This is a genomic window from Corallococcus sp. CA041A (assembly GCF_003612075.1).
In the GTDB taxonomy this organism is placed as follows: Bacteria; Myxococcota; Myxococcia; order Myxococcales; family Myxococcaceae; genus Corallococcus; species Corallococcus exiguus.
In genome coordinates, this window is sequence record NZ_RAWF01000036.1 from 1 (window position 1) to 46,951 (window position 46,951).

A 46,951-nucleotide genomic window follows, 5' to 3' on the forward strand; every position below is an offset into this window, starting at 1 on the left:
CCTGGGGGGCCAGGAGGGCGGGGAGGTCGCCAGCCAGTGCGTGGTGGACACCTTCGCGGGGTTCAGCGACCGGCTGGACCGCGACCGCGACGGCACCTGGCCGGACGCGGTGGATCCCGCGCGAAGTCGCGAGGAGAACTACCTGGCCGCGTGCACGGCGCTCGCCCAGCGCACGTTGCGCGTGCGCCGCGTGGGCAAGCTCAAGGAGATGGCCTCCACTGTGGTGGCGCTCGCGGTGGGGGAGCGCAGCGCGGCGGTGGCCCATGTGGGCGACAGCCGCCTGTACCGCCTGCGCGAGGGCCAGCTGGAGTCGCTCACGCGCGACCACTCGCTCATCGAGGAGCTGCGCGCCGCGGGGCGCGAGCCGCCCGGCAATCCGGCCAACCTGCGCCACCTCATCACCCGCGCCCTGGGCACGGAGAACGCGGAGCCCACCGTGCAGTGGCTGGAGACGCAGCCCGGGGATGTCTTCCTCCTGTGCTCGGACGGCCTGTATGAGCCCCTGGGTCCAGAGGTGATGAAGGAGCAGCTGCACGCTCCCTCCGCCCAGGCCGCGTGTGACGCGCTCGTGACCGCCGCGTACGAGGCCGGTGGCCGCGACAACATCACCGCTGTCGTACTGCGCGTGGCGGCCTGAACGTCTACCCACCGCGTCACGCGCTGAGAGTGCGCGGATGATGAACCCCACAGGTCGGTCCTGACCGCCGACCCGACGCGATGGGTCCGCCCGGACGGAGGGGAGTCACCCTGAACAGGGACTTCAATCCTTCTCATCTTCCAGGTTAATCTGGGGGCTCCCCCTCGCGTCTCCCTCCCCCCTCCGAGCACCCGTTGCGTATGACGCTCAGCCTTGCCGCGCGCCTGACCGCGGCCCTTACCGCCGTTGTCATCACCCTCACGCTGTTGACCGTGACGCTGATGGGGTTGTCGCTGCGCTCGCGCGTGGAGTCCGAAATGGCCTCCGCCCTGACGCGGGACGCGACCCGCTGGCAGGCGTTGAAGGACCAGGAGTTGCGCGTGCTGACGGAGTTGGGGCGCGTGGCGGCGGCCAACCCCGCGTTCACGGCGGCCTTCGCGGAGGACCATTCGGAGACGGACGCCCTGCTGAACGAGCACCGCACGGTGCTGGGCGTGGACCTGATGGCGCTGGTGGGCGTGGACGGGACGGTGCTCGCCTCCTCCGGTGAGCGGACCCTGCCGGGCATCGACAAGGTGGTGCGCCAGAAGGGACAGGTGGTGCTGCCGGCCACGGGCGTGCCCCTGTTCGCGGTGGCGCAGCCGCTCCAGTCCAACGGCGTGCCGGTGGGCTTCCTCGTGGTGGGCGCGGAGCTGGGCGGAGAGGAGCTGCGCCGTCTGGGCGAGGGGAGCGAGGACCTGGAGGCGTTGCTGCACGCGGGGCCTCGGCTGGTGGCGAGGTCGGTGCACGCGGTCCAGGCGAAGGCGCTGCTGGCCGCGGCGGGTGCGGGCGGAGCGAACGGCGCCGAGGTGGACGTGGGCGGCGTGTCGCTGCACGTGTCGCGGGTGGAGGTGGGCGAGGGCCTGGAGCTGGTGTTGGCGCGCGGCGCTCAGGCGGAGTGGGCGCGGATGCGCGCCACGCTGATGGAGGTGTTGGGGCTGGGTCTGTTCGTGGCGCTGGTTGCGGGCGGGGGTGTGTTCCTGCTGGTGCGCCGGATGATGGCGCCCCTGGGCGCGCTGACGGCGGCGGCGGCGCGGGTGGTGGCGGAAGGAGACTTCAGCAGCACGTTGGACATCCACTCCAAGGATGAGATTGGCCAGCTGGCCTTGTCCTTCGGGGACATGATGGCGCGGCTGCGCGCGGTGCTGATGGCGCTGAAGAACTCCGCGCACGAGCTGGAGGCGACGGCGCTGGAGCTGGCGAACTCCGCGTCGGACCAGAACCTGGCGGTGACGCGGCAGGCGGCGGCGCTGCACCAGACGCAGATCGCCGCGCGGCAGCTCCAGGAGAGCTCGCGGGCGGCTGCGCGGCGGGCCACGGGCGTGCTGCGCGACGCGGAGAAGGCGGGCGCGGTGGGGCAGGCGGGCGAGTCCGCGGTGGCGGGCAGCGTGGGCGGGCTCACGCACATCCGTTCGCAGGTGGAGCGCATCTCCAACACGGTGTCGGAGCTGCGGCAGAGCACGCGGCAGGTGGGCGACATCACCGGCACGGTGAAGGACCTGGCGGACCAGTCCAACGTGCTCGCGTTGAACGCGGCCATCGAGGCGGCGCGCAGCGGCGAGGCGGGCCGGGCGTTCGCGGTGGTGGCCCGGCAGATGCGCTCCCTTGCGGACCAGTCCGCGACGGCGACAGCGCGCGTGCAGTCCATCCTGGCGGACATCGGCCGCGCCATCTCCGAGGCGGTGCAGACGAGCGAGGGCGGCACGCGCGAGGTGGAAGGTGGCCTGGAGCAGGCGCGCGCGGCGGGAGAGAGCCTGCGAGCGCTGGCCGAGGTCATCCAGAACAACAGCGTGTCCGTGAAGAGCATCGCGGACATGGTGAGCCAGCAGGACGCGGGCATCGCGGAGCTGTTCGCCGCGCTGAGCGACCTGACGCGGCTGGCGGATGAGACGGTGGAGCGCGTGGCCACGAGCGCCGTGGCCGCCGCGCGCCTCACCACCGCGTCCCACGAGGTCAGCAACATCGTGGAGCAGTACCGCCTGTGACGCCGTGAAGGCGTCAGGCCAGTGACGGCCCGGCGCGCGGGAGCCCGCGATACCGCACGGCGTATCGTCCCACTCGCGCGGTGACGCCGGGCATGTGACGGCCCGGCGCGCGGGAGCTCGCGATGCCACACGGTGTATCGCTCCACTCGAACGGTGACGCCGGGCACGTGACGGCCCGGCGCGCGGGAGCCCGGCGCTACGCCGCCTCGCCGCCGTCGATGGCGTAGGCCGCGCCGGTGATGGGCGCCGCCGCCTCCGACGCGAGGAAGAGGCACATCGCGGCCACCTCCTCCGGCTGGATGATGCGGCCCATGGCGCTCATCGCGGCCAGGGCCTCGCGGGCCTGTTCCTCGCTGCGGCCTGTCGTCTTGGTGATGGCGGCCGTCGCGCCCGCGAACATGTCCGTCTCCACCCAGCCCGGGTTCACGATGTTCACGGTGACGTTCTTGCGCGCGTACTCCACCGACAGCGCGCGCGTCAGCCCCAGCAGCGCATGCTTGGACGCGCAGTACGCGGACGTGTACTTCGCCCCGCGCGTCGCGGTGATGGAGCCGATGTTGATGACCCGGCCGCCGCCCGCGGACGCCATCGCCGGCATCAGTTCGCGGCACAGCAGGAAGGGCGCCGTCACGTTCACGGCCATCACCTTCGCCAGGTCCGCCGTGGACGTCTTCGTCAGCGGCGCGGACACGGTGATGCCCGCGTTGTTCACCAGCACCCGGGGCGTGCCCGCAGCCAGCACGGTCTTGCACGCCGCGAGCAACGCGGACTCATCCGCCACGTCCACGGTGAGCGTGCGGATGCGCTCGCCGCCTTCCTTGCGCAGCGCCTCCAGCGACTCCGCAGAGCGCGCCATCGCCCAGACGTCGTAGCCCTCGCGCGCGAACGCCAGGGACACCGCGCGGCCAATGCCCCGGCTGGCGCCCGTCACCACCACGCTCTTCGTCGTCTCGTTTGCCATGGCCGGACAGCATAGGGCCCTGCGCGCGGGACCGGGCGGAAGGTGCATGGCGAAATGCATCAATTGCGCTTCCGGGGACTCTTCCAGACATCAACCACTGCATCGGAGTTCCCTGCACATGAAGTCCTTCACGCGTGGCCTGCTGGCCGCTTCCTGCCTGATGTTCGCGTCCACGTCCGCCCTCGCGGCGGCGCCCACCGGCCGCGCCAACCCGCGCCTCCTGGGCACGCGCGCCATCGTCGCGTGCGACGCCGTGGAGAAGTCGTGCGGCGTGGCCAGCATCTCCTTCCCCTCGGGCATCAGTGGCCTGGTGCCCTACGGCCGTCCGGACGTGGCGGTGGCCTCCATGTTCTATCCCTCGGTGGATGACGCCGAGGCGATCATCGCCCGCACCGACGCGGGCGACACGGCCCAGGCCGCCGTCGACTACGTGTTCACCGTGGATCCGTACGCGGACTACCGGCAGCTCGCCGCGGTGAAGCTCAATCCCGACGGCACCATCACGGTGGGCCAGCGGACCGGCGCGGAGAGCGCCTCGCAGCGCTGCGCGGTGAAGGGCGCGACCTTCGTGGTCCAGGCCAACAACCAGACCACCGCCACCATCTGCGCCGCCATGGCGACGGGCTTCCAGCAGGCCACGGGCAGCCTGCCGCAGCGGCTGCTCGCGTCGCTCAAGGCGGGGGCCAGGGTGGGCGGTGACAACAACGGCGAGCGCTCCGGCGTCATCCGCGTCTGGAGCTCGGAGAACGAAGCGGTCTTCTACACGAAGGTGCTCGCGGACGCCGTCGTGCACGGCAGCAAGCACGCGCTGAAGGAGCTGGACGTGGAGATGAACCGCTACCAGGCGGGCGTCGCGGCGCCGTACGCGTCGGACCTCATCTCGCTCGACAAGGAGACGGCGAAGGTCGTGAAGCGCGTGCTGCACAAGCTCGGGTACTACGACGGCCGCATGGATGGGAGCTGGAACGACACCGCCGAACAGGCGCTGTATGACTTCAACTGGAACAACAGCTTCTTCCTCAAGCCCACCGTGGTGGTGAACGGCCAGCGGAAGATCGACGGTCCGCTGGTCAACTTCATGCGCGACGCGGACCTGGAAGCGCTCGCGCCCGCGACGCACTGAGGCACCGGTGGTTTGACGGCTCCCGCATGGCGACGTCAAGCTCGCCGCCATGCCCCGCGCCGAAATCACCGACCTGTTCCGCATCGACGACCTGCTGTCCGCCGAGGAGAAGGCCGCTCGCGACGCGGTGGCCCGCTTCGTGGACGCGGAGGTGCTGCCCATCATCGGCAAGCACTTCCGCGACGGCACCTTCCCCGCGCACCTCATCCCGGGCCTGGCGGAGCTGGGCGTGCTGGGCGCGAACCTCCAGGGCTACGGCTGCGCGGGCATGAACACCGTCAGCTATGGCCTGGTGTTGCAGGAGCTGGAGCGCGGTGACTCCGGCCTGCGCAGCTTCGCGTCCGTGCAGGGCTCGCTCTGCATGTTCCCCATCCACGCCTTCGGCAGCGAGGAGCAGAAGACGCGCTTCCTGCCGGGCATGGCGAAGGGACAGCTCATCGGCTGCTTCGGCCTCACCGAGCCCGACTTCGGCTCCAACCCCGGCGGCATGCGCGCCCGCGCCCGGAAGGACGGCGACAGCTGGGTGCTCAACGGCACCAAGGCGTGGATTACCAACGGCTCCATCGCGGACGTCGCGGTGGTGTGGGCCAAGACGGACGACGGCGGCCCGGAGTCCGTGCGCGGCTTCCTGGTGGAGAAGGGGATGCCCGGCTTCAGCGCGCGGGAGATTCCCGGCAAGTTCTCCCTGCGCGCGTCACGCACCAGCGAGCTGTCCTTCCAGGACGTGCGCGTGCCGGACCGCAACGTGCTGCCCGGCGTCGTGGGCCTGCGCGGTCCGCTGTCGTGCCTCAACAATGCGCGCGCGGGCATCGCGTTCGCGGTGACGGGCGCGGCCATCGCGTGCTTCGAGGGCGCGCGCGAATACGCGCTGTCCCGCACGCAGTTCGACGGCAAGTCCATCGCCGGCTACCAGCTCACGCAGGAGAAGCTGGCGGACATGCTCCAGGAGATCGTCAAGGCGCAGCTGTTGAGCCTGCGGCTCGCGCGCCTCAAGGACGAGGGCAAGAGCAACCCCGTGATGGTGAGCCTGGCCAAGCGCAACAACGTGAAGAGCGCGCTCGACATCGCCCGCGTGGCCCGGAGCATCTACGGGGCCAATGGCATCACGGACGACTACCCGCCCGTGCGCCACATGCTGAATCTGGAGAGTGTCTTCACCTACGAGGGCACCCACGAGGTGCACACGCTGGTGCTGGGCAAGGCCATCACCGGCATCGACGCGTTCGGCTGAGGCGAGCGCGGACGTCCGGTGGAAGCCGCGCCTCCCCTCGCTCCCGGATGGGAAGGAGGGGAGGGCACGGGAAGGAACATCAGGACTGGGGGCTGCCTTCGCCGTTCGGCTCGGAGGCAGGCTCGCCAGGGGACTCGGACGACGGCTCGGACGCGGTGGCCTCGGCGGACGCCTCGCCCTCCTCGGCACCTTCCGCGGAGGCTTCGGGCTCGTCGGCGACTTCCGGCGCGGTGCCGGAGGCCTCGGCGGCCTGCTGCGCCTTGAGCTCCTCGTCGTTCATGAAGCCGACGGGGTTCTCCTTGCGGTTGAAGAAGCGCACGGCCTTGGCGGACAGCGCGTACATCTGCTCGGCCGCGGCGGAGGGCACCAGCGAGTGCTCGATCTGCGCGGGCTCCGGACGCTCCACCACGCCCAGCTCGCCGTCCTCCAGCTGCTTGGCCTGGGCGGGGCTCAGCTCCATGCGGCGCAGCTTTCCCTTGCGCGTCATGAAGTAGAAGGCCGTCTCGCCCGGCTCCTGGGGCACCTGGGCGCCGAGCACCAGCTCGCGCAGGGCGCGGTCCAGCTCCACCTGCTTCTTGGACTCGGCGCGCTGGTAGGCCTTGGAGCCCGGCATGGGCGGCAGCTTGGGGATGGGCTTCTCCGTGGGCGTGCCCGGACGCGCGTTCGCGCCGAACCCTCCCTGGGGACCGCCCCGGAAGCCTCCGCCGCCCTGACGCGGCGGACCGCCCGCACCGTGGCGCGGGGGACCTCCGGCGCCTCGCGGCGGACCGCCACCGCCCTCGCGGCGCGGCGGACCTCCGCGGTCATCACGGCGCGGCGGGCCTCCGGCTGTCCGATTCTCATCACGTCCGCGAGGGGCCGGGGCGCGTGGAGCGCTCCCCCGGCTGTCCTCCTGGCGCCTTGGCGCCGAGGGCGTGGAGTCGGACTTCTTGGCCTCCTCCTCGGAGACGAGGCCCGCTTTCAACAACTTGTCTCGCAGGTTCTGCATGGGTTGGGCGTTCTATCCCTTGCACGGCCGCACGCAAGCCACCGCTTGCCGCTCCTGTCCCCCCCACGTAACTTGCCGCCCCCGCCGTCGTGGTCGTGGAGGTTCCGTGAGAAGTCTGTCGAAGTCCGCCGCCCTCGCCCTGGTCCTGGCAGCCACTGGCTGCTCAGACCCCGTCGACAAGGCGGCCAAGGCCCGCATCTTCTCGGCGGAGGACCCTCCGAAGGTGGTGGCCTCGGCGAAGGAGAAGCTGCCGCCGGAGGACGTCGCGGACAACCCCCAGGTCTCCCGCCGCATCCTGGGCATGGACGCCGCGGAGGTGACCGAGCGGCTGGGCCCGCACTTCTTCCAGTCCACCCTCAGCTACGAGTGGGCCGGCCCCAACGGGAACAACCCCGTGAAGCTCACGGAGACGCGCTCCTTCCGCGCGGGCCCCGGGGGCGTCAACGGCGACTTCCACGGCGTCCTGGAGAACTCCCGGGACCAGGGCCTGGAGGTGATGCGCGTGAAGGGGCAGGTGTTCGCCCGCAACCGCTACGGCCCGTACCGCCAGCGCCTGCGCGACCGAGGCATGGCCGAGCGCACCCGCACGGAGCTGACGGGCGCCATCCGCGACTTCGACAGCCTCTTCCAGGGCCGCATCAAGCTCACCCCCGCGGGCACCGTCACCCACGAGGGGCGCACCGCGTGGAAGTACAACGTGTCCCTGGGCTCGCCCCTGGAGGGCGGCACGCCGAAGAAGATGCCCGCCGCCTTCACGCCCAAGAACGCGGACGAGACGACAAAGCGCCGCGCCAACTTCTTCTCGCACCGGCTGCCGCGCTCGCTGGAGGGCGAGGTGCTGGTGGACTCGGTGACCTCCGTCGTCCTCAAGGCCCGGCTGGACGGGCGCATCGGCGTGCCCCAGGAGAAGACCCCGGAGGCCGCGGAGCTGCGTATGACGCTGGAGTCCTCCCTGACGGAGATTGGCAAGGACCCCGCGCTGCAGCCGCCCCAGGACTTCCTGCCGGACGCGGACAAGCCCCAGGGCATCGCGGACGCCATGGACCACTTCGGCATCCCGCGCACCAAGGCCGGGGACTCACCCGCCACTCCAGGCGCCGCGGCCGGCGCCCCCGAGCCGGAAGACGAGGCCGAGGGCAACTGACTCAACCCCGCTGCGCTCATCCGAGCCTCCAGGCCGTTGGAAGCCCTACGGTTTCCGGCCTGGCGGCTCGGGAGGGGAGCGCGGCCCTCGGGGGCTGTGACGGCCGTGTCCTGCACGGGCCGCCGCCCCCGCCCGGGCCTTCCCGCAAGTGCCTGACGCTGCTGGGGAATCCCCCTGGCCCTGGCCTTGCTCTCACGGGAGGCCATGTTCCGCTCCGCCCTCCCCCTGGCATGTGCCGGGCTCGCACTCCTGGCGACCCCGGCCCTCGCCGAACCCGTCCGCAACCTGGGCATCACCGTCGCACCGCTGGGGGCCTACGTGCTCCAGGGCGACGCGGAAAAGGTGCGCACGGTGGGCTACAGCGCGGGCCTGGGCTGGGCGTACCGCAAGCCGGGGGCGGTGCTGGAGGTGGGCGGCCACCTGGCGTCCAGCCGGCACCTGACGGAGGTGACGCCCATGTCCGTGCGCGTGGTGCCCCTGGGGGACACCCGGGTGCGGCCCTTCCTGGGAGTGGGGGCCAGCATGCTGGTGCCCCACTCACGCCCCCAGCCGGTGGCCCCGGACGCGCTGGGCAGCCGGGTGCTCCAGCTGGGCTTCGAGCTGTGCGGCGGCGTGGGGGTGGAGCTGGGAGAGAACCTCTTCCTCTCCGCCGAGGCGCGCTACCAGAACTTCTCCGCCAGGGGCTCCCCTTTCTCCGGGGAGCGACAGAGCTTGCGCTCCACGTTCCTGGGTCTGGGGATGCACCTGTAGCTGTAGCGGGTGGGGCGGGTCGCTACAGACTGGCAGCGGCCTGTTGGAAGAAATTTTGACGGCCCTCTTGCGTCCTCTACAATCCTCGTCGGTTGCGGCCCAGACGCATCTGACATGCTCGGGTGTTCAGGCGTGCACAACGAAGGGAGCGGAGATGGAGCGCAAGGTCGGAAGTAGCACGTTGACCGCGAAAGAGGTCAAGGCGGCGCTGGAGAAGTCCACCACGCTGACGGCCGAGGAGGAGAAGGCCCTGCGCATGCGCCATGGCGCGGGCGCTCCCAGCAAGAGCGCGCCGCTGCCCCGCGCCGCGGGTGCGAACGCGGAGCTGGCGGATGAGCTGCTCGTCATCGAGATGCAGCTGATGAAGGCGATGCGCGCGCGCACGGCGGCCAAGGCCACCAAGGCGCCCGCCGCGGTCCCCACCCGCGAGGCCCCGGCCAACGCGGCGAAGGACAAGATCGTCCGCGCGCTGCGCGCCAAGAAGAAGTAGGGGGCCGTACTCCCTACTGGTTGAGGATGGCCACGAGGCGCGCTCCCGCCTCGGGCAGCGCCAGCGGCGTGCCCGAGACCTCCGTGGCCAGTCCCTCCGCGTCGGCGGCACCGCCGCGCGCGAAAAGCCCCTTGAGCCAGGTGAAGGCGGAGGGGTTGCGCCAGAAGTCCTCGTTGAACCGCTCCAGCAGGTGCGCGGTGAGCCGGGTCTCCAGGGCCCACGCCCGCAGGTAGCGGGTGACGTAGAGCTGCGAGTCCACGTCGTGCAGGAAGAAGCCCGGGTGCGGCTGCGCGAAGAGTGCGCGGCGCTGGCCGTCGGCGTACTCGTCCGCGCGGTCGGCGGAGGCGCCCTTGGTGCTGAGCGACAGCTCGTAGGACAGCTTCGCGCAGTGGCGGCGCAGCACGGCCAGGGCCTGGAAGGCGCCCATGCGCACGACGTCCTTCGTCGTGCCGGACGGCAGGCCCAGGTAGCGCTTGAGCCAGGGCGGGGACAACAGCAGCCGCTCGAAGGTGGCGGCGTACGCTTCCGTCACGGAGGCGTCGCCCAGGCGGCGCAGCTCCATGGGGGCGTCCGCGTCCACGTGGGCCAGGTGCCACGCGTGGCCCAGCTCGTGGAGCAGGTCGCCCAGCGCGTCCATGCCGCCGCGGGGCTGGACGACCAGCCGGATTTCGTCGGGCACGCGCACGGCGGCGACGAAGGGGCGTGACGCCTTGCCGGGGCGGGACTCGTCGTCCAGGCGGATGCGGCCGCCGGCCTCGGGGTGGAGGCCCCAGTCGGACAGCCAGCGCATCACGGCGGGGACGGTGTCCTCGCGGCGGAAGTGCGCGTCCATCCACGGGGCGCGCAGGGCGTGCTGCACGTCATGGCGCCGCGCCTCGCCGCCGGGCAGCGGGCGCAGGGTGGGCTCCAGCTTGCGCAGCACGTAGGCCAGCACGTCGCGGTAGGCGTCCTCGGTGCGCTTGAGGGTCTCCTCCGCGGCCTCGGCCAGCTTGCCCGCGTCGATGCCGGTGACGTCCTGGCGCAGCGAGGGGTAGTCGGGGAAGCCCAGCACCTCCGCGGCCTGGAGGGTGGCGTCGCGCCGGTCTCCATAGGGACCCCGGTGGTCCCAGAGGAAGTTGCCGGCGCCGCGCTCCAGGAGGGCGCGGCGGGAGCGGTTGGACTCGCGCGGAATCTGGGACAGGGCCTGGGCGAGGGACAGCGTCGTGTCGTCCGCGGGGATGTGGGAGCGGGCCTCCAACGCGACGACGGCGTCCGCCGCGGGCAGGGCGAGCGACTCCTCCACCTGGGTGGCGATGAGCTCGCGCACCAGCCGGATGCGGCGGACGGCGACGGGGTCGTCCTTGCCTTGCGCACGGGCGAGCGCCTCGTTGGCGGCGGCGAAGGTCTCCGGCGAGGACAGCTCCGGGAAGGATGCGTAGAGGCGTGCGACAGGGAGGTCCGGGGAGAGTCCGGCGCCGTAGCGGTACTGGAGGGTGGCCAGCTCGGCGAGGAAATCATCCAGCCGCGACCGGACGGAGAGCAGGGGGCGGTCCATGGCGGCGCGGAAGGTAACAGGAAGCCCGCGTCACGGCAGGGAGCACGCGCATAGAGTGTCTCGCCATGTCCTCTGCCTTCGTTGCCCGGCCGCATGCCCCCCTGGAGTCCCTCCTCGAAAGGGGCGGCGCGCGATGAAGCGCCGGACGTTCCGGGCGGAAGGGGCGCACGTGGGGCGGGCCCTGGTGGAGGCGGTGGCGGCGGAGCTGGCGCTGCCGGTGGCGGACGTGCGGCGGCTGGTGGACGTGGGCGCCGTGTACGTGGCGGGGCGGCGCGCGCGGGACGGGGCCGTGAAGCTCCAGGCCGCGCAGGTGGTGACGGTGGTGCTGGAGGAGGCAGGGCAGAGCCCGCTGGAGGTCCCGAAGCCCACGGTCCCCCTGCGCGTGCTGTTCGAGGACGCGGACGTCATCGCGGTGGACAAGCCCGCGGGCCTGAACGCGCAGCCCACGGAAGGCCGCGTGGGCGGAAGCCTGGTGGACCTGGTGAGTGAGTACCTGGGTCGGCAGGCGGGGTTGGTGCACCGGTTGGACCGGGAGACCTCCGGGGTGACGGTGTTCGGCAAGACGGCCGCCGCCACCTCCGCGCTGGCCGAGGCGTTCCGGGAGGGCACCGCGCGCAAGCGGTACCTCGCGGCGACGGGTCCGGGACTTCCGGCGGGCGGTACGGTGGACCTGCCCCTGTCGAAGGACCCGTCGAGGCCGGGGCGCTGGCGGGCGACCCGCGCGGCCAATGGCGTGCCCGCGTGGACGGACTACCGGACGCTGTTCGCGGGGGAGGCGTTCAGCCTGGTGGAGCTGCTGCCCCGGACGGGCCGCACGCACCAGCTCCGGGCGCACCTGACGGCGCTGGAGCACCCCATCCTGGGGGACTCGCGCTATGGCGGCGAGGGGAGCGCGGGGGGCCTGATGGCGCCGCGTTGCCTGCTGCACGCGCACGCGCTGGAGCTGGGGCATCCGCGCACGGGCCAGCCGCTGCGGTTGGAGGCGCCGGTGCCGGACGACATGCGGGCGTTCTTCGAGTCGGCGGGCGTGCGCATTCCGGAGGGGCCCATCGTGGCCGCGGACGCGTCCTGAGAACCTGGAAAACCCGGGCCCTGTGCTGGCGGACAGGATGCCCCCGTCGCGCGCATCGTGTGTAGACTGGGGGCTTCATGGGTGGCGGGAGACACGGCAAGGGCCCACGGACGCCGGAGCCCTCCCTTCGCGGACCGGAGCTGGGCTCGCGAGGAGAGGACGTGCGAGGCGCGGTGGCCCGGATCTGCCGGGACGCTGCTCGGCTGCTCCAGGAGGGGCAGGCGGCGCGGGCGTATTCCGGCCTGGTGTCCGCCAGCCGTTCTCTTCCGATGACGCCCCGGCTCGCGGCGGTGCTGGTCCGGTGCGCGCTGAAGGCGGGCACGGAGCGCGCGGTCATCACCCTGCTGGACGCGGCGATGGTGACGGAGCGGGGCGAGGTGCGCCGCGAGGTCCGCCGTCAGCTGTCGCGGGTGTTGCGGCGCACGGGACAGGAAGCGCGCGCCGCGGCGGTGCTCAACGGGTTGTTGATGGACGCGCCCGACGACGCCAGGGCCCGCTTCGTGCTCGACGTGCTGCGCGAGCGGGTGGCGAAGGCGAAGTCGGTGCCGTCGCCGCAGCTCCTGGCGGAGGACGAGGAGTCCCGGACGAAGACCGTGGAGGTGTCCGCGCTGGCGCTGTCGGATCCAGAGCTGGGCAACACGGTGGTGGAGATGCCGGTGGTTTCGGTGCCGGCCGCGCCAGCGTGGGCTCCCCGGGCCGCCACGGTGCAGGTCCCGCTGGGTGAGTGGGCGGAACAGGCACGGCCGGCGTCGCGAGGGCCGGAGTTCCCCTGGGATGACGACGGGCCGGGCAAGGCCCGGGTGGTGACGCCGCCGAGGGGCGCGAGGACCGTTCCGGAGCCGGTGGTCGTCGAGCAGGAGGCTGGCGAGGAGGCACCGGACACGGTGCGCCCTGGCGCCGCGGTCGTGGGGGCGTCTGACATTCCGGCGTCAGCCGCTGCGGCCTCGGGTGCATCGTCGGCCGTGGATGAAGCGCCACGGGTGGAGAGCGCTGCTGGCGAATCGAACGCTTCGTCGTCAGGGAACGCCTCGGATTCGTCCGCGTCCGTCGTCGCACCGTCAAGTGCACCGCCCTCCGCGACCGTGCCTGATCACGTCATCGCGGCGTTGAGCGCATTGATGTTGTCGGGCTCGGCAAAGGCGCCTGAGCGCATCGAAACGGCACCGTCGTCAGCGGAGGCTGCCGAGCACGTCGGTGGAGCAGCATCCTCGAGTGAGACGCAGACGCCACTGCTCCCGGACACGGCGGCAGCGTCCGAAGTGAAGGCCGTTGCGTCGACGACCGAAGCGTCGTCGTCGGATGCGGTGCGGACACCCGATGAGAAGGTTGAGGTGTCGACGCCTGCTGCCGCGCCACCCGCCTCGCCGGTATTCGAGTCGACGCAGGTCTTCGGCAAGAAGCTCGAGGACGCGCCGCCTGCCGATGCCGCACTCGACGAAAAGCCCGCGCCACGGAATCCATCCGAGGAGACCCCGGCTGCGATAACGGCGGCACCCTCGAAGACCTCCGCTCCTGACGCGTCGGCATCGGAGCGGATGGAGTCGCGTTCGCCTGTCGCGGTGCTGGTGCCGGGTGCGCCAGCGATGGCGTTCGACGACGACGAGGCGACCTCGGAGATCATCCCGCCCGAGCGTGCCGAAGCGGAGAAGGGCGCTTCCGCGTCAACGCAGTCCCGTGATGGGAAGCCATCCGCTCCGCGACGGGCTTCCGTGCTGGTCCCCGCCACTTCGAAGCCCGCGTTCGACGAGGAGGAATCGACTTCGGAAGTCGTCTTCCCGCAGGCGGATTCCACCGCGCAGGCCGCCCCCGCCGCGCCCCGGCGCGACTCCACGCGCGTCCCCTCGGTGAAGCCCTCCGAGTCCCCGGCTTCGGATGCACCTGCTTCGGCACGCACCGCGGACGAGGGCTCGGAGCGGGCCCAGTCCCAGCGTCAGGAGGCCCAGCTCATCGCGCGCAGTGCCTGGCGCGAACTGGCCCAGCTGTACCTCAAGCGCGCGGACCGCGCGAAGGACGCACCCGAGCGCGCCGAAGCCCTCACTCGGCTCGCGGAGGTGATGGAGAACGAGCTCCAGGACTCCGCGGGCGCCGCGCGCATGTACCGGGAGATCGTCGAGCTGACCGGTGAGCGCACCGCGTTGCGTGAACAGGTCCGGCTGTTGTCGCAGCGGGAGGACGCCTCGCTCGTGCGCCGTGCGCTCGATGACGCGATCTCCCGGGCGAGGACCTCGCGGGCCCGCGCCGTGGCCCTGCTGACTCGAGGCGAGCGGCAGCTGAACATGGGCAACCCCGCGAAGGCGCGCGAGGACTTCGAGGCGGCGGATGCGCTCGTGGCCGGAATGCTGCCCGTGCTCGCGGGGCTGGTGCGCAGCGTCTCCGACGACGAGCGCTTCGCCCAGGTCGAGCGGCTGCGCGCCGCCTGTGCCGCCGCGCCGCGCCGCGCGCCGGATCGCCTGGAGGCGCTGCGGGTGCTCGCGAAGACCGCGGAGGAGTCCCTGGGAGACCTGCGCATCGCGCAGTGGGCCTGGGCGGAAGTGCTCGCGGAGAGCCCGGACAATGAGCAACCCCGGGAGCACCTGCTGGCGCTCGCGCGCCGCCTGGGAGACCTGCCCGCGCTGAGTGCGTTGCTGCACGCGCAGCTCGCCCGCGAGCCTCGGGGGCCGGCCGCGCGCAAGGCGCACCTGGAGCGCATCGCCACACTGGAGGCGATGGGCGACGCGGGCGCGGCCCTGGCGGAGCTGCGCCAGGCCGTGCGCTTCGAGCCGGGGCACAAGGAAGCCTGGCTGCTGCTCGCCGACCGCTGCACCGAGCGCGAGCAATTTGGCGAAGCCGCCTGGGCGCTGGAGAACGCGGCCACCGCGACGGAGGAGGACGAGGAGCGACAGCACACGTGGGAGCGGCTCGCGCTCTTCTGCCGCGAGGTGCTGAACAACACCGAGAAGGCCCGCCTCTACGCGCGCCGCGCCGACAGTCTGCGCAAGTCCCGCGAGCAGCGCGCCCGTCCGCCGTCGCCGGAGCCCACGCGTCCGGCGTCCTCGCAGGCTGGCGGGGTGCCGCCGCCGTCGGTGCTCGTCGCTCCGCCGGTCGCCACGGGCCGGGTGCCTGCTGCGAAACAGCGCAAGGACCTGTCCGACGAGGTGACATCCAACACGGATGTCCCGTCGCTGCTCCAGGCGGAGGAGGCCGCGTCCGCCAACGCATCGGAGAAGCGTTCGGCCGGGGCTTCAGGAGCCAGCGCGGCTTCGCGTAAGGGACGCGGCAACGCGGGAGCGCAAGTCGGCTCGACGAACACGGCGGGCGAGGAACTCGAAGCGGCTCCTGGCAACAAGAAGCGAGGGCGCGCGGGGGCTCGGAGTGACACGGCTGAGCGCGCGTCGCGGAAGGAGTCAGAGCGAGGCGCGGGAGCGTCTCCATCCGCATCGCAGCCTGGGAAGGCCCCCTCGGGAAGCCATGCTCCGGTCGCGAGCGCCGCCAAGGCTCCGTCAGGACGGCACGCGTCGGTAGGAGACACCGCCCAGGGAACAGAAGCGCAGCGTCGCCCCGCATCCGGGAAGGCTCCGGTGGGAAGCCCTGTCTCCCTCGCGGACACCGTGCCGGGCGCGGAGGTCGACCTCCCGCCCAAGGCCCCTTCGGGACGTCACGCTCCAGTAGGCGCCGCATCGTCCTCCACGGAAGCACCTCGGCAACCCAAGGCGCCCTCGGGACGTCATGCGCCGGTAGGAACCGCACCGGTCCCTACGGAAGTCGCACGCCAGTCGAAGGTCCAGTCCGGCAGCCACGCGCCGGTTGGTAGCTCAGCGCCGGGCGCGGACGCCACGCGCCAGCCGAAGACTCCGTCCGGTCGTCACGCTCCCGTAGGTGCAACGGCATCCAGCGCGGACGCCACGCGCCAGCCGAAGGCGCCGTCCGGCCGTCACGTCTCGGTCGCGAGCACATCGCAAGAAGCGGAGCCCCCTCGTCGCGCCGCGAAGGCGCCAGCGGAGAGCCCTGTCTCCCTCGCGGAGTCCGCCCCCGCTCCCAGCGGCATGTCTCGGGCCGCGAAGCCGTCTCGCGGCGGCTCGGCCCAGGAACCCGGCCCGACACCGGACGCCGCAGCCTCCGCGCCCGACCGCAAGCCGCGAGCCGCCACGGCGCCTCCGCGCGAAATGACCACGGCCTTCGGAGCATCGCTCCCGCCGGACGCGGAGCCCGAAGCCCCAGCGTCGCGCAAGGCCGCCACCGCCGCGCCCACCCCCGAGGACCACGCCCGCTCCTCCAAGAACGCGGGCACGCAGGTCCGCGAAGCCCCGTCCCGCGTGGAACGCGCCCCGCGCGCCGGACACGCGCCCCGGGTCCCTCTATCCGCCAGCGGCGTGGAGCCCCCCGCCGCCCCCCGCGCGCCGCTGTCCGCCAGTGGCGTGGAACCTCCAGCCCCCGCGCCGCGCGCCATGGCCGGAGCCTCGCGCTCCGTCGTCCCTCCCGCGAAGGGCCGCGGCGCTCCCGAAGCTCCGCCCGACATCCCGCTCCTCAGCCAGATTCCCTCGGAGGACGAAGACGAGGACGCCCAGGAGCTCGGCGCCGGGCCCGTGGAGGCCACGAGCGTCATCGCGTGGGAAGCGCCTCCTGGCCGCATGGACCCGGTGCGCCGCATCCACCGCGCCGGCCGTCCCGAAGGCACCGTCTCCGGCCCCGCCCCCACGCGTCCCCAGGCCAGTGGCCGCCCCACCGTCGGCTCCACCGAGACCCGCGAGACGCCCGCCGCCGTCCCGGACGTCGAGCCCCCCGCGGACTCCACCTCCGCGGAGCCCATCGTCTTCAAGCTCGTGCGCGAGAGCCCGCTCGACCCGAAGCCCTACCGCGGCCTCGTGGACCACTTCGACCAGCGCGGCGACTCCACCCGCGCCGCGCTCATGCGCGAGCTCGCCGACGCACTGGAGGGCCGCGAAGTCCCCGCGCCCCGCGTACTGCGCGCGCCCCTCACCAACCAGGAGCGTGCCGGCCTGCGCCACCCAGGCCTGCGCACCCCGTCCGGGGAGCTGCTCGCGTGCGTGGGCATCGCGCTGTGCCGGCTGTTCCCGTCGCCCGCTCGCATCGCCAACACCACGGAGCCCCTGCGCGCCTCCTCTGGCCCGGGCGCAGCCGCAGTGCTCGACGCACTGAACAGCACCGCGCGCCTGCTGGGCGTGCCCCTGCCGGAGCTCGTCGCGGGCGACGACGACAGCGCCAACATCACCCCGCTGCACACCTCCGCCCCGCGCCTCGTCGTGGGCCGGCAGCTCGTGCAGCAGCCCCCCACCAACGCCGAGCTGCGCTTCCACGCCGGCCGCGCGCTGTTCTCGCTGTCACCGGACCTGCTCGCCCTGCGCGCCCTGCGCAAGGACCACCTGCTGCGCGCGCTCGCACTGTTGTCCTCCGTCCTCAAGAACCCCAAGGACGCTGGCGACGACGCTCGCGTGGTGCGCGAGTCCCTGTCCCCCAGGGCCCTGGAGCGCGCCGCCCTGCTGATGGAGCCCGGCACCCGAGACTTCGACGCGAACCTGCTCGTCGCCGCCGCGCGCGACTCCGCCAACCGCGCGGGGCTCGTCGCCTGCGGAGGCCCCGGGCCCTCGCTCACCGTGCTCCGGGCCCGCCGCCCCAACGATTCAGAGCTGGAGGAGCTGGTCCGCTTCGCCGCCTCCGAGCGCTACCTCGCCCTGCGCGACGCCGCCGAAGCGGGCCGCGGACGTTAGAGCGGCTTCGCCTGGAAGCGCCTCAGTTCACCAGCAGCCGCAGCGTGAGCGACAGCACGCGCCCGTTCAGCCCGCCCAGGTCGTGCTCGTACGCCAGGTCCAAGCCGCCGCCGCCGGGCGACAGGAAGCCCGCGCCCACCGTCACGCGCGATATCTTCTGGAAGCCGTCGTACGTGTAGCCCACGCGCAGCGGAATCGTCTGGTCGAAGACGTACTCCGCGCCGGTGTTGTACGTGAGCACCGTCGAGTCGCGCGTCTCGAAGTCCCCGCGCATGTCGAACGCCACCACCACCGCCTGCCCCACGTAGGCCGCGTGCGCGGAGAAGTAGCGCGTCAGCTCCACGTTGTCCGTGTCGATGAGGTTGTTCCCCGACACGCCCAGCGACAGCTGCTCGCTCAGCCGCACGAGGATGCCCGCGTCCATCGTGATGGAGTTGGCGAAGCGCGACTGGCCATTCAGCCGCAGGTAGTGCCCCGACAGGCCGATGAGCAGCGACTGCCCCAGGGGCAACGCCGCGCCCAGCGTGCTCAGGTTCGCGGACGTACGCCCTCCGCCACGTCCCAGCGAAAGCCAGTGGTAGTCCACGCCCAGCGCCAGCCGGCCGCTGCTGGAGTCCGCCAGGCTGAGGCCCAGGAAGCCCTCCTTGTTGCGTGGGTCGTACGCACCCGTACCCTCGATGCGGTAGGCCGGGTACAGCGCCATCGCCGCCGGATTGCCCAGGAGTGCATCCGCACCCATGCCGGTGGCCCGGTAGGCGCCGCCCATGCCCAGGGACCGGGCACTCGCGATGTTGCGCAGCTCATCGGCCCGTTCGGTCGTGGCGGCTCGGGCGAAGGAGGGGACCACGGAGAGCGTCAACGACAGGGCGGCGGCGATGGCACGGAGCGGCATGGCACCGGGGAATCTATCCGGCTTGCTGGGGTTCTGGGCCACCAATAGATTCCCCGCCCCATGTCCTCTCCTGACACGAAGGCAGCGAAGCTCATCCGCAAGTGCGTCATCCCCGCCGCCGGCCTGGGCACCCGTTTCCTCCCGGCCACCAAGGCCGTGCCGAAGGAGATGCTGCCCATCGTCGACACGCCCACCCTCCAGTACATCGTGGAGGAGGCGGTGAAGGCCGGCATGGAGGACGTCGTCGTCATCAACGGCCGCGGCAAGGGCGCCATCGAGGACCACTTCGACATCGCGTTCGAACTGGAGACCACGATGCGCGCGCGCGGGAAGACGGCGGACGCGGACCGGATGCGCGCCATCGCGAACCTGGTGCGCATCATCAGCGTGCGTCAGAAGGAGCCGCTCGGCCTGGGCCACGCGGTGCTGTGCGCCAAGAGCGTCATCGGCGACGAGCCCTTCGGCGTCCTCCTGGGCGACGACATGATCGACTCGGAGGATCCGGGCATCGGCCAACTCGCGCGCATCTACCAGCAGCACCAGAAGGCCGTCATCGCGCTGATGGAGGTTCCGGACAGCGAGACGCACATGTACGGCATCGCCGCGGGCAAGGACCTGGGCAACGGCGTCATCCAAATCGACCACGTGGTGGAGAAGCCCAAGAAGGGCACCGCCCCGTCGAACCTGGCGGTGATTGGCCGCTACGTGCTGCCCCCGTCCATCTTCCCCATCCTGGAGAAGCAGACCACGGGCGTGGGCGGGGAAATCCAGCTCACGGACGGCCTGGCCACGCTCCAGAAGACCGAAGGTCTGCTGGGCTACAAGTTCCAGGGCCAGCGCTACGACGCCGGTGACAAGGTGGGTTACCTCAAGGCGAACATCGCCTATGCGCTCAAGCGCCCCGACCTGCGCGGAGGGCTCCTGGAGTACCTGCGCGAGGTCGTCAAGACGGAGAAGCCGTGAAGCGTCTCATCGCCGTATCCGCAGTCCTCGTGTCCCTCGCCGCCGGCGCCTACGTGCTGCCCGGCGGCTCCATCCTGCGGCGCATGGCCAACGCGCGGGAGGAGAAGCGCCTGTCTGCCTTCCGCGTGGAAGGCTCCGTCATCTTCTCCTCCACGGGCGTGGCGGAAGCGGGGGCCGCCCTCAACGTCCCCACGGACCGCCCGGAGCTCCAGGGTGACGGCGTGCTGTCCGCGAAGATTCCGGGCCGCTGCCGCTTCGACGCGAGCTCTCCGGACAGCAGCCTCAAGTCCTCCACCGTGCAGGTCTCCGGCAAGAAGCGCGTGGAGGGCAAGGAGCTGCCCGCCATCTCCGTGCTGGTGGCCCAGGTGTGCGCCATCCTCGCGCAGGACGCGGGCAGCGTGCAGGACACCAAGCTCGCCCAGGAGGCCTGGCTCCAGGGGCTGGGCATCAACACGAAGGTGACGTCGCTCGCGCGCTTCGGCGGTGAGGTGGCCTTCGTCCTGGGAGACCCCGCGGAGGGCAAGCCCCAGTTCTGGGTCTACAAGGACGCCTTCCGGCCCGCGCGTCTGCGCTACTCGGACGCGTCCGGGGCGGCCTGGGACGTGCGCTTCCTGGATTACGCCTCGCCGGCCACCGGCGACTGGATGCCCCGCACGGTGGAGGTGTGGAAGGCGGGCCAGCGCGTGGTGCGCTTCACCGCCCTCAAGGCGGACAACCGCTCGGCCGTGCCGGACACGCTCTTCAAGTAGCGGTCCGCTTCGATTCGCTTGCGATGGGCGGGACTCACGGTGAAAGTCCCGCCCGTTCCAGGACCGGGATTTCCCCGGTTCTTGGCTCGGAGGCGATTCGCATGAAGCTCCATGGCAACCCGATGAGCACGTGTACCCGCAAGGTCCTCAACGTCCTGGCGGAGAAGGGCCACGAGGTCGAGTTCATCAACATCGACCTGATGAAGCACGAGCAGAAGACGCCCGCGCACATCGCCCGCCAGCCCTTTGGCGTGGTGCCCGCGCTGGAGCTGGACGACGGCTTCGTCATGTACGAGTCGCGCGCCATCAGCCGCTTCCTGGACCGCACCCTGCCGGGCCCGTCGCTGACGCCCGCGGACCCCAAGGCCTACGCGCTGATGGAGCAGTTCATCGGCGTGGAGCAGTCCTACTTCTCCGGCCCGGCGATGAAGATCGTCATGGAGCGCTTCCGGGGCACCAACAACGAGGAGAACGTCGCCAAGGGCCGCGAGGGCCTGAAGCGTCCGCTGGAGGTCCTCGACGCGGCGCTGGCGACCCGGCCGTACCTGGCGGGCAATGACTTCACGCTCGCCGAGGTCTGCTTCGCGCCGTACATGGAGTACCTCTTCGCCATGGGGGAGAAGGACACCGTGGCCCCGTACAAGAACGTGATGGCCTGGTGGGACCGCGTGTCCAACCGCCCGTCCGTGAAGAAGTCCGCCGGCCGCTAGCCCGCCCGCACGCCCCTCATTCGCGCAGGCCACCCGGGCCTCTTCCGCACCCTGTCTTCCAGGGTCGGGAGGGGCCCTTCGTGCTTCCAGGGCACCGGGGATGTCAGACGCCCGGGGCACAGTGGATCCCGGGTGCAGGACGGGCGGGCCGGGGATGCTGGCGGCAAGAGGTCGGTCATGGAGCAAGAGCACTTCGCGCTGGGTGGTTTTCCTCGGGCACAGGCAGAGGCCCCCTCTCGCGGTTCCATTCCGTTGCGGACGCGGCGTACGGATGTGGGAAGGGAAGTGTCGCAGCGGGAGCACGCCGCTACAGTGCGCCCCGTCGTGAGCGCCACTCCCGCCCAACTTGCCTCTGTCGCCGTGGGCCGTCCCGTGCGCGGGGAGTTCACCTACCTGGTGCCGGAGGCGCTCGCGGGCAACCTCGCCCCGGGCCAGCGCGTGCTCGTGCCCTTCGGCCGGGGCATGGCGCTGGGCTTCTACCTGGGGCCCGCCAACGCACCGGTGGAAGGCGGCGTGCGGCTCAAGCCCATCCAGCGCGTGCTGGAGGACTCGCCGTCCCTGCCCAAGGACCTCATCGCGCTCCTGCGCTTCACCGCGGAGCACTACCGCTATCCGCTGGGCGAGGTCATTCGCGGCGCGCTGCCGCCGGGCCTCTCCACCGCGGTGGATGAGAAGGAAGCCAGGCCGGACATCCAGTTCTTCGTGGAGGCTCTCGTCGAGGAGGTGCCGCCCCAACTGGCCCGCGCTCCGGCGCAGGCCGCCGTGCTCCAGTACCTCCTGGCGGTGGGCGGGCGCGCGCCGCTGGACGAGGTGACGCACGCCATCCCCGGCGCGCGCGAGACGCTGAAGAAGCTGGCGACGCGCAAGTTCGTGAAGTGGGTGGAGGTGACGCTGCAGCCCGGCGTGCGCGAGGGCCTGGTGCAGAACCGCCCGGACCGCCTCACCCCGGAGCAGGCCCTGGCGGTGAAGGAACTCCAGGGCGCCGTCGACGCGGGCGGCTTCCAGCCGTACCTCCTGCACGGCGTCACCGGCAGCGGCAAGACGGAGGTGTACCTGCGCGCGGTGGAGCACACGCTCGCGCGCGGCCTGGGCAGCCTGGTGCTGGTGCCGGAAATCGCGCTCACGCCGCAGCTGGTGGGGCGCTTCCGCAGCCGCTTCGGCGGCGACGTGGCGGTGCTGCACTCGGGGCTGAAGGACCGCGAGCGGCTGTTCCACTGGCAGGCGTTGCGCAAGGGCACGGTGAAGATCGCCGTGGGCGTGCGCTCGGCGGTGTTCGCGCCGGTGGAGAACCTGGGGCTCATCGTCGTGGACGAGGAGCACGACCCGTCCTTCAAGCAGGACGAGAAGCTGCGCTACCAGGCGCGCGACCTGGCGGTGGTGCGCGGCAAGCAGGCCAGCGCGGTGGTGGTGCTGGGCTCGGCGACGCCTTCACTGGAGACGCTCCAGAACACGCGCTCCGGCCGCTACAAGCTCATCGAGCTGAAGAACCGCGTGGACGACCGGCCCATGCCCACCATCAGCCTGGTGGACCTGCGCGTGGAGCGTCCGCGCGAGGGCCAGGTGACGGAAGAGGCGCCCATCCTCAGCCCGCAGATGCTCCAGGCCATGGAGGAGACGGTGGCCAAGGGGCAGCAGGTCATCCTGTTCCTCAACCGCCGCGGCCACAGCACCATCCTCCTGTGCGAGGTGTGCGGCCTGTCGCTCAAGTGCCAGGACTGCGACGTGTGCATGACGCACCACCGCTCGCAGAACCGGGTGGTGTGCCACTACTGCGGCGTGGCCTTCCCGGTCCCGGACAGCTGCCGCGAGTGCACCGGCCCGCTGCTCAAGCTCGGCATCGGCACGGAGCGCGTGGAAGCGGAGGTCCTGGAGCGGATGCCACACGCACGCGTAGCGCGGCTGGACCGCGACTCCGCGACGAGCGCGGAGAAGCTGACGGAGCTGCTGGCGTCCTTCGCGCGGCGGGAGCTCGACGTGCTGGTGGGCACCCAGATGGTGGCCAAGGGGCACGACTTCCCGGGCGTGACGCTGGTGTGCGTGGTGATGGCGGACACCTCCCTGGCGATTCCCGATTTCCGAGCCGCTGAGCGGACCTTCCACCTGTTGACCCAGGTGGCGGGGCGCGCGGGACGCGGGAAGGACCCGGGGCGGGTGTTGGTGCAGACCTACAACCCGGACGCGGAGCCGGTGAAGCGGATGCTGGCGCACGACTTCGACGGGTTCTCCAAGCAGGAGCTGGAGTGGCGCAAGGCGCTGGCCTATCCGCCCTTCGCGCGCATGGCGTCCGTCCGGCTGGAGGGCGAGCACCCGGAGCAGACCGCGGGTGTGGCTCGGTTCCTGGGGAACCTGGTGGGACGGCACATGCCACCGGCGTCGGCGGGGGTGCGCCTGCTGGGGCCGGCCCTGGCGCCCATCGCCCGCATCCGGGGCAAGACGCGCTGGCAGCTGCTCCTGAAGGCGCCGACGCATGCGGCGCTCGCCCCATTGCTCGCCCGGTTGGAGGCGGCGTTGGCGGATGTGCCCAACGGAGTGAAGGTCGTGATCGACGTGGATCCCGGGGCCATGCTGTAGACTCCCTGGCTCCCCCATGGGCGCCTCGGTCCTCCTCGTACACGACGACATCGCCACCATCGCCGCCGTCCGGCGACTGCTGTCCCGCGAAGGGCACGAGGTCATCCTCGCGACTTCCGCCGCGGACGCGCTCATTGCTTTCGGGCATCACCTGCCGGAGCTCATCGTGCTCGCGCCGAGCGTGGAGAGCGACCGCGGGCGCGTGGTGTTGGAAGAGCTGGTGCAGCACCCGGATGGCCACAAGGCGCGGGTGCTGCTGCTGAGTGAGCCCATCGAAGGCTTCAGCGCGCCGGTGGCGCCGCTGCCCCTGGACGGGCCGAGCTTCGTGACGCTGGTGGACACGTTGATCCGCGCGCCGGCGGAGGCGGATGGTTGGCGCGTGGTGGAGAACCGGACGCTGAGCGAGCCGCCGAAGGGGAGCGCCCCGGTGGACGAGGCCTGGCACGTGACGTCGCCGCGTTCGGTGGGCGGGGACCCCGCGCTGGCGAACGCGCTGTTCGGGGACCTGGCGCCGCTGAACCAGACGGACTGGGAAGTGGCGGCGATGACGCGCGAGGAGCGCAGCGCGCACGCCGTGCACCAGCAGCGTGAGCGCAGCACGCACCTGGCGATGAACGCCGCGCTGGAGCAGGCGCACCTGGAAGTGGAGACGGAGGCGATCGCCTCCATCGACTCCGCGCTGTCGGTGGGCACGAAGTCGCAGTGGACGGGGTCGGCGGAGGAGGGTGACTCCGGCGAAGCGTGGGGCGAGGAGGATCCGGACGCGAGCATCGGCTCCGAGTGGGACGCGGAGCCGCCGAACGCCGAGGATGCGCTCGAGGGCCGTCCACCGGAAGCGCGCACCACGTTGCGCTTCCCGTTCCCGAACGAGGAGGGTGAGGAAGAGGCGCTCGCGGAGGGGCGGCTCGCGTTCCGTGAGGAGCCACTCACCCCTCCGGGGCTGAAGCCGGTGAAGTCCGCGCCGAAGCTGGGGGACGAGGGGTTCTTCGACGTCGACTCGGACGAGGACGGCGGGGCGGCGAAGGCGTCGGATCCGGAGGGCTCCGCGCCGCTGGCGTGGAAGGAACTGGAGCCGGATCCGGAGCTGGAGACGCGTGCGCCTCCGGGCGGCGTGGACGACTCCGACGAGACGGACTTCGGTTCGGTCGCGGACGACGTGGCGGCGGAGGAGCGGGCCGCGGCGGCGGGTGAGTCGCAGGAGGACGCGCCCTCGGAGCCGACCGCGGAGGAGTTGGCGGCGGCGGGCCTGTCGAACTGGGACGTGCTGGAGGCGGAGCTCAAGGCCTCCGCCGATGCGCGAGAGCGGGGGGATGAGTCCTCCTCGGACGACGCGAAGCCGGTGGGGTCGGACTGGTTCGATTCCGAGACCGTCGAGGAGGCGAAGACGGAGGGGGCCAGGCCCCTCCAGTGGGCGGAGCCTTCGGGCCCCGCGAGCCCGGCGGCTGCGGCACGCGCGAAGATTGATGACGCGAAGTCGGGCAAGGCGGCCTCGCGTCCGGATGAGGCCACGGAGTCGCGCGATGGAGGAACGGCGGACAGCACCTCGCCTCGCGTGAACACCGAGAGGCCGCTGCGTGTCGCGGCCCGTGTCCCGCTGCGCTCATCGGGCAAGAGCAGCGCGGGCGTCGTGGCGAGCGTGAGCGTCTCGTCCGCGAACCCGGGCGATGCAACAGGCGCGGGTGGCAGCGCCGCGGGCCTGAGCGACAAGTCCGGTGCGGCGACAGGTGGCACGTCCACGCGTCCGGGCAATGAGTCCGGTCCTGTTGTCGCGGCAAGAGCAGGGGATGCGGCGACGCCAGCCGGCTCCTCCGCGAATCCGCGCGCCGGTGCCGCGGATGCCGTCGGTGCGTCGTCGCGCGCGGAAGCCCAGGCGCCGTCGTCGCCGCTGCAGGTGCCCGGAGGCCTGCAGCGGGCGAACAAGACGCGCACCCAGGAGCAGGAGTCCCCCGCACCCGCGCGCACGGACGCAGCCGAGCCGTCATCGGATCTCGCCGCGGAGCTGGAATCGCTGCGCGAAGAGCTGGCGCTGGCCCACGCCGCCATCGAGGAGGCGGAGGCCCGGGCCGCGGACGCGGAAGCCCTGGCCGAATCGGAGCAGTCGCTCCGCGTGGAGCTGGAAGATCGCATCGCGAGCGAAGAGCGGGCACGCGAAGACGCGCGGCTCGAAGCGGACGCGGAGGTAGAGGCCCGGAGCGCCGTGGAGGTGAGGGCCGAAGCGGAGGTCCACGCCCGCGCCCGAGCCGAGTCCCTGTTGAAGCAGGCCTCGGCGGCGCATGAGGCCTCGGAAGTCCGGGCCGAGTCGGCGACGGAGGCCCTCGCGGAGGTCGAAGCGCGGCTCGCGTCCGAAGCCGGAGGCCGGGTGGAGGCCGAAGCTCGCGCGGAAGCCGAGGCGCGCGACCGCCGCGAAGCCGAAGCCCTCGCGGAGATGGCCCGGCTCGAGCTCGTCGAACTCGAGAAGCGGCTCGCCACGGAGGTCCAGGCGCGCGAGGAGGCCGAGCTCCGAGCCCATCAGGAAGCGCAGACGCGCGAGGAGGCCGAAGCCCGCGCCGAGCTGGAGCAGGCCGCACGCACGGACGTGGAAGCGCGGCTCGAAGCCGAGACCGAAGCAAGAATCGCGGCCGAAGCCCGGGCGGAAGCCGAATCCAGGGCGCGCGAGGATGCGCGTCAGCGAGCGCAATCCGACTCCGACCAGGCGGAGAGCCGCGACACCGAGGACGCCGCGCTCCGTGCGAACCTGGATGCGCGGCGTGCCGAGGCGGAAGCCCGTGCCGAAGCGGAGGCGAAGGCCCGCACGACCGCCGAAGCGAAGGTGAAGCACTCCGCGCAGGCGCTGTCCCTGGTGGAGGTGCGTGCGCACCAGCTGGCCCAGTCGCTGGCCGAGTCCGAAGCGAAGTCGAAGCACTCCGCGCAGGCGCTGGCCCAGGCGGAGACGCGGGTGCAGCAGGCCACGCAGGCGCTGGCGCAATCCGAGGCGAAGGCGAAGCAGTCCGCGCAGGCCTTGGCGCAGGTGGAGGCCCGGGCGCAGCAACTGGCGCAGGTGCTGCTCCAGGGCGAAGCCAAGGCAAGGCAGTCCGCCCAGGCGGTGAGCCAGGCCGAAAGCCGCGCCACGCAAGCCGAGGAGGCCCGAGCCGCCGCGGAAGCCACCGCGGAACAGAACGCCGAAGCCCTGGCCCAGGCGGAAGCCCGGGCCGCGAAGGCCGAAGAAGCCCTGGCCGAAGCCCAGGCCCGAGTGGAAGACGCCGATGCGGCGAGGCTGCAGAACGAGGCGCGCTTCGCGGAGACCTTGAGCCAGGTCAACGCCCGGATGGAGCAGCTCAAGCAGGCTCGCCAGCGAGCCGAAGCGAAGGCCGCGCAGCCCGCCGAAGCCCTGCTCCAGGCGGAAGCCCGCGTGGAGCAACTGACGCAGGCCCTGAAGCAGGCCGAAGCGCGAGCCACCGAAGCCGAAAAGGCCCGCGACGCCAACACCGAGCAGCTGAAGCAGGCACGGGCCGAGGCAGAGGCCCGCGAAGAACAGCTCAACGCCAAAGCGAAGAAGACCGCCGAGCAGTTGGAGCAGGCACGGGCCGAAGCAGAGGCCCGAGCGGAGCAACTCCAGCAGCTCCAGGCCAACTCGGGGAGCCGCGAGGACCAGCTCACGCAGGCCCAGGCTCGCATCGAGCAGCTCACGCAGGCCCACACTGAAGCGGAAGCCCGCGCGGATCAGCTCGCGCAAGCACGCACCGAAGCCGAAGCCCGCATCGAGCAGCTCACGCAAGCAAGCACCGAAGCCGAGTCGCGCATCGAGCAGCTCACGCAGGCAGGCACTGAAGCCGAGTCGCGCATCGAGCGACTCACGCAGGCATGCACGGAAGCGGAAGCCCGCGCTGATCATCTCGCGCAGGCACGCACCGAAGTCGAAGCGCGCGCGGAGCAATCCACCCACGCGAGCACCGAGGCCCAGGCGCGCATCGAGCAGCTCACGCAGGCGCTGACCCAGGCCCAGGCCCGGGCGGAGCAACTCACGCAGTCCCTCTCCCAGTCGGAGTCCCGCGCGGAGCAGTCCACGCACGCCCGGACCGACGCGGACGAACTCGCACGGACCCGCCTGGCCCAGGCCGAACAGGCCCGCGCCGAAGCGGAAGCCACGGCCGAGCAGCAACTCCAGGCCCGCACCGCCGCGGAAGCCCGCGTCCTCCAGTCCGAGCAGAAGGCCGCCGAAGCCACCGCCAAGGCCACGTCCGAAGGACGGCTGCGCACTGTGCTGGAAGTCCGCCTCGACTCCGAGGGCCGTGCACGCCAGGACCTCGAAGCCCGCCTCGAAACCGAGTCCCAGGCCCGCACAACCGCGGAGTCCCGCCTCGCCGCGGAAACCCACGCGCGCACCGAAGCCGAAGCCCGCGCCCGCTCCGAATCCACGGACCTCACGCAGGCCCGAGACACCCTGCAAGCGCAGCTTGATCAGCTCCGAGAGGAGCTCACCCGCGAGCGCGAGACGCGCACCCGGCTCGAAGTCGAAGCCGTCGAACAGCGCCTCCAGGCCGAGCGCGAGCGCGAACAACTCGAAGCCCGAGCGCAGCGGGACGCGGAAGAAGCCGCGGCCCAGGCCCGCGCCACCATCATCCCCCTCGAATCGCCCGGCCGCCCGGAGATGGCGGTGGCCCGCAGCGGCAGCCTCACGCAGGAGGGCCTCTCGCGCCTCATCCTGCGGCTCTGCGACGCGCGCATGGAGGTGCGCCTGGAGCTCAAGGTGATGAACGCCTTGCGCGTCCTCTGGCTGCGCGACGGAGCCCTGGTCGGCGCCGCGTCCTCCGCGCAGGGCGAGTCCCTCGTGGACCGCGCCCGCGCGGACGGTCTCATCGACGCGCGCCAGGAAGCCGAGCTGCGGCTCGTGCGCAGCGCCACCACCGGCACGCTGCTGGAAGCCCTGCGCGGGCGCGGCTACGTGCGCGAAGCCGAATCCGTCCCGCTGGTCCAGCGCTACACCGAACAGGTCTTCCTGGACGCGCTCGCGGAGCCCTCCACGCTCTACCGCCTGGTGCCGGAGCCCGCGCCCCACGAGGTGGCGCTCGCCGCCGCCACGCGCCCGCCGCTGCATCTGCTCGCGGAAGGGCTGCGCAACACGCTCACCGCCGAATCGCTCCTGGACGCGGCGGGCTCCCTGCGCGCCCAGGTCTCCCGAGGCGACGCGCACATGCCCCCCGCGGACTTCGGCCTCTCCGCTCGCGAGCTCCAGCTCCTGCAGGCCGTGGACGGCGAACGCACGCTGGAGTCACTGCTCCTGGGCGCGGGCCTGCCACAGGACGGAGCACTCAAGGCGCTCGCGGTGGCGCGGACGCTGGGCCTCATCGCGCTGCATCCGCCGTCGGAGGACGCGCACGGCCACCTGCCGCCGGAGCTGGACGTGCACCGTCTGGAGGCCAAGTTCGAGGAGATCCAGGACGCGGACTACTTCACCGTCTTGGGGCTCGCGCGCTCGGCCGGCAGTGAAGAGGTCAAGCGGGCATACGCGCTGCTCGCCGCCGAGTTCCATCCGCTGCGCTTCGCCGGCCATCCGGACCCCGCGCTCCAGCACCGCGCGCAGCAGATTCGCGCGGTGTTGACGGAGGCCGCCCGGGCGTTGGGTGACGACCGTCTGCGGGGCGAGTACGCCCGTAATCTGCTCGACTGATGCCCGGTGGAACGGTTGCCCGTCGCGGTCTGGAGGGGTTAAGAGTCCCCTCCATGGTTCGCGAGATTCTCATCTGGCCCGACCCCATCCTGAAGCAGAAGGCCAAGCCGGTGGCGAAGGTGGACGACAAGGTCCGCGCGCTCATCAAGGACATGTTCGAGACCATGTACGACGCCGAGGGTGTCGGTCTCGCCGCCCCGCAGGTGGGCATCCTCCAGCGCATCATCGTCCTGGACACCCGGTCGCAGCAGCCGGACGCCAGGCCCCTGGCGATGATCAACCCGGAGTTCGTCTCGCTCGAAGGGGAGACGACCTACACGGAAGGCTGCCTCTCCATCCCCGGTGAAGCCGAGGACGTGGACCGCGCCGCCTTCGCCACGGTGCGCTACCTGGACGAGGAAGGCCAGGAGCAGACGCTGCGCTGTGACGGCCTGCTGGCCATCGCCGTGCAGCACGAGACGGACCACCTGGACGGCACCGTCTTCGTGGACCACGTCTCCACGCTCAAGCGCGAGTTCATCCGCAAGCGCATGAAGAAGCTCAAGGCCTCGCGCGAGCAGGGCGCTCCGGCGTCCGCCTAAGCCTTCGCGGTGGCGCGCACGCCCTTCTTCGGGCACTTCGCCGCCACCACGCAGGAGCCGCAATCGGGCGAGCGCGCGAAGCACGTGCGCCGCCCGTGCCACACCAGCAGCTGATGCCCCAGCGTCCACCGCTCGCGAGGCAGCAGCGCCTGCAGGTCCTTCTCCACCTTGTCCGGGTCTTCGTGCGTGGTGAAGCCCATCCGGTACGCCAGCCGCTTCACGTGCGTGTCCACGGGGAAGGCCGCGTCGCCGCCCAGGTGGATGCACACCACGCCCGCGGTCTTCAGCCCCACGCCCGGCAGCTCCGCCAGCGTGTCGCGCACCAGCGGCACCTGTCCGCCGTGCTCGGTGACGAGCGTGCGCGCCGTGGCGACGATGTTCTTCGCCTTCGCGCGGTACAGCCCGCAGGTGCGGATGAAGGGCTCGACGTCGGTGGGCTCGACGCGCGCGTAGGCCTGGGCATCCGGGAAGCGGGCGAACAGGGCAGGGGTCACCAGGTTGACGCGCTTGTCGGTGCACTGCGCGGACAGGATGACGGCGACCAGCAGCTCCAGTGGCGTGCGGAAGTCCAGCTCGATGCGGGCGTCCGGCATGGCCGCCTCCAGACCGTCCAGGATCGACACCGCACGCTGCCGCTTCTCCGCCACTGTCTCTCGCCGGGCCACGCGGGCGTTGTATGTCACGGGGAGGCCCCGCCCAAGCGCCATGGCGGGGCATCCCTTTTCACGCAGCGAGGAGAACCATGAAGCCCATCGACTTCCGCTCCGACACCGTGACGAAGCCCACGCCCGCCATGCGCAGGCTCATCGCCGACGCGGAGGTCGGCGACGACGTCTACGGCGAGGACCCCACCGTGCGGCGCCTGGAGGAGCGCGTCGCCGAGCGGCTCGGACTGGAGGCCGCCGTCTTCGTCCCCTCCGGGACGCAGGCGAACCAGATCGCCATCGGCGCGTACTGCCGTCCTGGCGACGAGGTGCTCACGGAGGAGGGCAGCCACATCCTCCAGTACGAAGGCGGCGCGGTGCCGGCGCTGTGGGGCGTGCAGCCGGGGCCCCTGCCGGGCGAGCGCGGCCTGCTGAAGCCGGAGACCGTCACGGCGGCGGTGCGCGAGGACAACATCCACAACCCGCGCACGCGCCTGCTGTCGCTGGAGAACACGCACAACCGCGGCGGCGGCACGGTGTGGCCGGTGGAGCGCTTCAAGGCGGTGGTGGAGGCGGGGCGCAAGGCCGGGCTCGCGGTGCACCTGGACGGCGCGCGGCTGTTCAACGCGGAGGTGGCGGCGGGCCAGCCCGCGTCCGCGTGGGCGTCGCTGACGGACTCGACGTCGGTGTGCTTCTCCAAGGGCCTGGGCGCGCCGGTGGGCTCGGCGCTCGCGGGCAAGAAGGATGTCATCCGCGAGGCGCGGCGGCTGCGCAAGCGGCTGGGCGGCGGCATGCGGCAGGCGGGCATCCTCGCGGCGGCGGCGCTGTACGCGCTGGAGCACCACGTGGAGCGCCTGGCCGAGGACCACGCCAACGCGCGCCGGCTGGCGGAAGGCCTGGCCCAGGTGCCGGGCGTGAAGGTGGACCTGGCGAGGGTGGAGACGAACATGGTGTTCGCGGACCTGGTGCGTCCGGCGGCGGAGGCCTCCGCGCTGCTCCTGAAGCAGGGCGTGCTCGCCAACCCCACGGGTCCGCACTCCATCCGCCTCGTGTGCCACCTGGACGTGTCCACCGCGGACATCGACGACGCCCTGGCGCGCATCCGTCAGGCTCTCGCTGCCTGACACGAGCGGCACCGGGCTCGCGGGCCGGCCGCGGTGTCCTGAAATCTGTCCGACTGTCGGACAGGTTCGTGCGGGTCGCCGTGGCCAGGCGCGGCTGTCAGCGGAATGACGGTCCTCCGGCACCCGGGGACGAGCCCCGTCCACGCGCTGGGTGCGGACCACACGCACCTGTGCGCCAGGGGATGATCCACGGCCCGGAACAGGTGGACGGCCCGGCGCGGTGGTAGGCTCACCCCGCCGTGCGCCGACCCGCCGTCCTTGCCCTGCTGGCCCTCTCCGCCTGCGCGACGCCGCGGCCGGGGAAGATGAGCTTTGAGGAGCTGTACGCGACCTCGGGCGACAGCGGCTTCGTCAGCTCCGGCACGCCCTTCCTCCCCCACGAACCGGAGCGCGCCCGCGGGCCGCTGGCGCCCGAACGCTCCACGGAGCTGGAAGCCGCCCTCACCGCGTTCGTGCAACAGGCCCAGGCCTACCGCGAGAAGGTCCAGCGCGGCAGCGCCATGCCCGCCGCACAGGTGCGCAACTGGGAGGCGATGAACGCGGCCATGGACGCCTTCCTGGCCCGGCCGGTGGAGCACACCGACACCCGCGACCTGACGCGCGCCCGGGGCGTGATGGAGGCGGAGCTGGAGCAGGACGCGCGCCTCTACGGCGACATGCCGGGCTCGCTCGCGGAGGCCGTGGTGGTGCGCGTGGGCCGCCTCATCGTTCGCGCGTCCACGCTGCGCCGCTGGGAGCAGCCGCCGGAGCCCTCCGGCCCGCCGCGCCTCGCCTGGCCCGTGGAGCCGGTCACCATCACCAGCCTCTACGGCGACCGCTGGCACCCCATCACCGGCCAGCTGCGCCGCCACTCGGGCGTGGACCTGGCGGCCCGCCGGGGACAGCCCGTGGGCGTCGCGGACCGGGGCGTCGTCCTGCGCGCCGGCTGGAACGGCGATCACGGCAAGATGGTGGAGGTCCAGCACGACGGCCAGTGGGTGACGCGCTACAGCCACCTGTCCGAGGTCCTGGTGACGACCGGCGAGGTGCTGGCGAGGAGCGACGTGGTGGGGCTCGCGGGGGACACAGGCCTTGCGACCGGCGTCCACGTCCACTTCGAGCTCTGGCACGACGGCAGTTCACTGGATCCGCTGGAGGCGCTCGTCGCCCCCGAGGCGGCCCCGGACGCGTCCGAAGAGCGTCCCGTGGCCCGCATGCCCACGGAGTCCCCAGTCCTCACGTCCCAGGGGCGCCACCCGGCCGCGGGTTCGCGCCCCTGAGGGGGACGGGCCTCCACAACGGCCCTGCGACTACAGCGAGTTCTTCAGCTCCTTCGCGGGACGGAAACCGACCGTCTTCGACGCCTTGAGCTTCATCATCTCGTTGGTCTGAGGGTTGCGGATCTTCCGCGCCTTGCGCGAGCGCAGCGACCACGTGCCGAACCCGGGGTAGCTGAAGCGGGTGTCCTTCTTCACCGCCTTGCCGATGTTGGTGAAGACGCTGTCGAGGATCTGGGCGGCCTGCTTCTTCGTGAGCTTCGACTGCGCAGCCACCACCTCCACGAGCTCTGCCTTGGTCATGACACCCCTCCCTCTTGCGTTGTCTGGCGTTGATCGAGCGGATGGCGGAGGTAACAAATCGAGCTTTCGACTGTCAATGCGCCACCTGCTCCCGGGCCGGAAAATCGGCCTCCGGATGAAAACTGGCCTCTGAAAATACACCCTGTAGAGAGTCGGGAGGATCGCATCTTTTGATACATCCTCACACTCCTGCTTTCCACATCAGGGGAAGTGATCGCCTGGTGATCGCTTTCGCGTGAAAGGCATTGGAAAATCGATCACTTAGCAGTCGCCGCTGATCCAGCTCCAGCAGGGTGCCATCAGGGGGCTAGAGTGCCTGCCCGCGTGCCCACCCGACTGCTTCCATGGCTCCTCGTCCTGATGTGCGCCTGCTCGCGGCCGTCCCCACGGCCCCAGGCGACGGGCGAGCTGTGGGTGGACGGGGCGGCCTCGGGCGGCGACGGCACCCGGGAGCGCCCCCTGCGCTCGCTGATCGAAGCCCTGGCCCGCCCCGGCCCGAAGCACGTGCACCTGGCTTCCGGCCGCTATGAAGGCCCCTTCCGGCTGCCGGAGGGCACCCGGCTCACGGGGGAGGGCCCTTCTACGATCCTGGCGGCGGGCCCCGGCACCCCCGTGGTCGAGGCGCCAGGGGACACCGCCCTGGAGTCCCTGGTGATCGAAGGAGGAGGCTGGGGTCTGGAGGCCCGGGGGCCCGTGAAGGTCCTCACCGTGACCTTCCGCAATCAGACCCGGGGCGCCATCCGGCTGGGCGCGGGTCCGCTGGAGGGCAGGGGGCTGCGCTTCAAGGCCGGGGCGAGCAGCCAGGCGCCGACCGCGGTGGGCGTGCTCGTGGAGGCACGAACCGCAGGGGCTTCCGCGCCGTCCCTGATCCTCAGGGACAGTGCGTTCACGGGGGCCTACGACCGCGCGGTTCGGGCCCGGGGTGGAGCCACGGTGCGCCTGGAGGGGGTGGACTTCCAGGGCCCCCGGACGGCGCTGAGCCAGGAGGGCGGCGTGGCGGAGGTCGAACGGGCGCGGGTTTCGGGCGGCACGGGCACGGCGTTCTCCACGGTGGAGGGCGCGCTGACGCTGGTGGACGTCCGGGTCCAGGGCCACGAGTACGGCGTGACGGCCAACCAGGCCCGGCTGTCGGTGCGGGGCTTCAGTTCGGAGCACGCCACGCGCGCGGGGATGGGCCTCACCGCGACGAACGGCCTGCTGGAGGACGTGACCGTGAAGGACGCGGGCAACCACGGGGCGCTCCAGCTCACCGCCTCGGACCTGGAGGTGCGGCGCTTCCGCCTGGAGGGCTCACGCGAATACGGCGTGGTGGCGCTGCAGGGCCGCGTACGCCTGCGGGATGGCGTCATCAAGGGCGTGAGCACCGCGGATGGCATCACGGGAGACGGGCTCCACCTGCGCCAGGTGGAAGCGGACGTCGACACCGTGACCGTCGAGGGCGCGAAGGGCACCTGCGTGCTGGCGACGCAGCGGGCCCGAGCGACGCTCCGCAACGCCCGGCTCTCGGGCTGTGGCCTGGCCGCGTTGGCGGTGGATACGAAGGCCACCCTGGAGTCCCGGAACGTCGACGTGCGCGACACGCCGGGCTCCATCCTGGTGGCCATCGAAGAAGGCCAGTTGCAGGTGGAGGACCTCACCGCGAAGGACGCGAGTGGCGACCTGGTCTCCACCGACTGCGAGGGCCAGACACGCGTCCAGCTCCGCCGCGTCGACGCGAGCACCAGGCGAGGACTGCGCTCTCCCTGCGTCCAGCTCGACGCCCGCTCGCCTCAGCCCTGAGCGGGAGCGGACGTGGGGGGCAGGGGCGTGGCGCGCTGTTCGATCCACGCGCGAATGACGGGGTAGACCTCCATGGGCGCGCCGGTGCCGAAGATGAGGTCGCCGTGGCCGTAGTCCATCTTGTCCCCGCGGTCCCGGCCAAAGACATGCAGCGCGCGATCCGGTGACGTGAGCAGCGCGTACTGCGCCTCCACGTTGGCCGAGGTGGCCAGGCGGTCCGCGCTGCCGCCCATCACCAGCACGGGCAACTGGAGCTTCGCGATGCCCGCGCGCCAATCCGTCTTGCGGTCGTAGGACCGGAACGCGTCGTGGGAGATCCAGTCCTGGAACTGCAGCAGCACCTTGCGGCTCATCGCCGCCATCATGTTGACGGACAGCTGCCGCAGGACGCGCGGCGGAACATGTCGAGGGTTCACGACGATGTCCGACAGGGGCAGTGCAAGGTAGCCCAGGAAGGGCGCCATGCTGGCGCTCACCCACGACTGACGGATGCTCCCGGGCCACGCCGCGCGCACGCCCAGCGAGATGAGCGTCCGCAGGAACGGCTCCGACTGGAGATACACCGGCGCGCCCAACTCGAGCAGACCCGCCAGCTTCCCGCCATCAGGCCCCTGCGCCACGCCGTACCCCACCAGGCCGCCCAGCGAGTGACCCAGCCAGAAGGCCTGCTTCGCGCCGGTCTCCTTCAGTGCCAGCTCCAGCAGGGCCGGCCCGTCGTGGTTGATGTGGTCGTCCACGGTGAAGTCCGTGGGCCGCCGGCCCCTGGGCGGACGTTGCGAGTGCCCGGTGCCGCGCCACTCCACGCTGAAGCAGTCGAAGCCTGCCTCGGTGAGGTAGTGGGCCACGGAGTAGGGCGGCTCGAAGTCGAAGGTGAAGCGGTTGGCCGCCAGCCCGTGGCACAGCAGGACGGGCTCGGCGAAGCGGCGCACCGGGGCCCGCCGGGCGTGCACGGTCAACTCCCACCCATCCGCGCACTTCACGCGCAGCATCTCGGGAAGGGGCCCCTTGAGGCGGTACCACCGCCTGACGAGCAGGACCCACACCACATTCACCAGCAGCAGGACGGCCGCCGCGGTCAATCCCCACAGGGCCCACTGCCCGTACGGCATTTCTCCTCCCATGCGACCCGGGACTGACTCCGGCGCGAATAAAACCCTGCTAAGGTCCGTTCCCTCGCCGTTTCTGCCGCATGGGCAGCCGACCACCTGGGGAAGTCGAGGGAACGATGAAGCTGCGGAAACTGATGTTCGTGCTCCCGAACCTCTTCACCGTCACTTCCATCTTCTGTGGCTTCTACGCCATCACCCTGTGTTCGGGTGAGGCAGAACCGGTGCAGCTGTACCAGGCGGCCCTGGCCATCCTCTTCGCCATGTTCTTCGACGGGTTCGACGGACGGGTGGCCCGCCTGACGAAGACGCAGAGCGACTTCGGCATGCAACTCGACAGCCTCGCGGACGTCATGTCCTTTGGCGCGGCGCCGGCGCTCCTCGTCTACAAGTGGGCGTTGGCCCCCATGGGCTTCTGGGGCCTGTTCATCTCCTTCGCGTTCATGGCCTGCGGCGCCATGAGGCTGGCGCGCTTCAACGTGCTCGCCATGCGCAACCCGCACGGCGGTGGCGGCGGCTTCTTCGTGGGGCTTCCCATCCCGCTGGCGGCTGGCGTGCTCGTCTCCCTCATCATCTCCCACCACGTGGCCAGCCAGGGCGAGGCGCTCGGTGACGGCGCGCGACTGCCAGTGGCGGTGGCGGTGGGCGCCCTGTCGCTGCTGATGGTGTCCACGGTGCGCTACCGCACCTTCAAGGACGCGCGTCCCAGCCGCAAGACGGCGCTCGTCTTCATGGTCATGGCGCTCACGGGCGCGTTCATCGCCCAGCAGTTCCACCCGGCCTGGGTGCTGGTGACGTACTTCGCCGCGTACCTGGTCATGGGGCTGGTGGAGTCCGCGGTCTCCGTGCGCAGCCGGCTGGCGTCCCGCAAGGTCGGCGCCGTCGCGGCGGTGGCGGTGGCGGCCGGGCTCGACGAGGACGACGACGAGGACTCCGAGGCCAACGCCACGGACGACGGTCCCGCGTTCCTCTGAGCAGTCAAGCGCGGGACGCGGGCCGTGTCGGCCGCTAGGATGCCCGGCCCATGCGCGTCGAGCTGCTGTGCACCGGTGACGAGCTCGTCACCGGCCTCATCACGGACACCAACAGCACGTACCTGGAAGCCCGCCTCTTCGACCTGGGTGTGAAGGTCGCACGGGTGACGGTAGTGGGCGACGTGCGTCCGGACATCACGGGCGCGTTGCTGGAAGCCTCGGCGCGCGCGGACGTGGTCATCGTCTCCGGAGGCCTTGGGCCCACGGCGGACGACTTCACGCTGGAGTGCGCCGCCGCCGCCGCGGGCGTGTCCATGGAAGAGGACGCGCGAGTGCTCGGCTGGCTGAAGGAGCGCTACGCCGCACGGGGCATGACGATGAATCCGGGCGCCCTGCGCATGGCGCGCATCCCCACGGGCACCGAGCCGATGCGCAATCCCCAGGGCTCGGCGCCACTGGTCATCCAGCAGTTGGGCCGCGCCCACCTGTTCTTCCTGCCAGGCGTTCCGCGAGAGTACCGCGCCCTGGTGGACGGAGAGGTGTTGCCGCGCGTGCGGACCTGGCTCGCCGCCGAATCGGGTCGCACGTTCCGGGCCTTTCGCCTGCTGCGAACCGTGCGCCTGCCTGAGTCCGTGCTGAACGAGCGGGTGATGCCCCTGGCCCCCAGCCACCCCAGGGTGGTGTTCGGCTTCCGGACGCACGCACCGGAGAACCACCTGAAGCTGATGGCGGAGGCCCCCACGCAGGCGGAGGCTGACGCCGCGCTCGCGGCCGCGGAGGCCGCATGCCGGCAGGTGCTGGGCACGCACGTCTACGGCGCGGATGGCAGCGAATACGCACCCGTGCTCCTCGACATGCTGGCGCGCGGCGGTCACACGCTGGCGGTGGCGGAGAGCTGCACGGGCGGCCTCGTCGCGCAGGAACTCACGGCCGTGCCGGGCTCCAGCCAGGTCTTCATCGGCGGGGCGGTCGCCTACTCGGAGAAGATGAAGTCCGCCTGGGTGGGCGTCCCCCCGGACATCCTCGCGAAGCACAGCGCCGTGTCGTCCCAGACGGCGCTCGCCATGGCGGAGGGAGTCCGCGCCGCCTGCGGCGCCACGTTCGGCCTGTCCGTCACGGGCTACGCAGGCCCGGGCGGAGGCACGCCCGAGGACCCCGTGGGCACCGTGTACTGCGGCCTGTCCGGCCCTGGAATGGAGCCCCGCTGCGAGCGGATCTCGCTCGCGGGTGACCGGGACCGGGTCCGCTTGTTCGCCGCATCCCACGTGCTGGAAATGTTGAGGTTGCACCTGCTCGCCGCCCCCGTGTCGCCATGAGTCGCTCCAAATCAAAGCGTCCCCGTCCTTCCGACCCGGAAGCGCCGTCCACGGCGCCCCCGGGCCCCGCCACCGCGGGCGAACCCGTCTCGGCCACGCCCGAGTCCTCCGCGCCGCTCGCCAGCCCCGCGGCGGCGACGGAATCCACCAGCCCCCCCACGTCGCCGGCCGGAGCAGGAGTGCATCCGGTGCGGAGCGCGGTGCGCCTGTGGCTGTCCGCCTACCGGGTGGAGGTGGTGCTGTTCCTCGTCGCGTTCGCGGTGCTGTCCAGCTTCAGCTCGCAGCGCTTCCTCCGGCAGAGCGCCGCGCCGCACTTCATCTACCAGGCGCAGTCCTGGCTGGAGGGACGGCTCGACGTGGATCCGCAGGTGTTGCCCAACCTGGAGGACTGGGCCTGCGTGCGGCTGGTGGACGGACAGAAGGTGCGGTGCGAGGGACGCCCGCTCCGCGATGACCGTTGGTTCGTCAGCTTCCCGTCCTTCCCCGCGGTCGTGATGCTCCCCTTCGTCGCGCTGCACGGCTACAAGTTCAACGACACGTCCTTCGGCGTCTTCGTGGGCGCGCTCGCGGTGGCGCTCTTCTATTCGCTGCTGCGCTTCCTCGCGCAGGAAGGGGAGACGGAGCGCAACCGCGACGACAACGTGGTGTTGTCGCTGGTGCTCGCCTTCGGCACGCTGTTCTTCTACTGCGCCATCCGGGGCGAGGTCTGGTTTGGCGCGCAGGTGATGGGCGTGGCGCTCACGTGTCTGTACGTGCGCAACGCCGTCAAGGCGCGGCGTCCCGTGCTCGCGGGGCTCTTCTTCTCCATGGCCGTGCTCACCCGCACGCCGCTGGTGTTCGCGGGCCTCTTCTTCGTCCTGGAGGCGCTCTGCCCCGGGCCGGACCGGCTGGCCCAACTGAAGGCCCTGCCGACCGCGTGGAAGCCCGCCCTCCGCAAGCTCGCCCTCTTCGGCGCGGGGGCCGCGCCCCTCGCCGCGCTCGCGGCCGCGTACAACGTCTACCGCTTCGGCAAGCCCGGCGAGTTCGGTCACTCGTACCTCTTCAACAACCGGGTGAACGTAGACATCGACCGCTTCGGGCTCTTCAACATCGAGTACCTGTCGCGCAACCTCCAGGCCGCGTTCCTCAAGCTGCCCCAGGTGTCGCTGTCTCCGCCGCGGCTGTCGTACGACCCGCATGGGCTGACGCTGCTGCTCACGCTGCCCCTGCTGGTGTTCCTGCTGGTCCCCCGCACGCGTCCCCGTCTGCACTGGTCCCTGTGGCTGACCGTGGCGGTGTGCGCGCTGCCGGGGCTCTTCTACCAGAACACCGGTTACATGCAGTTCGGCTTCCGGTTCAGCCTGGACTACACGCCTTATCTGCTGTTGCTCTTCGCCATTGGAGGATGGTCGCTGCGCAACCGCGCGGTGATCGCCGTGCTGGCGCTTGGCGTGCTGGTGAACTTCTGGGGCGCCGTGGCCTTTCGTGGCTACACGGAGTTCGTGCGGAACTGGTAGGCCTCCAGGCTCCGGCGGCTTGAATCCGCCGGACCTCACCCGCACCTCAAGGGCGACATGCAACCTCCCACTGGCCAGCCCCCTCCAGGCAAGCGTTGGCACACCCGTGAGGACAGCGGCATCCGTCTGGATGCGGCGTTGCGCTGGTGGCACGACGACGAGCCCATCGAGCACCCGAAGATCATCGAACTCTTCAACGCCTCGCTGGTCCTGGATGACGACGGGCGCTACCAGCTCCGCATCGCCCCGGACTGGTGCTACGTCCAGGTGGAGGACGCGGCCTACGAGGTCCGCACCGTGGACGTCACCTCGGATGAGCGTGTGTCCCTGCGTCTGAGCGACCGGACGGCCGAAGCCCTGGACCTGGGGTCGCTCCAGCTCACGCCGGACGGAGTCCTCACCTGCCGCGTGAAGCAGGGCAGGGCGAAGGCCCGCTTCTCTCGTGATGCGCAGTACCAGTTCGGCGAGATGCTGGAAGAGAGCCCCGAAGGGCGACTGGTGCTGCGCGCGGGCCAACGCCACTGGGAGCTCCCCCTCTCGCTGGATGCACTCCAGGCCGCGACCTAGGCCGCCGCGGAGTCCGCGGACGGCACGGAGGGCGCGGTCGCTCCCACCAGGTCGCGAGCAAGGGCCTCCAGGACATCCGGGTGCTCGCGCAGCCACTCGCACGCCCGCTCGCGGCCCTGGCCGATGCGTTCACCCCGCAGGCTGAAGTGGCTGCCCGACTTCTCCACCACGCCCGCGCTCACGGCCAGGTCCAGCACCTCGGCGGCGCGGTGGATGCCCGTGCCGTAGAGCACGTCGAACTCCGCCTCCTGGAACGGGGGCGCCAGCTTGTTCTTCACCACCTTCACGCGGGCCCGTGAGCCCACCACCGCGTCGCCATCCTTGAGGTTGCCCGTGCGGCGGATCTCCATCCGCACCGACGAATAGAACTTCAGGGCGTTGCCGCCCGTCGTCGTCTCCGGGTTGCCGAACATCACGCCAATCTTCATGCGGATCTGGTTGATGAAGATGATGCAGGTGCCGGAGCGGCTCACCGCGCCCGTGAGCTTCCGCAGCGCCTGACTCATCAGCCGCGCCTGGACGCCCATGTGCGCGTCGCCCATCTCCCCTTCGATTTCCGCACGGGGGACCAGCGCCGCCACCGAATCCACCACGATGAGGTCCACGGCGCCCGAGCGCACGAGCTGCTCGGTGATTTCGAGCGCCTGCTCCCCGGTGTCCGGCTGCGCCACGAGCAGTTCCTCCGTACGCACCCCCAGCTTGCGCGCGTAGGACAGGTCCAGCGCGTGCTCCGCGTCGATGAAGGCCGCGATGCCCCCCACGGACTGCACCTGCGCGATGGCATGCAGGGTGAGGGTCGTCTTGCCGGAGGACTCATTGCCGAACAGCTCCACCACGCGCCCTCGCGGATAGCCCCCCACGCCCAGCGCCCGGTCCAACCCCACCGAGCCCGTGGGAATGACCGCCACCTTCTGCTCCGGTGCGTCCGCGCCGAGCGTCATCACCGCGCCTCGGCCGAACTGCTTTTCGATGGACGCCACCGCCGCCGCCACTGCCTTCAACTTCTCCGTCAGCCTGCTCATCTCGTCTGCCTCCCTCGCCGCCCTGCGGGCTGGATGCCTCGGCGCTGGGCAGAGCAACGCTCATGCCGCGCGGGCTTCCAGGCGGAAGGGCCTGCAAGGGCGTCCAGGTTCGCCGGAGCCGTCCGAACTGGCGGAGCGGCGTGCCTGTCTCCCATGCGCTGAGAAGGCGCAAAGGTGCGGGCACCTCCGCATAAGCAGACACGAGGGGACGTGACAGTCCGCCTTGATGGGATGGAAGGCTTTGCGTTGAAACCCTGGCGCGTCGCCGTGACATCTCCTCTCGTGAATACGACCCGTGAGAACCTTCCCCATGTGGTCATCCTGGGAGGCGGCTTCGGCGGCCTCTACGCGGCCCGGTACCTGCGAAAGGCAGGGGTTCGCGTCACGATGGTGGACCGTCACAACCACCACCTCTTCCAGCCCCTGCTGTACCAGGTGGCCACGGCGACACTGAGTCCCAGCGACATCGCCGCGCCACTGCGAGCGATGCTCGGACGCAATCACGTCCAGGTGCTGCTCGCGGAAGTCACTGGCGTGGACACCGCGCGCAAGCACGTCCTCCTGGCGGACGGTGAGCTGGCGTACGACTTCCTCATCGTCGCCACCGGAGCGACGCACTCGTACTTCGGCAATGACGCCTGGTCGCGACACTCGATGGGATTGAAGACCGTCGAGGACGCGCTGGAGATCCGCCGCCGCGTGTTGCTCGCCTTCGAGCAGGCCGAGCGCGAACCGGACCCAGAGCGCCGCCGCGCGCTGCTCACCTTCGCCATCATTGGCGCGGGTCCCACGGGCGTGGAGCTGGCGGGGGCGCTGGCGGAGATCAGCCGCAATTCATTGTCGGGTGACTTCCAGAACATCGACCCTCGGGATGCGCGCGTCATCCTCATCGAGGGAATGGACCGCGTGCTCCCCACCTATCCCGAGAACCTCTCGGCGGAGGCCCGCCGGGTGCTGGAGGGGCTCGGCGTCGAGGTCCGTACGGGCACCCGGGTCACGAACATCGACGCCGTGGGCGTGGACATGGGGCCTGAACATCTGGCGGCCCGCACGGTGCTCTGGGCCGCGGGGGTGGAGGCCTCGCCCGTGGCCCGTTCGCTCGGCGTGACGCTGGACAGGGCGGGGCGCGTCCAGGTGACGCCCGAGCTCACCGTGCCCGGGCATCCCGACATCTTCGTCGTCGGGGACCTGGCGCTCGTGAATCAGGAGGACGGAAGCGCGGTCCCGGGAGTGGCGCCCGCGGCGATGCAGGAGGGCAAGCACGCGGTGCTCAACCTCCGCCGCCAGCTCGCGGGCCAGCCCATGCAGCCCTTCCGCTACTGGGACCGGGGAACCTACGCGGTCATCGGCAGAGGCCATGCAGTGGGCGTGGCCTTCCGCCGCGTGAAGCAATCCGGCTTCGTCGCCTGGTTGGCCTGGCTCTTCATCCACATCACCTTCCTCATTGGCTTCCGAAGCAAGCTGGCCGTGTTGCTCAACTGGGCGTACGCGTACCTGACCTTCGGCAGGTCCGCGCGCATCATCACCGGCCCCGCTCCCCGTCTGGAGGAGCGGAGCGTGCAGCCGCTGCTCCCGAGTGCAAAGTCAGCCGTCGCCGACGGAGAACCCCCGGCTCCCGCCGTTCTCGGAAGCCTGGTGCCTGACAGTAGAGGTGCGGGGTAACGCATTCACCGCGCCCCGGGTATTGGCGTGGAGCCAGCCCCGGCGGTCCAGCATCCGGCAATCGACAGCGAGCCGCATGTCCACGTCCTCGATACGTCCGTGTCCCTCCAGGTCCGCGCGCGTCAGCGCGAGCTTGAGGATGCGGTCATGCGCCCGAGCGGACAGACCGAAATGAGTGACCGCGTCCTTGAGCGCCTTCTCCGCGGGCGGTGACATTACGCAGTAGCGGCGCAGCAGATGCGAAGGCATCTGGGCATTGCAGTGCACCCCTGGCATCTCGTGGAATCGGGCGCGCTGCCGTTCGCGCGCGGCCTCGACTCGCTGCCGGTAGTACTGGCTGGGCAGTTCCTGACTCTTCTCGGCGAGATGGTGGTACTCCACCGGCCGTGTCTGCACGGTGATGTCGATGCGGTCCAGCAGCGGCCCGCTGATGCGCGAGTGGTAGCCGAAGATGCGGTGCTCGAGGCAGGTGCACGTGTGCCCGGGGACGTTGAAGTAGCCGCACGGGCAGGGGTTCATCGCCGCCACCAACATGACCCGGCAGGGATAGGTGATGTGCTGGGTGGCCCGCGCCAGGTGGATGGCGCCTTCCTCCAGAGGCTGGCGCAGCACCTCCAGCACGTTCTTGCGGAACTCCGGTAGCTCATCGAGGAACAGCACGCCGTGATGGGCCAGGGACAGCTCGCCGGGACGGGCCATGGGGCCACCTCCCACGAGTCCCGCATCGGACAGCGTGTGGTGGGGCGCGCGAAACGGACGCTCGCGGATCAACGCCTGCTCGTCTCCCAGCAGCCCCTGGATGGAGTAGACCTTCGTGACCTCCAGCGCCTCGTCGAAGGACAGCTCGGGCAGGATGCCTGGCAGCCGTCGCGCCAACATCGTCTTGCCCGACCCTGGAGGCCCGGCCATCAGGATGTTGTGGCCACCCGCCGCCGCCAGCTCCAAAGCCAGCTTCAGCTCCGGCTGCCCCCGCACATCGGCCATGTCCGCGGTAGCGGTGCGAGTACCGCTCACCGAGGTCCCCGTGCGCGTCAGCGGCGTCAGCGGGGCCTTGCCGGTGAGGTGCCCCACGGCCTCCTTCAGGTGGGCCACGGACAGCACCTGGATGCCCTCCACCAGAGCCGCCTCCGCCGCGTTGGCTGCCGGCACCATGACGCCCTGGAAGCCGCCATTCCGGGCAGCCACGGCCAGCGGAAGCACCCCTTTGATGGCCTTGATGGAGCCATCCAACGACAGCTCTCCGCCAAAGAGGTACCGCTCCAGCGGTTCTTCCTCCATCAACCGCGCCGCCGCGAGGACGCCCAACGCGATGGGCAGCTCGAAGGCCGCCCCTTCCTTGCGGATCTCCGCAGGCGCCAGGTTGACCGTGATCCGCTTCTGCGGAAGGTCGAAGCCCGCGTTCTTCAGCGCGGAGACCACCCGGACCTTCGACTCCCGGGCTGCTCCCTCCGGCAGCCCCACGACGTTGAAGTAGGGCAGCCCGAGGGCCATGTCGACCTCGCACTCCACCACCACCGCGTCGATGCCCATCAATGCACCCGACCGCACCCTCGCCAGCATCGTCTCCCCCTTCCAACCCGTACGGGAGGAGGGGAGAGCAATGCCCGTACCGGCGCGCTGCCCTCACAGGCGGCCATCCGCGGCCATCCCACGCGGCAGACGTCGGGTCCCGCGCGGGGACATGGGGGCCTGAAAAGAAGAAGCCCGCTGGCGTCGGAACGCCAGCGGGCTTCGGATGGAATCGGTGACGGCGTGTCCGCGCGTCAGCCCTGACGGAAGAAGTGGATCAGGGAGTCGGCGGGGCAGGGGGCGCGGGCGGTGCACCGTCCGGCGAGTTCAGCGTGCCCTGGATGACCGCGTTCTGGGGAAGCTCGGTGGCCATGCCCAGGATCTTCGCTCCCGCGGCACGGGCGCCATCCAGCGCCACCACGAGCTTGCCGTAGTTCGCCGCGTCATCCGCCATGAAGAAGACGACCTTCTCGTCCGGCTTCTTGGCGTTCAGCATCCGCTTGAGGCGGGCGATGTAGTCCGAAGCGGGGATCTGCTCCGTGTTGATGGAGTAGGCGCCGCTCTTGTCCACCTGCACGACGATCTGCTGATCATCGGGCTCCGGCGGCGGCTGGTTCTCCTCCACCTCCGTCTCCGGGACGCGGACGAGGATGTCCTTCTCCAGGAGGGGCGTCACCACCATGAAGATGATGAGGAGCACCAGCACCACGTCCACCAGGGGCGTGACGTTGATCTCCGAGTTCGGCGCGGACGCGGGCTTGACCCACTGACGCTGCTTGTGTCCTCGGGACATTACTTCTTCTCCTCCACACCCAGGGCGATCTGCTTCGCCTTCGCCTTGCGGGCCGTGTCCAGCACCTTGCGCACGTCGCCCACGTTCAGGGCGTTGTCGCCCTTCAGGAGGATCTTCTTGCCTGGATCCTTCACCAGCTCCGCGGCGATCTTCTCCTGGAGACCCTTCTCGTCGACCTCATCGTTCTCCACGAACATCTTCTTGTCCGGGGTGATGGAGAGGATCAGCGGATCGGCGTCCGTCTTGCCTTCTTTTTCAATCTCCGTGGCCTTGGGCAGCTCCACGGACTTGCCGCGCTGGAGCATGGGCGTCACGACCATGAAGATGATGAGGAGCACCAGCACCACGTCCACCAACGGCGTGACGTTGATCTCGCTCTTGATGCCCCCTTTGGGGCCTGCTGACATTCCCATGCGTGCACCTGTATCCGGGAAGGAACGCCCACCCTGGGGCAGCGCGGCTTCTCAGCCGGACCGCCCTCATGGGTGGGGACGTCCCAGGGTGGGGCTACGACTAGGCCGCGTGCGACGAACCGCCGCCCACGTGCCGGGCCACCACGTCCAGGAACTCGTTGGAGGACTCGGAGATGTCCACGGAGCGGGCATCCACCCAGCCCTGCAGGAAGTTGTAGGCCATGACCGCGGGGATCGCCACGAGCAGACCGAACGCCGTGGTGATGAGCGCCTCGGAGATACCGGCGGAGATCGTCGCCAGACCGCCGGAGCCCGCCGCCGCCATCAGCTGGAAGGCGTTCACGATACCCATCGTGGTGCCCAGCAGACCGACGAACGGCGCCGTGGAGCCGACCGTGGCCAGCAGGCCCAGGCCACGCTTGAGGCTCTGCACCTCGCGCTGCGCCTGGCGCTCCAGCGCGCGGGCCACGGACTCCACCGCCAGGTCCTTGTTCCCAGGGGTGATCCGGTACGCCGTCAGGCCGGAGTTGATCACGCGGCCCAGGTGGCCCACGTCCTTGCCCAGGTTGGTGTTCGCCGCGGTGGTCAGGTCGCCCTTCGCGAGGATCGCGCCCATCTTGGCGGCGAAGTTGCGGCTGTCCGAGCGGGTCTTGCGGAAGACGATGACCCGCTCCGCCATGACGACCAGCGACGCCACCGACATGATGGCGAGGGTGAAGATGATCATGCGGGCGAAGAGGCCCGTGTGGTGCCAGATATCAAGCAGGGTAAATTGCATGGCTGTGGAGCGCTCCTCCTCACGAGCGCGAGGTGATGTTCGGCGGACTGCTCAAGCGGGGCTGCCTGCTTTGGATCAGCGCGGCAGCTTCAGGTTGAAGTTGAACGTGTACTGCACTTCGACCGGCCTGCCCTGGAACGTGACCGGCTTGTAGCGTGAGGCGGTGAGCACGTCCATCACGGCCTGCTCCATGTGAGGGAGCGGCTTGATCGTGCGGCAGCGCTCGACCTTTCCCTCGGTCGTGATCACGCACTTCACGATCATCAGGCCCTGCACGCGCGCCTCGAGGGCCTCACGCGTATAGGACACTTCCGGACCCGCGATCTTCTCGGGACGCGTCATGCCCTGGCCGAACGCCAGCACGTCCGTGCCCGTTCCACCCAGCTGACCGCCCACCACGCCGCCGATCACGCCACCCACCACGCCACCCACCACAC

Annotated in this window: 36 protein-coding genes; 23 read left to right on the forward strand and 13 right to left on the reverse strand. The window is 71.0% G+C overall.

The annotated features are described in order from the left end of the window. Both D7V77_RS09220 and D7V77_RS09225 read left to right on the forward strand, forming a co-directional pair. On the forward strand, positions 1–637 hold a 637-nt coding region (locus tag D7V77_RS09220), incomplete at its 5' end, for a PP2C family serine/threonine-protein phosphatase (protein WP_139924225.1). A gap of 200 nt (positions 638–837) precedes the next feature. Further along, positions 838–2,661 carry a methyl-accepting chemotaxis protein gene (locus D7V77_RS09225; protein ID WP_120575905.1) on the forward strand — a complete coding sequence of 608 codons (1,824 nt, stop codon included), beginning with the start codon at positions 838–840 and terminating at the stop codon, positions 2,659–2,661. A 196-nt stretch (positions 2,662–2,857) separates the two neighbouring features. On the opposite strand, the gene D7V77_RS09230 is transcribed toward D7V77_RS09225, so the two are convergent. Beyond that, the gene (locus D7V77_RS09230) at positions 2,858–3,622 is read right to left on the reverse strand and encodes an SDR family NAD(P)-dependent oxidoreductase (protein WP_120575906.1); all 765 of its coding nucleotides are present in this window, start codon (positions 3,620–3,622) and stop codon (positions 2,858–2,860) included. Between the two features lie 118 nt (positions 3,623–3,740). On the opposite strand from D7V77_RS09230, the gene D7V77_RS09235 reads away from it, so the two are divergent. Together D7V77_RS09235 and D7V77_RS09240 are read left to right on the forward strand one after the other, a co-directional pair. Beyond that, positions 3,741–4,745 carry a DUF1028 domain-containing protein gene (locus D7V77_RS09235; protein ID WP_120575907.1) on the forward strand — a complete coding sequence of 335 codons (1,005 nt, stop codon included), beginning with the start codon at positions 3,741–3,743 and terminating at the stop codon, positions 4,743–4,745. Positions 4,746–4,794: 49 nt separating this feature from the next. Next, positions 4,795–5,976 carry an acyl-CoA dehydrogenase family protein gene (locus D7V77_RS09240; RefSeq protein WP_120575908.1) on the forward strand — a complete coding sequence of 394 codons (1,182 nt, stop codon included), beginning with the start codon at positions 4,795–4,797 and terminating at the stop codon, positions 5,974–5,976. 79 nt (positions 5,977–6,055) lie between these two features. Here D7V77_RS09240 and D7V77_RS09245 read toward each other — a convergent pair whose 3' ends face one another. Continuing rightward, a complete protein-coding gene (locus tag D7V77_RS09245; protein ID WP_120575909.1) occupies positions 6,056–6,964 on the reverse strand; it encodes a DUF2058 family protein in 909 nt (302 codons plus the stop codon). A gap of 106 nt (positions 6,965–7,070) precedes the next feature. On the opposite strand from D7V77_RS09245, the gene D7V77_RS09250 reads away from it, so the two are divergent. From D7V77_RS09250 to D7V77_RS09260, 3 genes are all read left to right on the forward strand, one after another. Beyond that, positions 7,071–8,108, forward strand: coding sequence for a hypothetical protein (locus tag D7V77_RS09250; protein ID WP_120575910.1), 1,038 nt, complete (start codon positions 7,071–7,073; stop codon positions 8,106–8,108). A gap of 204 nt (positions 8,109–8,312) precedes the next feature. Continuing rightward, positions 8,313–8,858, forward strand: coding sequence for a hypothetical protein (locus D7V77_RS09255; RefSeq protein ID WP_120575911.1), 546 nt, complete (start codon positions 8,313–8,315; stop codon positions 8,856–8,858). A gap of 154 nt (positions 8,859–9,012) precedes the next feature. Further along, positions 9,013–9,348, forward strand: a complete 336-nt coding sequence (locus tag D7V77_RS09260) for a hypothetical protein (RefSeq protein WP_120575912.1) — start codon at positions 9,013–9,015, stop codon at positions 9,346–9,348. A gap of 13 nt (positions 9,349–9,361) precedes the next feature. Here D7V77_RS09260 and D7V77_RS09265 read toward each other — a convergent pair whose 3' ends face one another. Then, the gene (locus D7V77_RS09265; protein ID WP_120575913.1) at positions 9,362–10,882 is read right to left on the reverse strand and encodes a peptidase M3; all 1,521 of its coding nucleotides are present in this window, start codon (positions 10,880–10,882) and stop codon (positions 9,362–9,364) included. Positions 10,883–11,015: 133 nt separating this feature from the next. Between D7V77_RS09265 and D7V77_RS09270 the strand changes: the two genes are divergently transcribed. Beyond that, on the forward strand, positions 11,016–11,954 hold the full coding sequence (locus tag D7V77_RS09270) for an RluA family pseudouridine synthase (RefSeq protein ID WP_120575914.1): 939 nt from the start codon (positions 11,016–11,018) through the stop codon (positions 11,952–11,954). 77 nt (positions 11,955–12,031) lie between these two features. Next, on the forward strand, positions 12,032–17,659 hold the full coding sequence (locus D7V77_RS09275) for a lipopolysaccharide assembly protein LapB (protein ID WP_147452025.1): 5,628 nt from the start codon (positions 12,032–12,034) through the stop codon (positions 17,657–17,659). A gap of 22 nt (positions 17,660–17,681) precedes the next feature. Here D7V77_RS09275 and D7V77_RS09280 read toward each other — a convergent pair whose 3' ends face one another. Beyond that, positions 17,682–18,551, reverse strand: coding sequence for a hypothetical protein (locus D7V77_RS09280; RefSeq protein WP_120575916.1), 870 nt, complete (start codon positions 18,549–18,551; stop codon positions 17,682–17,684). A gap of 60 nt (positions 18,552–18,611) precedes the next feature. Between D7V77_RS09280 and galU the strand changes: the two genes are divergently transcribed. The 6 genes from galU to def all read left to right on the forward strand — a co-directional run bounded on the left by galU (position 18,612) and on the right by def (position 29,772). Continuing rightward, positions 18,612–19,514, forward strand: a complete 903-nt coding sequence (gene galU / locus D7V77_RS09285; protein ID WP_120575917.1) for a UTP--glucose-1-phosphate uridylyltransferase GalU — start codon at positions 18,612–18,614, stop codon at positions 19,512–19,514. Further along, on the forward strand, positions 19,511–20,263 hold the full coding sequence (locus tag D7V77_RS09290; protein WP_120575918.1) for a hypothetical protein: 753 nt from the start codon (positions 19,511–19,513) through the stop codon (positions 20,261–20,263). Before galU ends, D7V77_RS09290 begins: the two co-directional genes overlap by 4 nt. A 101-nt stretch (positions 20,264–20,364) precedes the next feature. Continuing rightward, complete coding sequence (locus D7V77_RS09295) at positions 20,365–20,973, forward strand: glutathione S-transferase family protein (protein WP_120575919.1); 609 nt, start codon at positions 20,365–20,367, stop codon at positions 20,971–20,973. A 177-nt stretch (positions 20,974–21,150) separates the two neighbouring features. Next, a complete protein-coding gene (priA, locus tag D7V77_RS09300; RefSeq protein WP_120575920.1) occupies positions 21,151–23,544 on the forward strand; it encodes a primosomal protein N' in 2,394 nt (797 codons plus the stop codon). A 16-nt stretch (positions 23,545–23,560) separates the two neighbouring features. Beyond that, positions 23,561–29,191, forward strand: a complete 5,631-nt coding sequence (locus tag D7V77_RS43650) for a response regulator receiver protein (RefSeq protein ID WP_158624367.1) — start codon at positions 23,561–23,563, stop codon at positions 29,189–29,191. Between the two features lie 53 nt (positions 29,192–29,244). Next, positions 29,245–29,772 (forward strand): peptide deformylase, encoded by a 528-nt coding sequence (gene def, locus D7V77_RS09310; RefSeq protein WP_120575921.1) that lies wholly within the window; start codon positions 29,245–29,247, stop codon positions 29,770–29,772. On the opposite strand, the gene nth is transcribed toward def, so the two are convergent. Then, positions 29,769–30,479, reverse strand: a complete 711-nt coding sequence (nth, locus tag D7V77_RS09315) for an endonuclease III (protein WP_120575922.1) — start codon at positions 30,477–30,479, stop codon at positions 29,769–29,771. The genes def and nth overlap by 4 nt on opposite strands. 35 nt (positions 30,480–30,514) lie before the next feature. On the opposite strand from nth, the gene ltaE reads away from it, so the two are divergent. Both ltaE and D7V77_RS09325 read left to right on the forward strand, forming a co-directional pair. Continuing rightward, positions 30,515–31,540, forward strand: coding sequence for a low-specificity L-threonine aldolase (gene ltaE / locus D7V77_RS09320; RefSeq protein WP_120575923.1), 1,026 nt, complete (start codon positions 30,515–30,517; stop codon positions 31,538–31,540). A gap of 239 nt (positions 31,541–31,779) precedes the next feature. Beyond that, positions 31,780–32,799, forward strand: a complete 1,020-nt coding sequence (locus D7V77_RS09325) for a M23 family metallopeptidase (RefSeq protein ID WP_120575924.1) — start codon at positions 31,780–31,782, stop codon at positions 32,797–32,799. Between the two features lie 30 nt (positions 32,800–32,829). Here D7V77_RS09325 and D7V77_RS09330 read toward each other — a convergent pair whose 3' ends face one another. Further along, positions 32,830–33,099 carry an HU family DNA-binding protein gene (locus D7V77_RS09330; RefSeq protein WP_014394187.1) on the reverse strand — a complete coding sequence of 90 codons (270 nt, stop codon included), beginning with the start codon at positions 33,097–33,099 and terminating at the stop codon, positions 32,830–32,832. Positions 33,100–33,423: 324 nt separating this feature from the next. On the opposite strand from D7V77_RS09330, the gene D7V77_RS09335 reads away from it, so the two are divergent. Next, a complete protein-coding gene (locus D7V77_RS09335) occupies positions 33,424–34,878 on the forward strand; it encodes a hypothetical protein (RefSeq protein ID WP_120575925.1) in 1,455 nt (484 codons plus the stop codon). Here the strand turns inward: D7V77_RS09335 and D7V77_RS09340 are convergent. Then, a complete protein-coding gene (locus tag D7V77_RS09340; protein WP_120575926.1) occupies positions 34,869–35,987 on the reverse strand; it encodes an alpha/beta fold hydrolase in 1,119 nt (372 codons plus the stop codon). The two genes, D7V77_RS09335 and D7V77_RS09340, sit on opposite strands and share 10 nt — an antisense overlap. A 116-nt stretch (positions 35,988–36,103) precedes the next feature. Between D7V77_RS09340 and pssA the strand changes: the two genes are divergently transcribed. Genes pssA through D7V77_RS09360 form a run of 4 tightly spaced genes read left to right on the forward strand, consistent with a single transcriptional unit; the run spans position 36,104 to position 40,337 of the window. Next, entirely contained in the window at positions 36,104–36,958 is an 855-nt protein-coding gene (gene pssA / locus D7V77_RS09345; RefSeq protein ID WP_120575927.1) for a CDP-diacylglycerol--serine O-phosphatidyltransferase, read from the forward strand. A gap of 50 nt (positions 36,959–37,008) precedes the next feature. Beyond that, positions 37,009–38,274: a CinA family nicotinamide mononucleotide deamidase-related protein gene (locus tag D7V77_RS09350; protein ID WP_120575928.1), complete on the forward strand. Its 1,266-nt coding sequence runs from the start codon at positions 37,009–37,011 to the stop codon at positions 38,272–38,274. Continuing rightward, positions 38,271–39,770: a hypothetical protein gene (locus D7V77_RS09355; protein WP_120575929.1), complete on the forward strand. Its 1,500-nt coding sequence runs from the start codon at positions 38,271–38,273 to the stop codon at positions 39,768–39,770. Before D7V77_RS09350 ends, D7V77_RS09355 begins: the two co-directional genes overlap by 4 nt. A gap of 57 nt (positions 39,771–39,827) precedes the next feature. After that, positions 39,828–40,337, forward strand: coding sequence for a DUF1285 domain-containing protein (locus D7V77_RS09360; RefSeq protein WP_120575930.1), 510 nt, complete (start codon positions 39,828–39,830; stop codon positions 40,335–40,337). Here D7V77_RS09360 and recA read toward each other — a convergent pair. Then, positions 40,334–41,359, reverse strand: coding sequence for a recombinase RecA (gene recA / locus D7V77_RS09365; RefSeq protein ID WP_120575931.1), 1,026 nt, complete (start codon positions 41,357–41,359; stop codon positions 40,334–40,336). The two genes, D7V77_RS09360 and recA, sit on opposite strands and share 4 nt — an antisense overlap. Before the next feature lie 282 nt (positions 41,360–41,641). On the opposite strand from recA, the gene D7V77_RS09370 reads away from it, so the two are divergent. Then, positions 41,642–43,021, forward strand: a complete 1,380-nt coding sequence (locus tag D7V77_RS09370) for an NAD(P)/FAD-dependent oxidoreductase (protein ID WP_120575932.1) — start codon at positions 41,642–41,644, stop codon at positions 43,019–43,021. Here D7V77_RS09370 and D7V77_RS09375 read toward each other — a convergent pair. The 5 genes from D7V77_RS09375 to D7V77_RS09395 form a co-directional block, all read right to left on the reverse strand. Then, complete coding sequence (locus D7V77_RS09375) at positions 42,944–44,581, reverse strand: YifB family Mg chelatase-like AAA ATPase (RefSeq protein WP_120575933.1); 1,638 nt, start codon at positions 44,579–44,581, stop codon at positions 42,944–42,946. The genes D7V77_RS09370 and D7V77_RS09375 overlap by 78 nt on opposite strands. A gap of 226 nt (positions 44,582–44,807) precedes the next feature. Next, positions 44,808–45,323 carry a biopolymer transporter ExbD gene (locus tag D7V77_RS09380; protein ID WP_120575934.1) on the reverse strand — a complete coding sequence of 172 codons (516 nt, stop codon included), beginning with the start codon at positions 45,321–45,323 and terminating at the stop codon, positions 44,808–44,810. Further along, on the reverse strand, positions 45,323–45,736 hold the full coding sequence (locus D7V77_RS09385) for a biopolymer transporter ExbD (RefSeq protein WP_014394198.1): 414 nt from the start codon (positions 45,734–45,736) through the stop codon (positions 45,323–45,325). The genes D7V77_RS09380 and D7V77_RS09385 overlap by 1 nt, the downstream gene beginning before the upstream one ends. Before the next feature lie 100 nt (positions 45,737–45,836). Next, positions 45,837–46,514 (reverse strand): MotA/TolQ/ExbB proton channel family protein, encoded by a 678-nt coding sequence (locus D7V77_RS09390; RefSeq protein ID WP_120575935.1) that lies wholly within the window; start codon positions 46,512–46,514, stop codon positions 45,837–45,839. A gap of 75 nt (positions 46,515–46,589) precedes the next feature. Beyond that, positions 46,590–46,951, reverse strand: a 362-nt coding sequence (locus D7V77_RS09395; RefSeq protein ID WP_147452026.1) for an energy transducer TonB, incomplete at its 5' end; no start/stop codon positions are given.

Bases quoted from the DNA above. Each gene is read 5' to 3' on its own strand.
- D7V77_RS09225 (WP_120575905.1), top strand. From the start codon at position 838: ATGACGCTCAGCCTTGCCGCGCGCCTGACCGCGGCCCTTACCGCCGTT.
- D7V77_RS09230 (WP_120575906.1), bottom strand. From the start codon at position 3,622: ATGGCAAACGAGACGACGAAGAGCGTGGTGGTGACGGGCGCCAGCCGG.
- D7V77_RS09235 (WP_120575907.1), top strand. From the start codon at position 3,741: ATGAAGTCCTTCACGCGTGGCCTGCTGGCCGCTTCCTGCCTGATGTTC.
- D7V77_RS09240 (WP_120575908.1), top strand. From the start codon at position 4,795: ATGCCCCGCGCCGAAATCACCGACCTGTTCCGCATCGACGACCTGCTG.
- D7V77_RS09245 (WP_120575909.1), bottom strand. From the start codon at position 6,964: ATGCAGAACCTGCGAGACAAGTTGTTGAAAGCGGGCCTCGTCTCCGAG.
- D7V77_RS09255 (WP_120575911.1), top strand. From the start codon at position 8,313: ATGTTCCGCTCCGCCCTCCCCCTGGCATGTGCCGGGCTCGCACTCCTG.
- D7V77_RS09260 (WP_120575912.1), top strand. From the start codon at position 9,013: ATGGAGCGCAAGGTCGGAAGTAGCACGTTGACCGCGAAAGAGGTCAAG.
- D7V77_RS09265 (WP_120575913.1), bottom strand. From the start codon at position 10,882: ATGGACCGCCCCCTGCTCTCCGTCCGGTCGCGGCTGGATGATTTCCTC.
- D7V77_RS09270 (WP_120575914.1), top strand. From the start codon at position 11,016: ATGAAGCGCCGGACGTTCCGGGCGGAAGGGGCGCACGTGGGGCGGGCC.
- D7V77_RS09275 (WP_147452025.1), top strand. From the start codon at position 12,032: ATGGGTGGCGGGAGACACGGCAAGGGCCCACGGACGCCGGAGCCCTCC.
- D7V77_RS09280 (WP_120575916.1), bottom strand. From the start codon at position 18,551: ATGCCGCTCCGTGCCATCGCCGCCGCCCTGTCGTTGACGCTCTCCGTG.
- galU (WP_120575917.1), top strand. From the start codon at position 18,612: ATGTCCTCTCCTGACACGAAGGCAGCGAAGCTCATCCGCAAGTGCGTC.
- D7V77_RS09295 (WP_120575919.1), top strand. From the start codon at position 20,365: ATGAAGCTCCATGGCAACCCGATGAGCACGTGTACCCGCAAGGTCCTC.
- priA (WP_120575920.1), top strand. From the start codon at position 21,151: ATGGAGCAAGAGCACTTCGCGCTGGGTGGTTTTCCTCGGGCACAGGCA.
- D7V77_RS43650 (WP_158624367.1), top strand. From the start codon at position 23,561: ATGGGCGCCTCGGTCCTCCTCGTACACGACGACATCGCCACCATCGCC.
- def (WP_120575921.1), top strand. From the start codon at position 29,245: ATGGTTCGCGAGATTCTCATCTGGCCCGACCCCATCCTGAAGCAGAAG.
- nth (WP_120575922.1), bottom strand. From the start codon at position 30,479: ATGGCGCTTGGGCGGGGCCTCCCCGTGACATACAACGCCCGCGTGGCC.
- ltaE (WP_120575923.1), top strand. From the start codon at position 30,515: ATGAAGCCCATCGACTTCCGCTCCGACACCGTGACGAAGCCCACGCCC.
- D7V77_RS09330 (WP_014394187.1), bottom strand. From the start codon at position 33,099: ATGACCAAGGCAGAGCTCGTGGAGGTGGTGGCTGCGCAGTCGAAGCTC.
- D7V77_RS09340 (WP_120575926.1), bottom strand. From the start codon at position 35,987: ATGCCGTACGGGCAGTGGGCCCTGTGGGGATTGACCGCGGCGGCCGTC.
- pssA (WP_120575927.1), top strand. From the start codon at position 36,104: ATGAAGCTGCGGAAACTGATGTTCGTGCTCCCGAACCTCTTCACCGTC.
- D7V77_RS09350 (WP_120575928.1), top strand. From the start codon at position 37,009: ATGCGCGTCGAGCTGCTGTGCACCGGTGACGAGCTCGTCACCGGCCTC.
- D7V77_RS09355 (WP_120575929.1), top strand. From the start codon at position 38,271: ATGAGTCGCTCCAAATCAAAGCGTCCCCGTCCTTCCGACCCGGAAGCG.
- D7V77_RS09360 (WP_120575930.1), top strand. From the start codon at position 39,828: ATGCAACCTCCCACTGGCCAGCCCCCTCCAGGCAAGCGTTGGCACACC.
- recA (WP_120575931.1), bottom strand. From the start codon at position 41,359: ATGAGCAGGCTGACGGAGAAGTTGAAGGCAGTGGCGGCGGCGGTGGCG.
- D7V77_RS09375 (WP_120575933.1), bottom strand. From the start codon at position 44,581: ATGCTGGCGAGGGTGCGGTCGGGTGCATTGATGGGCATCGACGCGGTG.
- D7V77_RS09380 (WP_120575934.1), bottom strand. From the start codon at position 45,323: ATGTCCCGAGGACACAAGCAGCGTCAGTGGGTCAAGCCCGCGTCCGCG.
- D7V77_RS09385 (WP_014394198.1), bottom strand. From the start codon at position 45,736: ATGGGAATGTCAGCAGGCCCCAAAGGGGGCATCAAGAGCGAGATCAAC.
- D7V77_RS09390 (WP_120575935.1), bottom strand. From the start codon at position 46,514: ATGCAATTTACCCTGCTTGATATCTGGCACCACACGGGCCTCTTCGCC.